Below are 55,266 nucleotides of genomic sequence, written 5' to 3' on the forward strand. Positions count from 1 at the left end.
CATCTCCGCCTCCAGCCAAAGCTGGACGCCTACGAATCACACCCTGCCGCGCCGCATCCAATCACAAGCCGATTCCAGCCTGGGCTACTCGGGTCTAAGGGAGTTGTGTGAGGGGCGAGATTGGCGTCGTTTCCCGATTAGCGGCGACAGAAGAGAATACCGAGCCTACCGCGAAAGCGCTGACCTAACCCCGCCCGAAGCCGCTGGTCTCGTCCCTCTTTCGCTCGGCTTGACGGAGGAAGCCGGACGAAACGCTTTTGCCTCCCGGCGCACAGCGCACGCCGCATCTGGCGCTCGCGATGCGCTTCATCTTTGGCAGATGCCCGGCGCCAATCGCCCTGCCCTTTCACCGCGCGAGGCGCGAGAGCGCGTCATGGAGGAATACGGGTTTACCGATGAGCGTGCATTCCGTCGGTTTTTGAAGAAGGGGGAGGGGAGGGTCAAACCCACCGGTGCGGAATAGCCCGGGCCTAACCCGACCACCGGGAGCGACCATTATTTCGGTGGGGGGTGTCCAGTAGAGGCGTAAGCCACGCTCTAGACGGAGGTGGCTTTGTCCGACCCGACTACCCGCACTGCGCTGCTCTCCAGCGCCGCACATGCGCAGCGCTTCCCTGCCGACACGCCCCGCCGCGCCGCGCGCCGCGCCAATCGTGCCGGCGCCCGTGCGCTCGCCGCTGATCCGCTGCTGACCGCCGAGGAAAGCGCCGCCGAGGCCGGCCGCGCCCTCTCGACGTTCTGGCGCGATGTGAAGCGGGGCATCCTGCCTGCACCCTACTACGTCACGCCACGGTCGCCGCGCTGGCGGCTGTCGGAATTGCGCGCAGCCGTGGAGGCCGCACCGCGCGCGCGGACCGCCGCATGATCCGCGCTGCCGGGCTGGTCACGCCACTCGTCGCTGTCGTCGTCGTGCTGCTGATCCTGGCCGCGCTGCGACTGCTGAGTTTCGGAAACCTGTGAACGCAAACGCCCGGCGCTTTCGGCACCGGGCGGATGCTACGCGGCACTCACTGGACAGCGCCACTATAGCGCACCGCGCAGTTTCCGACCAAGGCCCATCGCGCCGCGGCCCTCGATTGAGGATCGCGACATGCACGCTTGCACCACCGCCATCGGCGCCCGCTGCCCCTGCTGCGGACGCCTCTGGAAAAGCCGCCGGAAGGAACAACGGCCGGCTCCACTGCTCGACTGGATCGAGCGACAGAAGATCATGGAGCGCCAGCGCCGCAACACCAGCGGCGCGCGCGTCATCCTGCGCGATGACCTGCGCGACGCCGAAGGGCAGCCGCGCGCCTGCCTCGTCATACCCGGCCGGCCGCTGCCGCTGGCCTTCCCGTCCATCCCTGCGGCGCTGGCCGCCCTCGCACAAATGGAGGCCGCCCATGCCGGGCGCTGACGCCATCCCCGCCTGCCTCGCGCCCTACGCGGCGCACCGCGCCTGGGTGTGCTGGTCCTATACCGGCGAGAAACGCCGCAAGGTGCCCTACGCGCCCGACACCGGCCGCGCGGCATCCTCTACCGACCCGACCACCTGGGCGCCGCTGGCGGCCGCTCAGAGGCTCGCAGCGGGGCACCGCTTCCAGCCTCCGCACGGCGGTGTCGGCATCGTCTCGCGCGCGGTGCCTGCGCTGGTGTTCCTCGACCTCGACCGCTGCACCGATCCGGCGACGGGCGAGCCGATCAACGATGACGCCGCACGGCTGCTGGAAGCCTGCGGAGGCACCTATGCCGAGCGCACGCCGAGCGGGGCGGGTGTTCGCATCATCGGCACCGCGGAAGGCATTGCCGCCGCCATCTCGCGCAACGGCAGCACGCTCGGCGGGCTGGCGCTGGAAATCTACAAGGGCGCCGACCGCTACCTGACGGTGACGGGCGCGCGCTGCCCCGAACATCCCGACCGGCTGGCCGATATCTCGGGCGAGGTGCTGGACCTGCTCGGCAGCCTGCGCGGTGGTGGCGCTGCCGGCGGTGGCGAGGCGGGAGGCGACCCCCGCGAGGATGCAGAACTCGTGCGACGCATCGCGACCGGCGAGGGCTACCACGGCGAGCTGGTCGCGCTGGCCGCGCGCTACATCGGGCGCGGCATTTCCGCCGCGACCACCGCCGACTGCCTCAAGGGGCTGATGCTGGCTTGCCCCGAGGCCGCGCGGGATGACCGCTGGCGCGACCGCTACGCCAGCATTGACGACCTGGTGCGCTCGGCGGTGACGAAATACGCCGCGGGCGCGGAGCATCGCCGCGCGCTTGCACGGCTGGCCGGGCGGCGGCTGCGCGACGGCATAGACCCTGAGGACGTGCTGGCCGAGGCGATGGCCGAAGCGGAGGCGCGCGGCATCGCGACCGAGACTGCCGGGCGCATCGTGCGCTGGTGCGCCGAGCAAGAGCTTGCGCGGCGGGAGGCCACCGATGCCTGACGATATGCGCGACGCCTTCGACGGGCTGCGCCGATCCAACAACGCGCCCTGGCCCGATCCTGACATGAGCCTCGCCGCGCGCGACGTGCTGCCGCCGCCGCAATGGCCGCGCGACCTGTTCCCGCCAGCCTGGGGAGGCTTCATCGCGCAGGCCGCAGAGGCCCGCGGATGCCCGCCCGATTTCGTCGGGCTTTGCGTGCTGGCTGCTGCCGCAGCGCGCATCGGCAATGCCCGGTGGGGATCTCCCTGGGGCGGCTGGCGTGAGCCGACAACGCTATGGGCTGCGGCGGTGGGGCTGCCATCGTCGGGCAAGTCGGGCGGCATGGATGAAGCCGCCGACGCGCTCGCCGCCATCGAGGCTGAGGCCAACACCGATTGGGAAGAACGCTGCCGCGAGTATCGCACGCGCAAGCAAGAGGCGCGCGAGATCCGCGAGCGATGGGAAGGGGAGGTGAAGGCCGCGGTGAAGGGCAGCACGCCGCCGCCAATGGAACCGGCCGGCGCGCGTGAGCCGGACCCGCCGGCACGGCGCCGCGCGATGACCACCGATCCGACCATTGAGAAAGCCGGGCGGATGGCCGCCGACAATCCGCGCGGGCTGCTGCTGCTGCGCGATGAACTCGCGGGCTGGCTCGGCGGCATGGACCGCTATGGCGGTGCTGGCGGCGCTGACCGGCCGTTCTGGTTGCAGAGCTATGGCGGCCGGCGGTGGGTGCCTGACCGGGTGAAGGATGGCGACCGCGGCGTTGAGGTGCCGCATCTCACCTGGGGCATTCTCGGGGCGATCCAGCCCGACCGCGTGGCCTCGCTGCTCATGGCCGGCGACGATGACGGGCTGGCCGCGCGCTTCCTCTACGCCTGGCCGGCGACGATCAAGCCGGCGCGGCCGAGGAACGCACCACCAGCCGGCACGCTGCTGGACGCGCTGCGCCGCCTGGAAACCCTGCCCTGGACGCCGCCCGAGCCTGTCATGCTGCCTTTCGTCGGCGGCGCCCCTGACGCGATGCAGGAATGGCGCGAGGAAGCGGCTGCGCTGGAAGCCGAGGCATCGGGGCTGTTCCTGTCCTGGCTTGGCAAGCTGCCGGGCTTCGCGCTGCGGCTGGCGGTGGTGTTCGCACATCTCGACTGGCTGACGAAGGCCGAGGCCGCTCCGCCGCCTGCCGCGGTGGACGCCGACGCGGTGGCGCGCGCCTGCGGGTTCCTGAGCGAATACGCCGTGCCGATGGCGCGGCGGCTGTTCGGGGAGGCGGCGCTTCCCGAGGCCGAGCGAGACGGGCGACGGCTGGCGCGCTGGTATCTCCGGCAGAACCCACGGCCGGCGGTGCTGAATGCCAAGGCGCTGCGGCGCATGGCCGGCGGGCCGAACATCCCGACCGCCGAGCGCATGGACGCTGCTCTTGCCGAACTGGCTGCCGGCTGGTGGTGCCGCCCTGCGCCTCTCCGCGCGGGCGACGGGCCGGGGCGCACGCGGAAGGATTGGGCGATGAACCCGGTATTGATCTCGGCCGGTGCCCTGTGACCGGCTGGCGGGCACGGCTGGCCGCGATCCGGGAGAGCGATACCGATGCGGGCTGCGCTAACGGCGCTTTCGGCGCAAACGGCATCGGCATGGAAGCGCCGAACGGGGCCGAAGTGGCGGAGCGCGCAGCCTTCTACGCGCTCCGGCAGGCCGAAGCCGCTGGGGTGCTGGCCCAGCGGGAGCCGGACCCTATCGAGGCTGCCGAGCGCGCGATGGTGTTCGGCGCTGAGGCGGCGCCGCAGCCCTGGCAGCCCGGCGACCCGGACCCGATGCGCGACGGGCTGTTGCTCTCTGCACTCATGCGCCCGCCGGCATGGGCGAGTGAGACGCCGCCGCCGCCCGGCGCCTGGTGTAGCTGCTGCGGGAGGCACAACCCCGAAGCCGGCGGGCGGTGGTGGTCGGCACTGCGTCCCCGAAGCGATGGCACCGGCATCGGGCCGGGTTGGTGCTGCCGGACCTGCCATCCGCCCGACCACCTTCTGAAATCCGAAGTGCGTGAGGTGCTGACATGAGCAAGCGCTACGTCCCTGCCCCTGCCCGGCCAGCCATAACGCTGGATTGCGACGAGCTGGTGAAGCCGCCCGGAAGTCCGCTCAAGCCCATCGCGGGATCGGACGATCCGCGGTTCAACAACGTCCTGCTCAACGCGGTAGGGCAATCCCTCTGGGTGCCGTCCGGCGTGACGGACGACGACCGCAGCCACCGCATCGGCGCAGCCCTGGCTGCGGTGCGCGGCTTCAACCCGCGTGACGAGGTGGAAGGGATGATCGCGGCGCAGGCGGTTGCGCTGCATCACGCTGCAATGGAGTGCGCCCGGCGGGCGATGCTGCCCGAGCAACCGAGCGAAGCCGCCGACAGGCTCCGGCGTCAGGCTGCGAACATGGCCCGCGCGATGGTGGACATGGTTGACGCTATCGAGCGGCGCAGGGGGAAGGGGCCGCAGATTGTCCGGGTTGAGCGGGTGGTAGTGCACGACGGCGGGCAGGCCATCGTTGGAAGCATTGCATCTTCGGCAGGAAATCGGGCCGACTGACCGTAGCACGAAAGGGGACCTTCTACGATGCCCAACGACCTTGGAGCGTGGCTACCGGACTGGTGGACCCTCGCCGCTGTGGCCGCACCTTTTGCGGTCGCAATTCTGCATCGCCAGATGGCTCGGGAGATGGACGCGAACGACCGGGCACCGGCGCCGGAGGATCATCAGGTGCGCTGGCATGTTCGGCACATCCGGCAAGACCTCGCACTCGTCGCTTACCTCCTGATGGCGATCCTCGTGGTGCTGATAGTCATCGCTGCGCGCCTGTCCGGCGGGTCGTGAGGGGGGGCATGGCCGATAGCGGGGAAGACCCCATGCGCCGCTGCGGTGCCCGGACCCGCGGGGGCACACCATGCCGTGCCCCTGCCATGCCGAACGGCCGATGCCGCATGCACGGCGGCGCCTCCACCGGGCCGCGGACGGCCGAAGGGCTGGCGCGGCTGCGCACCGCGCGGACTCGAACAGGGCTTTACTCGGCGGAGATGATGGAGTTGCGGCGGGCGCTCGCTAAGCTGCGCTGGAAGCGTGTGAAGTCCTGAGGCTGTAGTCTCACTCCTCGGGTATGTTCTTGTCACCGCCCGCACCCGGATCGCGAAGCGCCTTCGGGGCGCGTTCTTCTCCCCGCGGGAGTTGCGGAGAGGACGCGGCTGCCCTCAGGAGCAGCCCGTTATCCGGTAGACCGCAAAGGACGGATTCGAGTACTCGGGCCGCAGGATCTCGGCCTCTGGGATAGCGGTTCGCCGACGATCGACCACCACGAACTGCAGGTCATGCGCACAGGCATGGTCGATCCACTCGTCGATGCGGCGCAGCCGCGACACCGCATCCATGCGTTGCCGCCATTCCGCATGCATCTCCGGCGCCCACATGACCGTCGCGCCCTCCTTCCAATCAACCAAGCTGAATCGGCGCGCACCGACCCGGAACCCGGTCGTGGAGGGCGGCACGAGGAAGCGGGCTTCGGCTGACGTGGCGGTCCGGGCCCAGTGCTGCACGTCGAGCCAATCCGGCGCCTGCCCCAACCCCTGGTACCGTCCCGAAGCCGCGACGGCAGCCAGCAGAACGCCGCCCGCGACCGCGAGCGCACGGGGCCGCGCCGCGACTGCCAGGAGCGCCCGACGCAGGATGCCCGCCCCGAACGCCCAGCTCGGGCCGCGGTGGAACCGCGTCGCAAGCCAGAGCGCGCCAAGGATGGCGGCGGTCAGCACCCAGCGTCCGTCCACGAGACTGAGTAGCGCGAGCGCTGCCAGCAGGACACACAAGGGTGGGCCACTGTCGAGCCGGCGTACAGCGGCGGTGGCTACGAGCGCTGCCGCGAGCAGCGCCAGGATCGCATCGGCACGCAGCAAATGCAGGTTGAGGAGGAGGCGTGAATGCGACACCGCACCGACGAGGATTCCGGCCAGCAGGACGAGGAGCACCCCGCCGATGACTGTTGCGGCCCGACGGCTGCGGAGCAGCGAGGCGGCGGTGACCGCCGAGACGGCCGTGGAGCCGAACTCCCGCAGAGCCCAGGGCCCTGAGGCGTCCAGGAAGAAATGACTGCCCCAATAGTACCAGAGGAATTCCCTATAATCGAACTCCGCTGTGCCCTGTGCGGCAGCGGTGAGAACCCAACCTGCGACGGGCAGGGCGGGCACCGCATAGGCAAGGGCCGCGAGCAGGACTGGACGTAGCCGGGCGACGATTCGCCCCGAGGGAGCGGCGGGCGCATCAGGTGCCTGCGCGAGAGATTGGAGTGATGCCAGGGCGAGCGGCAGCGCGATCCACACACCCACGAAGGCGTTGACGGCGAACGCGAGCCCGCCGAGGCTTCCCGCCAGGACTAATCGCCCATGCACTATCGCAGCGCAGCACAGCAGCGCGAAGGCGGACGCCAACTCGCTGTGCGTGAAGTAGTTCAACAGCATCCCGCCGGTGCCCACCGGCGAAACTCCATAGATTCCCCGTGCCACCGACAGGACCGCCGCCACGACACACAGCCGCCAGCCGACCATTCCCAGCGCTGTTGCTAGCAGGAGAAGGGCGAGGAAGCTCAAGATCCTTGTGGCGACATGGCAGAGGAAGAACAGGCCGGCGATATTGTCTTCGGTGGCGACGGTGGCGAGCAGCGAATAGACCGGCGATACGAAGCGCCGAAGTGAATGGATCACCGGGTCCGCCGCGAACTGCGGCAGTTCCGAGAATCCGAGCACGATGGGAATGTGGAAGACGTTGTTGTTGACGCCGAACTCGAAGCCCTGAATGGTGATGGAGAGGGCCGCGGCGAGACATGCCAGCGGGATCGGACGTGCGAGAATACCCAGCATCGGCAGTGCGTCACCTTCGCGCGACAAGGAAGCACTCTTGGCGATCCGTTGAAGTCCGGAGGCCGGGCAGATCCGTAACAAGGAGCGGGAAGCACTGTCCGTCCTTGCCCCACGGCGTGGGGCGCAAGGCCCGCGCGCCGAAGATCCGCTGGGCCGGCCAGCCTCCATACTACCGCAGGACTCCGGTAACACCCGACAGTTGCTTTGTCGATATGCTTCTAGCAGCCGCAACGTCTGATGCTCGCAGCCCCCAAAGATGGGACGACGGCGCGCGTGGAGTCGACTAACAAGCTATTGGACTTCGGCAGTTCCGGCGATATCACCACGCGGCTGCTCCGGGTGGCGATGTGCCAAGCGTAAACGCAAAGTCGCTTCCGGCCTCCCCGGGGCGCCCCACTCCTCGCTGCAGACGGTCCTCGACCGCGCCACTATCGCGCCGATGCAAACACTACCGTTTTGGGGGTGGGTAGTCCGACCGGCCGGTTCCTCCTGCCCCCGCGAGGGGCAGCGGTTCGGCCCCCTCAACCGTGCTAGTCGCGCCCCCTTCCCGGGGTAGCGCACCAACCCGGCGACCAGCCGCCGCCCCCGCCGGACCAAGCGGGAAGCGGCTGCCGGCGGAGTGCCCGGCAGCCGCCAACCACCCCAGGCGGAGGAGACAGACCGATGCAGTGACCTGTCGCACGTAAAAAGCTCCCGAACATACCCGGTTCGGTAACAGGAGCGAGATACCCGTCAACGCTGCCGACTAGACTCCTGACGCCCGGGCCGGGGGCGCGAGCTGTTCCGCGCAGACACGCCGGGAGGCATTCGGGATGCGATGGTCCCTCCACGCCGCAATAGTGCGGCGACAGTGCTCACAATCTGCCTTGAGCCCAGCTATAGTTCCGCCGAAACGATTGGGTTGAGGAATAGCGATGAGTTGTCGGAGGCTCCTGCGAGCAGCGCTATGTTCGACGGCTGCATTGGGCCTTGTCGGCTGCGACGAAATTGAAGAAGCATACATGAAGGCTCGCCACGGCGGCACCACCGAGATGATTTACTGGTGCATCCAGAGAAATGAAAGTAGAGCCCGCATTATTGGTATAGATGCAAGAACGCTATGCACAAATCGATACTCTCTTGTCATAGCAACGCATCTTCTGAGCGCGCGTGGTGCGTTCGAATGTTACTCACAAGTTGTCGAAACAAGGACATTTAGTGGAACCATAAATAACGTGAGCCAAAATATTATTACGACGATATCTGTTGCGGTAAGCTTCAAGGAAGATCCGCGCTTAATTATTTCAGAAACAGCCAACGTGTGGCTTCCGCCTGGCCAGAATCGATTTTCGGTTACATTTACCGATCCGATAAAGTGCTCTGATGTGCGGGCAAGCGCCAGCGGTGAATGGCCGTATAATTGGGAATGGTTCGTCATGACCGGCGTTTCTGTTGCGGTAAAATGAGCCCGCCCTATCCTGGACATTCTAGCCTGAGTGAGCCGCACCCCGCCCTTGCCCCAACCGTGCCCCTGTCCCGGCATTGCGCACATTACCGGTTTGGGGGGTAGCCCTAGCGCGCGCGTCGTGCGCGTTTGAGCCGGCGGGCAGCCTCCCGGCATGGGTCCCTCTTGGCGACGGGCCGGTGCAGAGGTTGGCGCGCCGCTTGTTTCCTAGGCAGCACGCCCGCTTGGGGAACTACCAGTGCCTTCCATCCCGGCCAACATCGCCGCCCCCTTGGGGTCCTTGCTGGCGATGGGCCGGCGCAGAGGTTGGCGCCCCGCCACGTTCCTAGAGCGCGCGGCGGCTCAGCGTAGCATCACCTCCGCGCCGCGCGCATTGCGCCCTAGCCCTGCGGGGGAGCGCCGTCTCGCAGGCTGACGTCGCCACGCAAGCAGAGCGTGGGGGTAGGGGTGGGGGTAGAAAGGGAAGCAGCGCTTCAAACTTGCCTGAAATCAAGCGCATAGGCGCAAAATTTGGCGTCCCGTACGGGATTCGAACCCGTGCTGCCAACGTGAAAGGCTGGTGTCCTAGGCCTCTAGACGAACGGGACAGGGCCAAGAGCGGACGCGTATGGCGGCCCGGGACCCGAGGGTCAAGCCCGTAGCACGCTGAGCAGCCGCCTCGGCGCACCAAAGCGCGGGCATCAGTCAGAGGGACGGGCCGTGCGGGTCACCTACGCCGGCGCCGAGACGCGTTCGCAGCGCGGCCCAGCCGGCGATCCCGGGCGCCGCAGCAAGCGCGGCGATCAGCAGCCGCGGTGCGGCCGAGGCCAGCAGCGCCAGCACGCGAGCCATACGCATCTCCCCCCGCACCTGCCGGCGCCACGCCGCATGGTGGGACACGGACGGGACTGCTGATACCAGCGCAGCCGCCGCGTGCAGGCCGGAGCCCAGCGCCATCGCCACCCCATCGCCGCAGAAGGACGGGATAACCGCGGCCTGGTCGCCGATCCGGAACGGGCCGCCACCACGATGCAGGAAGCCATACGGCACACCCGCCACCGCCATCGGCCGCTCTGCCTCCGGACGCAACGCGGCAAGCAGCCGCTCGGCGAGCGCCGACCCGCGCGCGACATGGGCCAGGAATGAGCGTGAGGAACGACCAGCCTCCGCCACCCCGGGCGCGGCCGGGTCCAGCGCGGCACAAAGGTTGGCTCCCCCGCCGGGCCGCGGCTGCAGCCCGGCATAGCCACCGCCACAGAGCAGCAGCGTCACGGCTGCCTCGGGCGCCTCACCCAGCAGCGGCAGCTTGAGCCCGAGCGAACCACCCCGCGCCGCGCGGGGCTGGCCACGCAGCTCGTGCTTGCCGGTCGCCAGCACGAGATTGACGCAGTCGAGCCGCTCACCGGAAACCAGCCGCACGCGCCAGCCCTCCCCCGCCCGCTCGGCGCCACGCACTGCCGTGCCGAGGCGAACCTCCGCCCCGGCGTTGCGCGCCGCCTCCAGCAATGCGGCGTCGAGAGTCGCGCGCGGCAGGCCCCAGGCGGCGAAGGGCAGTGGCATTTCAGCCTGCCGGCGCCCCGCCGCGAACAGCGCGCGCGTGATCGGCACGGCGCCGAGCGCTGCCAGGTCGAGGTCGAGCGAGCGCAGCAGCCGCGCCGCGTCCTCGGCGAGGAATTCGCCGCAAACCTTCTCGGCCGGCATCGAATCGCGTTCGAGGAGCAGCGGCGGGCGGCCGGCGCGGGCCAGCGCGATCGCGGCCGCCGCACCGGCCGGGCCGCCGCCGACGATGACGGTGCCGCTCATCCGCCGGGGCCCGACACCGCCCAGCGGAAGGGCAGCACCCAGCGTATCGCGGCCGTGACGCCCGCCTCGGCGACCAGGCGCCGCCAATCGTCGCGATCGAAGCCGCGCATCACCGAGACCGGACCGTCATGCGTGACCATCGGATGCATGCGCAGCAGCCGCGTGCCGGCCCATACCGCGGCCCAGGGGATGCGGTGGCGGTGCAGGTCGAGGATCAGCCAATGCCGCGTGGCATGCGCCGGCAGCCAGCGAAGGAACCGCACCAGCGCCGCGTCGTCCAGGTGATGCGCGAAAAGGCTGCACGTCACCACGTCGAAGCGCCGCTCCGCCGGCAGGTCGAACAGGTCGGACGTAATCCAGCGGGCCGGCGTGCCGCGTGCCATGGCGTGACGCTCCGCCCAGGGGCTGCGATCGAGGCCCCAGAGGTCGAGCGCGATTCCGCGCCGCAGCCCCCACTTGGCCACAGCACGCAGGGCATCACCGCCCCCGGCGCCGACATCGAGCAGCGACAGGCTGCGCAGGCCGTCCTGCCGCACGCTGCCCATCCCGTCCTGCCGCACGATGCGGTCGAGAAAACGCAGCAACGGCGCATGCGCGAAGGTCATGCGGTTCAGCCGCTCGAGCCCATCCAGCGCGGCGGCGAAGTCGGCCTCCGACTGGCCGGGATCGTCCATGATCTCCTTGGCGAGGAAGCGCGGCATGTCGCTCACCCCGTCGAGAAGCGCATCGCCTCGGCCGAGAGGCCCGGCCCGAAGGCGAGCGCGCAGCCGCGCTGGCGCGGCGCGGCGTTGCGCAGCATCGCCGCCAGCACGAACATGACGGTCGCCGAGGACATGTTGCCGTAGTCGCGCAGCACGGCGCGGCTCTCGGCCAGCGCGCCCTGGCGCAGCGCGAGCCCGTGCTCCACCGCGTCGAGGATAGTGCGGCCGCCGGGATGCACCGCCCAGAGGTCCACCTCCGCGGCGCTGGCGCCGTCCAGCATCTCCGCCTGCCAGTCCGGCAGCGCATGCGCCAGCGTGAAGGGCACCATGCCGGAGAGCGTCATGTCGAAGCCGTCATCGCCGATGCGCCAGGTGATCATCTCGCCGGCCTCGGGGATCACCACGCTACGGAAGCCCTCCACGCGCAGCCCGGTCGGCTCGGCACTGACGATCGCCGCGGCGCAGCCATCGGCGAAGAGCAGGAAGCAGAGCAGCTGTTCCAGAGCGTCGGTGTCCTGCAGGTGCAGCGTGCAGAGTTCCAGGCAGCACACCAGGACACGCGCGCGCGGCTCGCTGCGCACGATGTGCCAGGCGAGCTTCAGCGCATTGATCGCCGCCTGGCAGCCCATGAAGCCGACCATGCTGCGTTCGACATGGCGCGGCAGGCCGTGCCGTTCCACCAGGCGGCGGTCGAGGCCGGGGGCGACGAAGCCGGTGCAGGTGGCCAGCACCAGATGGGTGACGCGGGGCGCCTCGGCTTCCAGTCCGAGCCTGGCGAAGGCGGCATCGGCCAGCGTCGGCGCCTCCTGCTCGTAACGGGCCATGCGCGTGCGGGTGGAGGGGAACGCCGCGCCGGCGCGGTAGAAGCCGCAGACGGTGCCGGATCCTTCCGGCTCGGCGGCCTCCAGCACGGAGTAGCGCCGCGCGATGTCTGCGCGCGCCGCCATGCGGCCGAAGGCTGCGCGGCCGCGCTCGCCATCGGCCTGCGCCGCCGCGAAGGCACGGAAGGCGCCGTGCACCTCGTGGCGTGGCACGGCGGTGGCGATGCGGTTGATGAAGACTTGGGGCATCACCCGAGAGTGGGGTGCCCGGACGCGCTGGGAAGGACGAGCACCGGTCACGCGCCTGTCAGGGCGCTGCGCCGCTCTGCCACCTTACCGCTTCAAGCTCCTCATGGCGCGCCCCCGGCGTGGCGCGCAGCCCTCCCGAGGGCAAGTCCGAGAAAAGCCCAGTCGCGCGGTCCGTGAAACGAAACTTGTTTTCTCAGCCTCAGGCGTTGCCGCCGAGATAGTCCATCGCCGCCTGCACGCCGCCCGCCCTGTGGGGGACGCCCGCGGCCCGCAGCCCCATCTCCACGCCGCCGAGGGTGCCGACCAGTTGCAGGTCGCCGAAATCGCCGAGATGGCCGATGCGGAACACCCGGTCGTTCAACTGGCCGAGCCCGTTGCCGAGCGACATGTTGAATTTCTGCAGGATCGTCGCGCGCAAATCATTCGCACTGTGGCCTTCGGGCAGGCGCACAGCCGTCAGCGCCGAGGAGTAGTGCCGCGGCTCCGCGCACTGGATCTCGAATCCCCAGTGGCGCACGGCGCGGCGCGTGGCCTCCGCGTGGCGGTCGTGGCGGGCGAAGACGTTGTCGAGGCCCTCCTCCAGCAGCATGTCCACCGCGGTATCCAGCGCGTAGAGCATGTTGGTCGCCGGCGTGTAGGGGAAGTAGCCGGTGGCGTTGGCCGCGATCATCGGCTTCCAGTCCCAGAAGGCGCGCGGCAGCTTCGCCGTCTCGCTGGCTTTCAGCGCCTTCTCGCTGACCGCGTTGAAGGAGAGGCCCGGCGGCAGCATCAGCCCCTTCTGGCTGCCGGCGACGGTGACATCCACGCCCCACTCGTCATGCCGGTAGTCGATGCTGGCCAGCGAGGAGATGGTGTCCACCAGCAGCAGCGCCGGATGGCCGGCGGCGTCCATCGCATTGCGCACCTCGTCGATGCGCGACGTGCAGCCTGTGCTGGTCTCGTTGTGGACGACGCAGACAGCCTTGATGGCGTGACCCTTATCCTCGCGCAGCTTCGCCTCGATGGCGGCGACGTCGGCGCCGCGGCGCCAGTCGGTCTTGACGTAGTCGGGCACGAGCTGCAGCCGCGTCGCCATCTCGTGCCAGAGATGCGCGAACCAGCCCGTTTCGCACATCAGCACGCGGTCGCCGGGCGAAAGGGTGTTGACGAGCGCCGCTTCCCACGCCCCGGTGCCGGAGGCCGGGTAGATCACCACATGACCCTGCGTCTTGAAGACCGCCCGCACCTTCTCCAGCACGGCCTTGCCCAGCTGCCCGAAATCCGGGCCGCGATGGTCCATGGTGGGGTTGTCCATTGCCCGCAGCACGCGGTCCGGCACGTTCGTCGGGCCCGGAATCTGCAGGAAATGGCGGCCGGCGACGGGCTTGGACTGGTAGTAGGCCATGGGGAGCGTTCCTCTCGCGTCGGCACTGTCTAGCCGCCGACCATGGTTTCCGCCAATGAGTAACCGCGCTTGGATTGATGAGCATTATAGATGCGACGCCCGACCTCGCCCGCGCTAATCGGAGCCCCGACGGAGGGGGATCCGGCATGAACGCCATCAGGGGCCAGGCCCGTATCGGGGATAGCCGCCTGGCGGCGCGGCTGGCGCGCGAGACGCAGGGCGAAGTGCTGTTCTCCGCCGGCGCCCGCGGCCGCTACGCCACTGACGCCTCGATCTACCAGATGGAGCCGATCGGCGTGCTGGTGCCGCGCACCGCCGAGGACGTCGTTGCGGCGATGGCGATCTGCCGGGAGGAGGGCATCCCCGTGCTGCCGCGCGGCGGCGGCACCAGCCAGTGCGGCCAGACCGTCAACCGTGCGCTGGTCATCGATTGCACGAAGCACCTGCGTCGCGTGCTCTCGGTGGAGGGCGATACGGCGCGGGTGGAGCCCGGCATCACGCTGGGCGCGCTGAACGAGGCGTTGAAGAACGGAGGACAATTCTACCCGGTGGATCCATCCACCTGGATGCGCTGCACCATCGGCGGCATGGCGGCGAACAATTCCTGCGGCTCGAAATCCATCCGCTACGGACTGATGGCCGACAATGTCCGCGCCATCGACGCGATCCTGGCCGATGGCACGCGGTTCACCTTCGGCGAGCTGCCGGACAATCTCGGCCCCGACGTGCCGGGCAGCGTCGCCGACCTGGTCGCGAAGCTGCGTGCCATCGGCGCACGCGAGGCGGCGGAGATCGCCGAACGCTTCCCCGCGCAGCTTCGCCGCGTCGGCGGCTACAACCTCGATGCGCTGACGCCGGATGCGCGCGCCAATGGTCGCGCGTCACTGGCACGGCTGCTGGTCGGCAGCGAAGGCACGCTCGCCTTCTCCGCCGCGCTGGACCTGAAGCTCTGGCCGATCAAGCCGCGCAAGGTGCTCGGCATCTGCCAGTTCCCCTCCTTCCGCCGCGCGATGGAAGCCTCGCGGCACTTGGTCACGCTCGACCCCGAGGCGGTGGAGTTGGTGGACCGGACGATGATCGAGCTCGGCCGCTCCATCCCGATCTATCGCGGCACCATCGAGAAGATCCTGATCGGCGAGCCCGACAGCCTGCTGATCGTCGAGTTCCACGGGCAGGAGGATGGAGCGCTGCTCGCCGCGCTGGACCGGCTGGAGGAGATGATGGGCGACCTCGGCCTGCCGGGCCAGGTGGTACGCGTCACAGATGCCGGCTTCCAGGCGCAAGTCGCCGAGGTTCGCGAGGCCGGGCTCAACATCATGATGAGCATGAAGGGCGACGGCAAACCCGTCTCCTTCATCGAGGATGCCGCGGTCGCGCTGGAGGACCTGGCCGACTACACCGAACGCCTCAACGACGTCTTTGCGAAGCATGGCACGGTCGGCACCTGGTATGCGCATGCCAGCGTCGGCTGCCTGCATGTGCGCCCCGTGCTGAACATGAAGGATGGCGCCGATGTGGCGAAGATGCGCGCCATCGCCGAGGAATGCTTCGCGCTGGTGCGCGAGTACAAGGGCAGCCATTCCGGCGAGCATGGCGACGGCATCGTGCGTTCCGAGTTCCACGAAAGCATGTTCGGCGCCCGCATCGTGCGTGCCTTCGAGCAGGTGAAGGACGCCTTCGACCCCGCCTCCCCTGCCCTGCCGCACGGGCTGCTCAACCCGAACCGCATCGTGCATCCGCCGCGCATGGATGACCGCACGCTGCTGCGCTACCACACGGGCTACGCGGCCGATCCCGCCATCACACCCGCACTCGACTGGAGCACGTGGCCGGGGCCCCAGGGTGGCCTGCTCGGCGCGGTCGAGATGTGCAACAACAACGGCACCTGCCGGAAGTTCGACGCCGGCACGATGTGCCCCTCCTACCGCGCCACGCGCGACGAGCAGCACGTCACGCGCGGCCGCGCCAATACGCTGCGCCTGGCGCTGACCGGGCAGATCCCGGGCGGGCTCGCCTCGGATGACGTGGCCGACGCGCTCTCGCTCTGCGTCGCCTGCAAGGGCTGCAGGCGCGAATGCCCGACCGGCGTGGACATGGCGAAGATGAAGGTCGAGGCGGCACATGCGCGAAACGCCGCGCGTGGCGTCAAGCTCAAGGACCGGCTGATCGCCACCATGCCGCGCTGGGCGCCCTGGGCCGCGATGGCGGCACCCGTCGTCAACTGGCCGGCGATGATCCCAGGCGGGCCGGCGATGCTCGGCTTCGCCGACCGCACCCTGCCCCGCTTCCGGCGCGACGCCTTCCACGATTGGGAATGCCGCGAACCCGATGGCCGCGCGGGCGAGGTCATCCTGCTGCCCGACCTGTTCAACCGCTACTTCGAGCCGGCCAATATCCGCGCCGCGCTGCGTGTGCTGCGCGCCGCCGGCGCCGACCCGGCCGTTGCGCGGCCGCCACGTGGCACGCGGCCGCTCGACGACGGCAGGACGTATCTCGCCGCCGGCATGGTCGCCGAAGCGCGCGAAGAAGCCGGGCGCACGCTGGAGGTGCTGTCGCGCTGGGAAAGCCCGGTGCTCGGCCTGGAGCCTTCCTGCCTGATGACGCTGCGCGACGAGTTCCTCTCGCTGCTGCCCGGCGAGGCCTCGGCGAAGCTGGCGTCGCGGGCGAAGCTGGTCGCCGAATGGCTGGCGGAGACGAAGCCCGCGCTGCGGCTCAGGCCGATCGAAGGCGAGGCACATATCCATGGCCATTGCCACCAGAAGGCCTTCGGCGCCTTCACGCCGACGGTTGCGATGCTGGCGGCGATCCCCGGTCTGAAGGTGGTGCCGATCACCTCCTCCTGTTGCGGCATGGCCGGCGCCTTCGGCTATGAGGCGGCGAATCTGGAGGTGAGCCGGGCGATGGCCGAACTTGCGCTGCTGCCGCATATCCGCAAGACGAAGGCGGAGGCCTTCATCCTCGCCGACGGCACCTCCTGCCGCCACCAGATCCACGACCTGGCGGGCCGCGAAGCGATCCACTCCATCCGCCTGCTGGAGCGCGCCCTGGCATGACCGACGACCCCGACCGCCTGCTCGCCTTCTGGTTCCCGGACGGCTTCGATGCCTTCCGACAAGCCTGGTTCGAGCGGAGCGACGCCTTCGACGCCGCCTGCCGCGAGGGCTTCGGCGCGCTCGTCGTGCCCGCCCGCGAGGGTGCTCTGGACGCCTGGGCGGAGACGCCGCGCGGCGCGCTGGCGCTGCTGCTGCTGCTCGACCAGTTCCCGCGCAACCTGTACCGCGGCAGCGCCGAGGCCTTCGCCTCGGACGCGCATGGCCGCGCCGTCGCACGCCGCGCGGTGCTCGACCGGCGCTTCGATCTTGCCTTGCCGGCGACCGCGCGGATCTTCCTCTATCTGCCCTTCGAGCATGGCGAGGCCATGGCCGACCAGGATCTCTCCGTCGCGCTGTTCGAGGGGCTGCGCGACATTCCCGCGCATGCGGCGCCGAACGGCACCATCGATTACGCCTGGCGGCATCGCGCGGTGATCCAGCGCTTCGGCCGATTCCCGCATCGCAACACCGCGCTCGGGCGCGAGAGCACGCCGGCGGAAGCCGCGTGGCTCGCCGCCGGCGGCGGGTTCTAGCCGGCGATCGCCGCGGCCACCGCCGGCGCCAGGCCGCGGAACTCCGCCGCGCGGGGACTCTTCGGGCGCCAGGCGAGCGCCAGCGCGCGGCCGGGCGTCGCGGTGCCTTCCAGCGGGCGCACCTCCACCGGCGCGCCGGCCAGCACACCGGCATCCAGGGCAAGCTTCGGCAGCAGCGTGACGCCGAGGCCACCGGCCACCATCTGCACCAGCGTGTGCAGGCTGGTCGCGGCGAAGCCTTCCTCGCCCGCCGGCGCGAAGCCGCGCGGCAGGCCGCAGGCAGCTTCCGCATGGGCGCGCAGGCAGTGCCCATCCTCCAGCAGGAGCAACCGCTCGCCGGAGAGTGCGGCGACGGGCACACGCTCCCGCGCCGCCAGGTGGTGGCCCTGCGGCAGCGCAACCAGGAACGGATCCTCGCTGACCGGCAGCGTCTCCATTGCGCCCGTCGCCGGCAATGCGAGCAGCAGCAGATCGAGCCGCCCGCCCTCCAGCCCCGCCACCAGCCGCTCCGTCAGATCCTCCCGCAGCCAGAGGCGCAGCCGGGGGAAGGCGGCGCGGAGCGCCGGCATCAGCCGCGGCAGCAGGAACGGGCCGATGGTCGGGATGACGCCGAGCCGAAGCGGCCCGCTCAGCGGGTCGCGCGCCGCCGCCGCCGTCTCCGCCACCGCTTCCAGCGCGCCGAGCGCCGTCCGCGCGCGCGCCACCAGTTCGAGGCCGAGCGGCGTGAAGACCGGGCGCTTCGTCGGCGCGTTGCGCTCCAGGAGGGCGGCGGCAAGCTGGCGCTCCAGCGCGATCAGCCCGGCCGAAAGGGTGGATTGCGTCACCGCGCAGGCGCTTGCGGCGCGGCCGAAATGGCCGTGGTCGGCCAGGGCGACGAGGTAGCGGAGCTGCTGCGGACTGGGAAGGATCATCGAGCGGTTCGATCGAAGCAGGGGCCAAGCATCGTTACGGCATTTTCAGCGGCGACGGAATCGCCGGCCGGGCCGGCCAGCGCGGCGCTGCGGCGGTGCCGCCGGCCCGCATCGGGATTGCTGGCTGAACTGCGCGTGAAGCGACCGCTCGGGCGCCGTTCGCCACTCGACAGCCAAGTGCCTGTTTCTCCGTGGCTTCCCGCAGCGTGCCGCGCAGATCGACCGAGTGAGCCGATGGTGGAGAGCAAGCTTGTCCATTGGAACAATCGTATACGCCTGAGTCGGCCTGTCCTCCGCACGCCCTTCCGGCGCGCGGCAAAGGAGGAAAACGGCGATGTTCCTGAGGATCGACCGGCTGCAGGTGGAAATGCCCCTGCCGAAGGAACCCGACCCCGTCGCCGCCGCAGCGGTGCAGGAGCTCATGGGCGGCCGCTTCGGCGAGATGACCACCCTCAACACCTACATGTTCCAGTCCTTCAATTTCGCCAGCGCGACCAGCTGCGGCCCTTCTATGCGCTGATCGCCAACATCGCGACCGAGGAGCTGGGCCATATCGAGCTGGTCGGCACCGCGGTGAACGGCTTGCTGAACGGCGCGTAGCCGAAGGGCAGCACGCAGCAGGGCGAGACGCCATTCCGCGAACTACTCGCCCATGGCGGTGCCGGGCTGAAGGCCCATGTCGCCCCCGGCCCGAGCGCCGGCGTGACCTGCACGGACAGCCTCGGCAATCCCTGGCGCGGCGACTACATCTTCAACTCGGGGAACCTGGTCCTCGACCTGCTGCACAATTTCTTCCTGGAGAACGGCGCGCGCACAGCCAAGCTGCGGGCCTACCAGACCACGTCGAACCCCGCGGCGCGGCGGATGCTCGGCTACCTGTTCACGCGCGGCGGCGTGCATGCCCATGCCTATGCGCTGGCGCTGGAGCAGCTGACGGGCGTGGACATGAAGAAGATGCTGCCGATCCCGAACCTGCAGCCGGAGCAGATCCCGGAAAGCCGCCCGTTCCTCGAGGAAGGCTGGCACCGCCGGCTCTACCGCTTCTCGATGAGCGACTACGACGAGATCCGTGCGAATCTGGAAGGGCGACGCCCTGGACGGCTCCGGCCCGCTCGAGGTGCGCGACGGCCCGCCGGCTGGCGGCGCGATGCAGCCGCTGGAAGCCATGCCGGAAGCCTTCATCCCGGACTACCACCCGCAGGAGATCCTGGAGATGGCGCAGAAGCTCTACCAGAAGGCCAAGGGCTGAGCGCGGTTTGACTGATCCGTCACCGGATGATCGGCGGGGACGATCATCCGGGATGGAAACTCTCATTGGATTTTTGCGGCGCACAACGGCAATGAGGGGCACGGGCGCCCGTGGCGCCCGGCGAGCCCTCCCTATTCGTCAAGGATTTGTGCGTCTATGCTCACCGTTGGTGACAAGTTCCCCACGTTCAAGCTGACTGCCGTGAAGGCCGGCCCCGAGGGCCTCGGCGGCCCCGGCAAGTCCTTTGCCGAGTTCACTGAGAGCACCGATGCCGGCAAGTGGAAGGTGGTGTTCTTCTGGCCGAAGGACTTCACCTTCATCTGCCCGACCGAGATCGCCGCTTTCGGGAAGCTGGCCGGCGAGTTCGCCGACCGCGATACCATCTGCTACGGCGTCTCCACCGACAGCGAGTTCGTCCACCTGAACTGGCGCGTCTACAACGAGGACATCCGCAACCTCGAGATCCCGATGCTGGCCGATGTGAAGCGCGAGCTCTCGGCCGCGCTCGGCATCCTCGACAGGGAGGCCGGCGTGCCGCTGCGCGCCACCTTCATCGTGGACCCGGACCACACCATCCAGTGGGCCTCGGTGAACGGCCTGAACGTGGGCCGCAACCCGCAGGAAGTGCTGCGCGTGCTCGACGCGCTGCAGACCGACGAGCTCTGCCCCTGCAATTGGGAGAAGGGCAAGGACGTGCTGAACCCCGAGGCGCTGTTCGACAAGGCGGCGTAACGCCGCTTCTCCCTCCCCCGCCTTCGCGGGGGAGGGTCAGGGCCTGGGGGCGACCCCGCTGCCTTCCCTTCCACCACAGGTCAGATCGCCAATGTCCCTCGAATCCATCCGCGGCCGCCTGCCGGACTACGCCAAGGACCTGAAGCTCAATCTCGGCAGCCTGGCCGCCGAGCCCGCGCTCACCCAGCAGCAGCGCGCCGGCACCTTCATCGCCTCGGCGATCGCCAGCCGCAACGCCGAGCTGACCGCGGCACTCACCGCCGAGTTCGGTGCGAAGCTCTCGGCCGAGGCGCTGATCGCCGCCAAGGCGGCGGCCGCGATCATGGGCATGAACAACGTCTATTACCGCTTCACCCACCTGGTGGGCGGCGACTACGCCTCCATGCCGGCGAAGCTGCGCATGAACATCATGGCCAGGCCCGGCGTCGAGAAGGTGGATTTCGAGCTGTGGTCGCTCGCCGTCTCCGCCATCAACGGCTGCGGGATGTGCATGGAAAGCCATGAGAAGGTCGTGCTGCATGGCGGGTTGGGCAAGGAACAGGTGCAGGCCGCCGTCCGCATCGCCGCGGTGGTGCATGCGGTGGCCGGCGTGCTGGATGCCGAGGACGCGCTGGCGGCGCAGCTGCGCGCCGCGGCCTGACCGCGGGATCGCCATGCGAGGCGCGCTCGGCGCGCTGATCGCTGCGGCGCTGTCCGGCGCCGCGGCGGCCGAGCCGGTGAGGCTCGCGCTTCCGCTGACACCCGCCTGCATCTCCTCGCCCTTCGGCCCGCGCGGCGCGCCCGGCCCGCGCGGCAGCAGCCTGCATCGCGGCCTCGACATCCCGGCGCCGGCCGGCGCCTGGGCCCGCGCCGCGGCGGCGGGGACGGTCACGGCGATCCGCCGGCGCGGCGGACGCGGGCTGGAGGTGGAGCTTCGCCACGCCGACGGACGCGTCACCCGCTACGCCCATCTCGGCAGCGTCGCCCCGCGTCTCGCCGGGGGCGGCAGGCGGGTCGCGGCCGGCGAGCGGATCGGCCGTATCGGGCGCAGCGGCATCACCTACGGCACGCATCTGCATCTGGAACTGCTGGAAGGCGGGCAGCCGGTGGACCCCGCCCCCGCCTTCGGCCTGCTGCCCTGCCTGTCGCGCTGACCCAGGCCTATCCGCCGAATCCAGCCTGTCGCGGCAGCCACAGCGCCAGGTCCGGAAACGCGATCAGCAGCCCGGTGCCGAAGGCCAGCATGAGCATGTAGGGGTAGATGCTGCGGTTCACCTCGCCCAGCGAGGCGCCGGTGATCGCCTTGATGACCACCAGGTTCAACGCCACCGGCGGCGAGATCAGCGCCATTTCCAGCGACAGGGTCAGCAGGATACCGTACCACACCTTGTCGATGCCGAGCACGTCGAGCAGCGGCAGGATCGCCGGCATGGTCAGCAGGATGATCGAGAAGCTCTCCAGCACCAGCCCGAGCACGAAGAGCAGCACCATCATCGCGACGAGGAAGCCGGTGCGCGACAGGCCGAGATCGGCCACCAGCTGCGTCAGCTCCTGCGGCACCTGCAGCTTGGTCAGCATGTAGCCGTAGATCGCCGCCCCGGCGATGATCATCAGCAGCATCGCGGAGGTGCGCGTCGCCTCCTGCACGCCGTCCAGCAGGTCGCGCCAGGTCAGCGCGCGGTAGATGATCGCCGCCACCAGCAGCGCATACAGCGTGCCGGTGCCAGCCGCCTCGGTGGCGGTGAAGATGCCGAGATAGATGCCGCCGAGCACGAAGATCGGCAGGCTGAGCGACCAGCTCGCGCGCAGCAGGACGACGCCCATCATCTCGGGTGGCGGCTCGTCGGCCGGCGCCTTCGCCCTGCCTTCGGTGACGAAGACGTAGAGCGCGAACATCCCCGCCATCATCAGGCCCGGGATCACCCCGGCAAGGAACAGCGCGGCGACCGAGGTTTCGGTGACGTAGGCGTAGAGCACCATCGGTGCCGAGGGCGGGATCAGGATGCCAAGCGTGCCGCCGCCCGCCACCACGCCGAAGGCACCGCGCCGGCTCATGCCGTAGCGGAGCATCTGCGGGATGGCGATCTTGCCGATGGTCAGCGCCGTGGCGACCGAGCTGCCGCTGATGGCGGCGAAGATGGTGCAGGCCGCGACCGTCGCCATGCCCACCCCGCCGCGCACCTTGCGCAGCAACGCGAAGGCAGCGTTGTAGAGATCGTCCACCACCTTCCCGCGCACCATGATGTGCGCCATCAGCATGAAGAGCGGAATGGCGACGAGCAGGTAGCCGTCGAGCTTGCCGAGCACCATCTCGCCGAGCGCCGGCACGCCGCCCTCGACATGCAGCAGCACGCCGAGCGGCAGCAGGAACAGCGCCGCGAACATCGGCATGCCGAGGTACAGCAGCGCGATCAGCCCGCCGAGCAGCAGGAGGAAGGTCACGCCCGGCCTAGTCCGCCCGCGCCAGCGGATCGCGCGCCAGCACGTCGTCCTCGGGCCGCGGCAGATGCACCGGATCGCGCCCCGCCAGCAGCAGCACCGCCTGGCAGAGCGAGACCAGGAGGAGCAGCGCCGCGCCGAGCGGCATCAGCGCCTGCACCCACCAGATCGGCACGCCTTCCAGGTCACTCATCAGCCCGACCATCCGGCTGAAGGCCACCATCTCCCACCCCGCCAGCAGCAGCATCACCGCCACGGCGGCCACCGAGAGCACGCCGACCAGGTGCGCCGCGCGCGCCAGCCGTGGGCCGACGCGCTTCACCGCGATGTCCACGCCGATATGCTCGAAGCGGCGCTGCGCCTCGGGTGCGGCGAGCATCACCAGCGCCACCACCAGCCAGCCGGCGACCTTGTCGGTCCAGGGCTCCGGCTGGCCGAGCAGGTAGCGCATGCCGACGGCGTAGCCGACGAGCAGCAGGCAGCAGATCGTCGCCACCGCGCCCAGCGCGCCGGCCAGGCGCGACAGCGTGGCGACGCCGCGTTCCAGCCGCCTCACCGCGGCGCCCGTCGGGTCAGGCCGCCGGGATGCCGCGCAGCAACTCGATCGAGCGCGGGCCGCCTTCCGGAGCCAGGCGCAGGAAGGCCGCGATGACGGGCGGCTGCATCGCTTCACGCCAGGTGGCGCTCTCGGCGGGCGTCTGCTCGTGGATGGTCATGCCCTTGGCGCGCAGCTCGCCGACGGCCGCGGCAGCAGTGGCTTCGGTGACGTCCATCTGGTCGGTCTCGGCCTTGCGCGCCGCCGCCTCGATGAAGCCGCGATGCGGCGCGCTGAGTGCGCTCCACCAGCGCGGATTCACATAGACATGGCTGATCACCGAGAAATACGGCGCGACGGTGCCGTATTTCTGGATCTCGTAGTAGCGCCGGGAGACCGCGGCCGAGACGTCGGTCAGCCCCGCATCCAGCACGCCCGATTGCAGCGCCGCCGAGACCTCCGGCCCCGGCATCGCCGAAGGCGCGGCGCCGACTGCGGTCAGCGCATGGTCGGTGAGCGCATTCAGCCCGCGGATCTTCAGGCCGCGGAAATCCTCGAGGTTCACGATCGGCTTGCGGTTCGAGGTGAAGATGCTCTGCCGGGTCGTGTAGAGCCACATCAGGTTGCGCACCGCGCGGCGCTCCAGCAGGCCTTCCAGGAACTTCGCGGCCTCGCTGCCGGGGAAGCGGCGGATGCGGGCGATGTCGGTGAACAGGTAGGGGATGGTGGGGGCGTTCATCTCGGGGATGGTGGTGCCCCATTGGAAGTTCACCGCCGCCGCCGCCTCGAAGGCGCCGCGGGCCACGCCGGGGAAGTTCTCGCCAGCCTTGGCGAGTTGCTCGGCCGGGAAGACCTGCACCTCAACCTGGCCGCCGGAGCGCTGCTTCACGTCCTCGGCGAAGGCGGCGATGACGCGGGCATTATGGTGCGAGGGCGGGAACTGGTGCGACAGGCGCATGGTGACCTGCGCCTGGGCGCGGGCCCCGCGCAGGGCGGGCGCAGCCAGCAGCGCACTGGCGGCGAGCAGGTGGCGACGGCGCATCATGAATCCTCCCGTTGCGGTCTTGCAGTCGGGGTGACCATTGCGGGACGCCGCGGCGCCGGTCAACATCCCGCCATGCGGATCAGATGCGGCCGGGCGCCGGCTGGATTCGGGATCGGAATGGGCGCGACAGGGATTGAACCTGTGACCCCCTCCGTGTCAGGGAGGTGCTCTCCCGCTGAGCTACGCGCCCGCTTCGCGGGACGCCTGATTAGCCTCGGCGCAGCACGCGCGCAACCCTGCCGCATCGGGCCTGCCGCCGCCACGTGACAGTCAGCGGGGATGACAAGCAGGCGGTGGCTGTGGCTTGATTTAGCGGCGCATGGACCTGCCGCTCCCCCCTCCCGACGCCCTGGCGGCTCCGCCGCCCTTCCGGCTGATCCGGCCGCAGCGGCAGGCAATCCCGGTGGTCTTCGCCTCGCCCCATAGCGGTGCCCACTACAGCGCCGACTTCCTGGCCGAGGCGCGGCTGGACCCGGTGGCACTGCGGCGCAGCGAGGACAGCTTCGTGGACGAGCTTTTCGCCACGGCGCCGGACTACGGCGCGCCGCTGCTGGCGGCAACCTTCCCGCGTGTCTATTGCGACGCCAACCGCGAGCCCTGGGAGCTCGATCCCGGCATGTTCGACGGGCCGCTACCGGCCTGGGTCAACAGCTCCTCCCCCAGGGTCGGCGCGGGGCTCGGCACGATCGCCCGCGTGGTCGCCTCGGGTGAGCCGGTCTACCGCAACAAGCTGGCCTTCGCGCAAGCCGAGGCACGGGTGCGCGACTGCTGGCAGCCCTACCATGCCGCGCTGGCCACGCTGATCGAGGAAACCCGAGGCAGCTTCGGCGTCTGCCTGTTGCTCGACTGCCATTCCATGCCGACCCAGCCGGTGAATGGCTCGCCGCCGGCGGACTTCGTGCTGGGCGATGCGCACGGCACCTCCTGCGCGCCGCGCGCCACCAGGCTGCTGGAGGAGGCGCTGACCGAGCTCGGCTACCGCGTGCGGCGCAACGACCCCTATGCCGGCGGCTACGTCACCCGCCACTACGGCGCCCCGCGCGAGGGCGTGCATGCCCTGCAGATCGAGGTCGCACGCCGGCTCTACATGGACGAGGCGCGGGTGCAGCGTGGGCCGGGCATGGGGAAGCTGCAACGCGACCTGGGCGCGCTGATCGCCAGCCTCGCGGGGACGGACTGGTCCTTCCTGGTGCGCTGAGCTCTTGGCGTCCTGCCGCAAAAAAAGCGGCGGTGCCTTGCGGCACCGCCGAGTTTAGGGAGGAAACGTCCAAGAAAGACAACAAGCAGGAAAAACCTTACTTGCTGCGATGCACAAAATAGGGGTCCGGGCCTGGGTGCGCAAGCGGCTTTTTTGCAGCGCAGCAGAAATCCGACATGCGTGAAGCGCATGTCACGTGAGCTGACCGGCGAGCGTCAGCGCGTAACGCGTTCAGCCTGCGAATTCGGCCCGGATCGCCGCGCCATGCTCGTCGAGTGCGGGCACGCGGCCGCCGGCTGGCGGGGCGTCGCTGAAGCGCGCGGCCGGCGCGGCCAGGCTGACCGGGCCGTTCGGCGTGGAGACCGCGATCCGGCGCAGCGCCGGATGCCGGGCAAACTCGGCCACGCCGTTGACGAAACCATAGGCCGTGCCGGCGGCATCGAGCTTCGCCGCGGCCTGCCCTCGCGTCAGCCCCGCGAAGATGCGGCCGACATGCGCATCCACCACCGAGCGATTGGCCACGCGCTCGGTGTTGCTGCGCCAGCCCTCGCGCGACGGCAGCTCCGGCTCGCCGAGGACGCCGGAGCAGAAGCCGGCCCATTCGCGTTCGTTCTGGATGCTGATCAGCACCAGCGCGCCGTCGGCACAGGCGAAGGCGCCATAGGGGCAGATCGAGGGATGCGCGAGGCCGACGCGCTCCGGCGCGCGGCCGGTGCCTTCGAAGAAGATCAGCGGCACGTTCATCCAATCCGCCATCGCGTCGAACAGGCTGACGGCGATGCCCGTGCCGCGGCCGGTGATGCCGCGGGCGATCAGCGCCTCCAGCACCGCGGCGTGGGCGTTCATCCCGCAGGCGATGTCCACGACCGAGACGCCGACCCGCCCCGGCCCCGCCGGGTGGCCGGTGATGGAGGCGAGGCCGGATTCGGCCTGCACGAGCAGGTCGTACGCCTTCATGCGCGCGTATTCGCCTTCCTCGCCATAGCCCGAGATGTCCACGGTGATCAGCCGCGGATGCTTCGCGCGAAGTTCCGCGCTGCCGAAGCCGGCGCGGGCCAGGGCGCCGGGGGCGAGGTTCTGGATGAAGACGTCGGCCTTGGCCAGCATGCGCGCGAGCAGCACCTTGTCGGCCGGGTCCTTGATGTCGAGGGCGATGCTCTGCTTGCCGCGGTTCAGCCAGACGAAGTAGCTGGACTGGCCGGCGGCGGCGGTGTCGTAGCCGCGCGCGAAGTCGCCCTCGGCGCGCTCGATCTTGATGACGCGCGCGCCGGCATCGGAGAGCTTGACGGAACAGGTCGGCGCGGCGACCGCCTGCTCCATGGAGATGACGAGCAGGCCTTCGAGCGACTTAGTCATTCCTGCCTTTGCCTCGCCAGATGCGCAGAAACCCGATCAGATCCCGGGCGAACCATGCTGCCAGCAGCGCCGACAGCAGGGCAGCCCCGGTCCAGACGACCTTGTCGCCCAGATTGCCCGCCCTCATGGCGGCGGCCCATCCGGCCGCGATGGCGGCGCTGCCGGCGATCAGCATGAAGCTGACGCAGACGCCCGTCTGGATGCCACGCCAGGCCAGTCGCAGGACGGGCCGCACCGACATCAGTAGCTCCGCGGCATCCCCAGCACGTGCTCGCCGATGTAGCTGAGGATCAGGTTCGTGCTGATCGGCGCCACCTGGTACAGCCGCGTCTCGCGGAACTTGCGCTCGATGTCGTATTCCTCGGCGAAGCCGAAGCCACCATGGGTCTGCACGCAGGCCTCGCCGGCGGCCCAGCTGGCCTCGGCCGCGAGCATCTTGCCCATGTTGGCTTCCTCGCCGCAGTTCTCGCCACGCTCGAACTTCGCCAGGCCCTGCTTCACGATGGCCTCGGCGGCGCGCATCTGCGCATAGGCCTTGGCGATCGGGAACTGCACGCCCTGGTTCGCGCCGATCGGCTTGCCGAACAGCACGCGCTCCTTCGCATAGTTGCGCGCCTTCTCGATGAACCACTTGGCGTCGCCGATGCACTCGGCGGCGATCAGCAGCCGCTCGGCGTTCATGCCGTCCAGGATGTAGCGGAAGCCCTTGCCTTCGACGCCGACCAGGTTCTCGGCCGGCACCTCCATGTTGTCGAAGAAGACCTCGCAGGAATTATGGTTCATCATCGTGCGGATCGGGCGGATGGTGAGGCCCTTCCCCAGCACCGTCCGCATGTCCACGATGAAGGTCGAGAGGCCCTCGGTCTTCTTCGCCACCTGGTCGCGCGGCGTGGTGCGGGCCAGCAGCAGCATCAGGTCGGAGTGTTCCGCGCGGCTGGTCCAGATCTTCTGGCCGTTGACGATGTAGCGGTCGCCCTCGCGGCGTGCGGTGGTGCGCAGCGCGGTGGTGTCGGTGCCGCTGGTGGGTTCCGTCACGCCGAAGGCCTGCAGCCGCAGCTCGCCGGCCGCGATGGCGGGCAGGTACTGTTCCTTCTGCGCCGGGCTGCCGTGCCGCAGGATGGTGCCCATGATGTACATCTGAGCGTGGCAGGCGGCGCCGTTGCAGCCGGCGGACTGGATCTCCTCCAGGATCGCCGCGGCACCGGAGAGCGGCAGGCCGGCGCCGCCGAACTCCTCCGGGATCAGCGCCGCGAGCCAGCCGGCCTCGGTGAGCGCGTTCACGAATTCGGTCGGGTAGCCGCGCCGGGCATCCAGCTCGCGCCAATACTCACCGGGGAATTTCGCGCAGAGCTTGCGCACCTCGGCGCGGATCTCGGCGTGGGGGTCGGCGGGGGTGTGGTGATCCATGACGGGCTCCTGGGCTCCCGCGATTAGGGCGCGAACGGGCACCTGTCCAGGATCAGCCCAGCAGCGGCAGCACCGAGAGCGCCAGCAGCACGCCCATCGCGATGTTGAAGCGGCGCAGGCTGCGCGCATCCGCCAGCACCCGCCGCGCCCCGGCGCCGAGGCCGGCCCAGACCAGCAGGCAGGGCATCGAGATCAGGCCGAACACCAGCGCGATCGCCACCACCTGCGGCACCAGCGGCGCGCCGGGCAGGGTGTAGCCGGCGATGGCCGCGCCGGCGACCATCCAGGCCTTCGGGTTCACCCATTGGAACAGCGCCGCCTGGACGAAATTCATCGGCGGCTTCGACGGCCCCTCCCCCGGCGGCGGCGCGGTGGCGATCTTCCAGGCGAGCCAGAGCAGCCAGGCCACCGCGACCAGCTGCAGCGCGCCATGCACCGCCGGGCTCGCCGCCAGCGGCCCGGCCAGGCCGAGCCCGACCAGCGCGATCATCGCGGTGAAGCCGAAGGTGATGCCCAGCATGTGCGGCATCACCCGCCACACCCCATGCCCGGCCGCGGCGGCGGCAACCATCAGCACATTCGGGCCCGGCGTCACCGAGCCCGCGATGGCGAAGCCGAGCAGGGGCAGCCAATCCGGCATGCCCATCGTTTTAGGTCAGTAATACTGACCTTGTCAAGCCGGCGATGCGCTCACCCCTTGTGGCGCGTCACCAGCCGCCCCGGCCGCTCGCCGGTGGCGCCCTTGCCAGCCTGGAAGGTCGGCACGCCATTCAGCCAGACCTCCTCGATCCCGATCGAGGCCTGCTTCGGCTTCTCGAAGGTGGCGGCGTCGATCACCGTGGCGGGGTCGAACAGCACCAGATCGGCATAGGCGCCTTCGCGCAGCACGCCGCGGTCCACGATGCCATAAGCCTCCGCGCAGCGGCCGGTCATCTTGTGGACGGCGACCTCCATGCTGAACAGGCCGAGGCCGCGCGCGTAGTGGCCGAGCACGCGCGGGAAGGTGCCCCAGAGCCTGGGATGCGGGTGCGCGTCATGCGGGATGCCGTCGCTGCCGATCATCGACATCGGATGCGCCATGATCCGCTGCACGTCGTCCTCGTCCATCTGGAAGCTGATCTGGCCGGCCGGCAGCAACTGCTCGGCAGCGGCCTTGACGTCGGTGTTCCAGCCGCGGGCGATCTCGTGGAGGTACTTCCCCGCCATCTCCGGGTGCGGGACGGACCAGGTGATCATCACCTTCACGTCCGGGTGCAGGCGGTCGGGCATCAGCACGGTGGAGCCGGCGGGATAGGGATAGACGTCGTAGGCCAGCTGCTGCGTGCGGGCATAGGCCTCGAGCAGCGGCAGCGTCTGGATGCTGCGGCCGTAATTCTCCGGCAGCGAGCATTTGTGGTGGCTGATCTGCACCTGCACGCCGGCGCGCTTGCCGATCTCCATCGTCTCCTCGATGGCCGCCAGGATGTGGTGCGATTCGTCGCGCATATGCGTGGAGTAGAGCCCATCATAGGGCTTCAGCGCCTCTGCGATCGCCACCACCTCGTCGGTCGTCGCATGCATGTTAGGCTTGTAGTAGAGCCCGGTGGAGAAGCCCGAGGCGCCTTCCGACATGGACTGCTTCACCCGCTGGTGCATGTGGTGGATCTCCTTGTCGCGCGCGGCGCGATAGACATCGCCCTCCATTGCCTCGACGCGGAGCGTCTGGTTGCCGACCAGCGCGTAGGTGTTGACCTCGGAGCCCTTGCTGTTGAGCTCATGTGCGTAGTCGCCGAAATCGCCGAAGCGCCACCAGCCGCCGGCGCCCACCAGGTCGAGCGGCGGCGGCGGATCGGCCTTGAAGCGCGCCGGCGCGAGGGAGACGCCGCAGCAGCCACAGACCACCGTGGTTACGCCCTGGCTGATCTTCGGCAGCGTCCCCTCCGGCCCCATCAGCACGGCGCGGTCGTCATGGGTGTGCGCGTCGATGAAGCCAGGTGCCAGCGCCTTGCCGGTGGCGATCACCTCGCGGTCCGCGGAGGCGCCGCCGAGGTCGCCGATAGCCGCGATGCGGTCGCCCGTCACGCCGAGGTCGCCGACGCGGCGGGGCGCGCCGGTGCCGTCGAACAAGGTGGCATCGCGGATGATGAGGTCGCAGCGGAGCGCCATGGATAGAATTCCGTCGGTTCGTGTCGGCGTGGATCATCGCAAGCGCGCGCGCCGAACGGAAGGGAGCGGCGCCCGCCCTTGTGCGTTCGGCGTGGCGAGGAGGCCGCCATGCCGAAATCGCCGAAGCCCACCCCGCCGACCGGCGCGACCGAGCGGATGAACAGCGCCGATCCGGACACTCCGAACACCACGGAAAAGGTCCAGCACGGCACGACCACCCGCAACCCGAAGGCGAAGGTCCCCTCCGACCTGTACCCCGACCCGCCCGGCGTCACCGAGAACACCAAGGGCGCACCGGACGACTGAACCGGGCTATCCGGCCGCCGCCTCGCCGCCGAACTGCGCCGCGTGCAGCCCGCGATACCTGCCACCCGCGGCCAGCAGCGCGGCATGCGTCCCCTGCTCCGCGATGCCGCCATCGGCCACCACCACGATCCGGTCGGCGTCGCGGATCGTCGCCAGCCGGTGCGCGATGACCAGCGTCGTGCGCCCCCGCGCCAGCTCCGCCAGCGAAGCCTGGATCGCCCGCTCCGTCTCGGTGTCGAGGGCGGAGGTCGCCTCGTCCAGGACCAGGATCGGCGGGTTGCGCAGGAAGATCCGCGCGATGGCCAGCCGCTGCTTCTGCCCGCCGGAAAGCTTCACGCCGCGTTCCCCCACCACCGTTTCGAGGCCCTGCGGCAGGTCGGCGATCACCGCATCCAGCCGCGCCCGCCGCGCGGCCGCGCGGATCTCGGGGTCGGTCGCGCCGAGTCGGCCATAGGCGATGTTCTCGCGCAGCGTGCCGGCGAACAGGAACACGTCCTGCTGCACGATGCCGATCTGGCCGCGCAGGCTGGCAAGCGTCAGGTCGCGGATGTCGAGACCGTCCACCGTGATGCGGCCCGCATCGGGTTCGTAGAAGCGCGGCAGCAGCGAACACAGCGTCGTCTTGCCCGCACCCGACGGCCCGACCAGCGCCACCGTCTCCCCCGGCGCAATGGCCAGGTCCACGCCGCGCAACACCGGGCGGGCCGGATCGTAGCCGAAGGTCACGCCCTCGAACCGCACCGCACCCCGCAGCGCGGGCGCTGGCCGCGCCCCGGGCCGGTCCACGATGTCCGGCTCCACGGCCAGCAATTGGAGGTAGCGGCGGAATCCCGCGATGCCCTTCGGATAGGTCTCGATCACCGCGGCGATCTTGTCGAGCGGGCGGTAGAACACGCCGACCAGCAGCAGGAAGGCGACGAAATCGCCGATGCTCATGCTGCCGCGCACGATGAACAGCGAGCCGGCCAACATCACGATCACCTGCACGAAGCGCAGGCCGAGATAGTTCAGCGTGATCCCCGTCGCCATCAGCCGGTAGGCATCGAGCTTGGTGCGCCGGTACTGGTCGTTGTCGGCGGCGAACAGGCGCCGTTCCTCCCCCTCATTGGCGAAGGCCTTGACCACGCGGATGCCGCCGACCGCTTCCTCGATGCGGGCGTTGAAGGCGCCGACCCGGCCGAACTGCTGCTGCCAGTTCGCCGTCATCCGCCCGCCATAGCGCGCGATCACGAAGGCCGCCGCCGGCACCACCAGCAGCGTGATCAGCGCGAGCTCGACATTCACGAACAACATCAGCGCGAAGGCGCCGAGGAAGGTGAGCACCGCGATCAGCAGGTCTTCCGGCCCGTGATGCGCGACCTCTCCGATCTCTTCCAGGTCCTTGGTGAGACGGCCGACCAGATGCCCGGTCTTCTGCCCGTCAAAGAAGCGGAAGGAGAGCTTCATCAGGTGGTCGAAGGCGCGGCGACGCAGTTCCGTCTCGATGGCGATGCCGAGCACATGGCCCCAATAGGTGACGATCGCCATCAGCGCGCCGTTGACCAGGTAGATCGTGAGCAGCGCTGCGATGGCGGCCAGGATCAGCGCCAGATCCTGCACCGGCAGCAGATGGTCGATGAAGCCGCGCACGGCCATCGGAAAGCCGAGTTCCAGCATGCCCGAGAGCGCCGCGCAGCCGAAATCGAGCAGCAGCAGCCGCTTGTGCGGGCGGTAATAGGCGAGGAATTCGCGCAGCATGAGGCAATGGCGTCCGGTTCGCGCCACCGCGGTCGGCCATCCAGCCGCGCTTGTCAACGCTGGACCGCAATAGCCCTCAGTGTGCTCAGGCCTGTTCCGGTCCACCCAGTCAGGAGCCGGCGATTCACGCCCGGGGTGCCCACCTGCGGTGCGCACCCGGGACTGGCTCCTAGCCAGTGGCCTCCATGGCCGGCAGGATGCTTTCCGCCAGCAGCGTGTGCAGCGTGTGCACCTGGCCGTTGGCACGCGGCACCGCGGGGTCGGAGGTCATCACCACGCTGAGCTTCAGGCCCGGCACGACATAGGCCATCTGCCCGCCATAGCCCCAGGCGAAATACACCGCCTGGCCACGCGCCTCGCCGATCCACCAGCCCAGTCCATAAAGCTGCCCGCTCCAGGCGGAGCGTGCCTGCGGCGTCCAGGCCTGCTTCACGAACGCGGCCGGCACCACCTCGCGGCCGGCATGGCGGCCCTCATTGCGCCAGCATTCGGTGAAGGCGAGCAGCGCGCGCGGGCTCATCAGCATCTCGTTGCCGCCGAAATGCACGCCCTCCGGCGCCCGCATCCAGTCCGGGATGGCGATGCCGAGCGGCGCGCCGAGCCATTCCCGTGCCAGCGCATGCAGGCTGCGCCTGGCGGCGCGCGCCAGCACCGCGCCGAGGATGTGGCTCGTGCCGGTCGAGTAGATCATCCGCCCGCCGGGCGTGTCCTCCATCGGCCGGCTCAGCGCGAAGCCGAGCCAGTCGCGGGAGTTGACCCAGCGCCCGTAATTCGCGCCCGAGGTCCGCTCCAACCCCGCGCGCATCGAGAGCAGTTGGCGGATGGTGAGATCGCGCACGCGCGGATCCGCGGCGGGGGGAATGGCGCGGCCGAGTACCGGTCCGATCGGCTGGTCCAGCCCGTCCAGCACGTCGCGTGCGATGCCGATGCCGACCAGCGTGGCGAGCACGGATTTCGACGCCGATTTGATGTTGGCGGGCCGGTCGAGCCCCGGGCCGCGGAACACGCGCTCCAGCACCGGCGCGCCGTCGCACGCAACGATCAAGGTGCGCAGATGCGGCAGCGCGGCGGCGGAGGTGATCGCCGTATCGAGTGTCGCCACCTGCGCCAGCGCGGGCGCAGGCAGCGCAAGCGCAAGCGCAAGCATCGCACGGCGCGGGATGCGGGGCGGCATGCGGCGGAGATGGGTGGCACACCGCCTCGGCCAAGATGCGGTGCGCGGCGGGTTGCACTCCGTCACGCGTGTGCTCGGCGTGCCGTGCCTGCGCGCCGTCAGGCGCCGTAGAGCGCCTTCGCCTGCGCCTCGGTCACCAGCCCATCGGCCACATCGCGTTGCACCTTCGCGCGGTCGCGCTGCCGCGGGTCGCCCATGCCGCCGCCGCCCGGCAGCTTCAGCAGCAGATGGCGACCCTTCGGGATGGTCTGGAAGCCCTTGGTACGCAGCACCGTGCCGTCATCGAGCCCCACCCAGCCCAGCGCGCCCTCGCCGCCGCCCTCGCGGCCCTTCGGCGCATTGGCGATGCGGTCGAAGATGGCGTTCACGGCGAATTCGGCATCGCCCTTCGCGCCGATCTCCATCACCTTGCCGAAGCCACCACGGGTGCGGCCGGCGCCGGCGGAATCCGGGCGCAGCTGGTTCTGCCAGAAGATCACCGGCGCGACGTTCTCGGTGGCTTCCACCGGCATGGTGCGCACGCCGGATGGGAAGGCGGTGCCGTCCAGCCCGTCCTTCGTGGGCCGCGCGCCGGTGCCGCCGGAGTTGAAGGTGATGATCTCGAAATCCGGCAGCTCGGCATTCGCGCCGCTCACCTGCGCGCCGCCGCGCAAGGGCGGGTTCCACAGCGCCGAGGAGCCCTCGGCATTCACCCGATCCGGCACCGCCTGGTGCAGGCAGCCCATCATCAGGTCGGGCAGCAATTGCCCCACCACATGCCGCACGCTGACGGGGTAGGGCCGCGGCGCATTGAGGATGCAACCCTCCGGGATCACCATGTGGAAGGGCGCGAGGGAGGCCCAGTTGTTCGGGATCTCCGGCGCAACCACGCACTTGATCCCAAAGCAGGAATAGGCGCGGCAATAGGCAGCCGGCACGTTGATGCCGCGGTTCGACAGGCCGGAGGTGCCGGCATAGTCCACCACGATGGAATCGGCGTTCACCGTCATTGCCGCGCGCAGCGTGACGGGTGCCTCGTAGCCGTCGGAGCGGATCTCGCCGCGATAGGTGCCGCGCGGGATCTTCGCGATCTCCTCGAGCGTCGCCTTCAGCGAGCTGTCAAAGATGTAGTCGGCGAGGTCGTCGATGCTCTCCATCGCGAACTCGTCCATCATCTCGACCAGCCGCTTGGCGCCGGCGTCGTTGCAAGCGCAGAGGGAATAGACATCGCCTTCCAGCTCCACCGGCGTGCGGGTGCCGGCACGGAGGAAGTCGAAGAAGGTCTCGTTCGCCTGGCCGCGATCGAAGCACTTCACGATGGGGATGTAGAGCCCTTCCTCGAAGACGCTCCGCCCTTCCGGCCCCATGCCGAGGCCGCCGACATCGATGACATGCGCGGTGTTGGCGAACAGCCCGACGATCTTCCCGTTGCGGAAGGCGGGCGTGACGACGGTGAGGTCGTGCAGGTGGCCGGTGCCGAGCCAGGGATCGTTGGTGATGTAGTGATCGCCCGGCTGCATCGTCTCCGCCGGGAACTTCGCGAGGAAGTGACCGACGGATTCCATCATGGAATTCACGTGCCCCGGCGTGCCGGTCACGGCCTGCGCCAGCATGCGGCCCTTGAGGTCGAAGATGCCGGCCGAGAGATCGCCCGCCTCGCGCACCGTGGTACTGAAGGCGGTCCGGATCATGATCTGCGCCTGCTCTTCGACCACCGCGATCAGACGGTTCCACTGGATCTGGCGCTGGATCTTCTTCAGGGCTTCGCTCGCGGCGGACATCACGCGTCCTCCCTCACCAGTTCGAGATATCCCAGCCCATCCACCCGGCAGCGCCAGCTTGGCCCGACCAGCGTGCTTGTCTCGGCCTCGGCGATGATGCACGGCCCGGCAACGGCGGCGCCCGGCGCGAAATCGTCGCGGTCATAAACCGTCCAATCCCCCACCTCGCCGGTTGCCGTGTCGCGCACCGACTGGACGCGCACTGGCTTCGGAGCCGGCGCATCCTGCACGGGAGCTACCGGTTCCATCACCTCCACCACCGTCGCGACGGTGACGGCGAAGGAGAGGATCTCCACGTCGCTGCCGGGCACCGGACGGTCGTAGAAGCGCGTGTATTCGGCGTCGTAGGCCGCGCGGATCGCCGCGACATCGGCCTGCGTCAATTCGCGCGCGGGGATCGGCACGGCGATCTCGTGGCCCTGGCCGACATAGCGCATGAAGGCCAGCCGGTGCTCCGCGGCCGGGGCGCCGAAGCTGCCCTCGGCCACCACTTCCGACGCCTCCGCCGACATTGCCGCCAGAAGCGCGTTCACGGCATCGAGGTCGAAGCTGCCGAAGCGCTGGTAGAGCGATTTCACCACCTCATAGGCCACCGGCGCGCGCAGGAAACCGATGGCGGAGCCGACGCCGGCCCCGGACGGAACCAGCAACCGGTTCACGCCGATCTTCTCCGCCACGCGATAGCCATGCACGGGGCCGCCGCCGCCAAAGGCGATGATCGAGCGGCCCTCATAGCCCTTGCCCGATTCGATGGCGTGGACGCGGGCGGCATTCGCCATGTTCTCGTCCACCATCTCGACGACGCCAAGTGCCGCCATCTCCGGCGAGAGGCCGAGGCGTTCGCCCACCTGCGCGCCCATCGCCGCCTTCGCCGCGCCGGGATGCAGCTTCAGCGCGCCGCCGGCGAAGAGGTCGGGCTCATAGCGGCCGAGCAGCAGGTTGGCGTCCGTCACCGCGGGCTGCGTCCCGCCGCGGCCGTAGCAGGCCGGGCCGGGATCGGCGCCGGCGCTCTCCGGCCCCACCTGGATGCGGCCCATGCTGTCGAGATGCGCAATGGAGCCGCCGCCAGCACCGATCTCCACCATCTCGATGACAGGGATGCGCAGCGGCAGGCCGGAGCCCTTCTTGAAGCGGCCGACGCGGGCGACCTCGAAGCTGCGCGCGGCCTGCGGTGCGTAGTCATCCACCAGGCAGACCTTCGCGGTGGTGCCGCCCATGTCGAAGGAGAGCACCTTGCCCCAGCCCTTCTGCCGCGCAACGTGGGCGGCAAAGATCGCGCCGCCGGCGGGCCCGGATTCGACGAGGCGAATCGGGAAGCGGGCTGCGGTTTCGAGCGTGGTGAGGCCGCCGCCCGAGAGCATCAGGAACAGCGGGCAGGTCAGCCCGGCTTCCGAAAGCCCCGCTTCCAGCCGGTGCAGGTAGCTGGCCATTCGCGGCTGCACATAGGCGTTGGCGGTGGTGGTGGAGAAGCGCTCCCATTCGCGCATCTCCGGCGACACCTCGCTGCTCAGCGAGACCGGCAGCTCCGGCCATTCCTGGCGCACGATGGCGGCGGCGCGCTTCTCATGCGCGGGATTGACGAAGCTGTGCAGGAAGCCGATCGCCAGGCTCTCGATGCCTTCCGCACGCAGGAAGGCGAGCTGGTCGCGCACCGCCTGCTCGTCCAGCGGGCGCAGCACATGGCCCTCGTTGTCGAGCCGCTCGGGCACCGTCACACGCCAGCGCCGCGGCACCAGCGGCTGCGGCAGGTCGATGTTGAGGTCGTACTGGTCGTAGCGGGATTCGTTGCCCATCGCGATGACGTCGCGGAAGCCATCGGTGGTGAGCAGCGCAGTCTTCGCGCCCTTGCGCTCGATGATCGCGTTGGTGGCCAGCGTGGTGCCGTGGATCACCAGCACGATGTCGCAAGGCTGCAGCCCCGCCTTGCCAAGCACCGCGCGCACGCCTTCCAGCACGCCGAGTTCCGGCGCGGCTTGCGTGGTGAGGACCTTGGCGGTCCAGCGCTCGCCATTCCGCTCGATCGCGAGGTCGGTGAAGGTGCCGCCGATATCGACAGCCAGGCGCGCCTGCGGCGCGACGGCGAGCCGAGCCGTCACTGCGCGGCCTCCGCCGCCCAGCGCGTTGCCACCGCACACGCGGCTGCAAAGTCTTCCATCAGCATCGCCTCGTTCGGGTTGTGGCTGCCGTTCTGGTTGCGGACGAACAGCATCCCGGCCGGGATGCCCGCCTGCACGAAGGCTGCCGCGTCGTGGCCACCGCCGCTGGCCATGACCTTGTGCTGGATGCCGAGCTGCTCCGCCGCGCGCTTCAGCCCGGCCTGGATGCCGGCATCCATCGGTGCCGCGCGGCTGGCCGTCTCCCTGCCCAGTTCGAACCGCACGCCGCGGCGGGCCTCGATCCCGGGCACGATGTCGTAGAGCGTCTCCATCAGCGCATCCACGCTGTGGGGATTGACGCTGCGCACGTCGAGCTGGAACTGCGCCTCGCCGGCGATCTTCGTGAAGCCCGCCTCGGCCGTGGTGCCCATGACGCAGAAGGTGCAGACCAGCACATGGCCCTGCGCCTCCAGCTCCATCCAGCGCTCGTCCACACGATGCGCGAGCTCGGCCAGCGCGGCCGCGGCGTCGCGGCGGTATTTGCGGGGCGTGGCGCCGGAGTGGTTGTACTCGCCCAGCACCCGCGCCGCACGCAGCCGGCGGCTGCCGGGGATGCCGGTGATGATGCCGACGGGAATGCCCTCCACATCCAGCACCGGGCCCTGCTCGATATGCAGTTCCAGGAAGGCGGCGGTGTCGGCCGCGCTGAAGGTCTTTCCTCCGTTCTCGACGAAGGATGGGTCGAAGCCATCCTCGCGCATATGGTCGGCGAGGGTGCGGCCGCTGTCCTGCCGCTTCACCTGCAGCTCCGCCGGCTGCAGCAGGCCGAGCGCGCCGCGGCTGCCGGGATAGCTGATCGGGAACCAGCTGCCGGCTTCCTCGGCGCGCACCGCCACCACGGTCACGTCGCGCGCTGGCACGAAGCCCGCGCGCTTCATCCCCGCCACCGCCGCAAGCCCCGTCAGCACGCCCGCCGCGCCGTCGTAATTGCCGCCGGACTGCACGGAGTCGAGGTGGCTGCCGAGCAGCACGCGCTTCGCCGCGCGGTCGGACCCCGGCAGCGTCATCAGCAGGTTGCCGACGGGATCGGCGCGCGTTTCCAGCCCCACCGCCTCGGCGGCGGCGCGGACGATGGCATGGGCTTTCCGCTCGCCCTCGCCATAGGCCGCGCGCGTGATGCCGACGCCGTCGAATGTCGCGCTGCGCAGCTCGTCGAACAGCTTCTCCGCCAGCGCGACATCGGGCGTCAGGTTCGGCAGCATCGTGACGCCCTCCTCACAGCATGCTGCGCACGCGGCCGCCATCCACGCGGATCATGCTGCCGGTGATGTAGCCGGCCTGCTCGCTGACCAGGAAGGCGCCCATCGGGCCGAACTCGTCGGGCGTGCCGATACGCCCGGCGGGAATCTCCTGCGCCATCTTCGCCAGCTCCGCCTCCACCGTGCCGCCGGCCTTGGCGGCCCGCGATTCGGCGTTCTGCGTGATGCGGTCGGTCATGATGCTGCCGGGCGCGATGATGTTCATCGTCACGCCATCCTTGGCCGCCTCGCCCGAATAGGTCTTGAGCCAGCCCCAGATCGCCGAGCGCAGCGTGTTGGAAAGCGCCAGGTTCGGGATCGGGTGCTGCATGCCGGAGCTGCCCACCACCAGCACGCGGCCCCAGCCGCGCTTGCGCATCTCCGGGATAAGCCGGTTGGCGATGCGGATCGGCGAGGCGACGATCTGCTCGAACCAGGTATGCAGCGCCGCATCGGTGATCTCGGAGGCGATGCAGGGCGGCGGGCCGCCATGGTTCAGCACCAGGATATCGACGCCGCCCATCGCCGCCACGGCGGCATCGGCCAGCGCATCCATCTGCTCGCCCTTCGCGACATCGGCGACCACGCCCTTCGCCGAGGCGGCGCCGGCCGCCTTCAGCTCGGCGGCCACCTTGTCGAGGCTCGCCTGGTCACGCCCGCTGACCACCAGCGCGGCGCCCTCGGCCGCCAGCGCATCGGCGATCGAACGGCCGAGGCCCTTCGAGGCCCCCATGACCAGCGCGCGCTTGCCCTTCAGACCAAGATCCATGGTGGAAACTCCCAGACGGCGGAATGGCCGGGGAACCTGCCCGCCCCCGCCCCCGCTGGCAAGGCGGCCCGGCTCTGCTAACCCTCCGGCCGGATCAAGGGAGAGAACCGCATGTCCAGGCCCGTCCTGCTGCTGACCCGCAAGCTGCCCGCCGCGATCGAGGCGCGCGCCGCGCGCGACTACGATGCGAAGCTCAACAGCACCGACGACCCCTGGTACCGCGACGGCGCCGAGATCGCCCGCCGCGCCGCAGCCATCAGTGCCGAGGGGGTGCTCTGCGCCGCCGGCGATCCGCTGGGCGCCGCGACCATCGGCGCCTTGCCCGCCAGCGTGAAGATCATCGCCACCTTCTCGGTCGGCTACGATCATATCGACATCGCCGCCGCGAAGGCGCGCGGCATCGTCGTGACCAACACGCCGGAGGTGCTCTCCTTCGCCACCGCCGAATGCGCCTTCACCCTGATGCTGATGGCCGCCCGCCGCGCCGGCGAGGGCGAGCGGCTGGTGCGCGCGCAGAAGTGGGAGGGCTGGGCGCCGACGCAGCTGATGGGCGTCACGCTCGAAGGCAAGAAGCTCGGCATCGCCGGCTTCGGGCGGATCGGGCGGGAGCTTGCCGCCATGGCGCGGGGCTTCCGGATGGAGATCCACTACCGCGACCTGCACCGCGCCCCGCCCGAACTCGAGCAGGGCGCCACCTTCCACGACAATGACGAGGGCTTCCTCGGCGCCATCGACATCCTCTCGATGCACATGCCGGGGGGAGAGGCGACTCGGAAGTGGTTGAACGCGGAACGTCTCGGCCGGATGAGGAAGGGCAGCATCGTCATCAACACCGGCCGCGGCGGCTCGGTGGACGATGCCGCGCTGGTGGCGGCGCTGAGCTCCGGCCATATCCGCGCCGCGGGACTCGACGTGTACGATGGCGAGCCGCGCATCTTCGATGGCTATTTCGGGCTGGAGAATGTTGCGCTGTTGCCGCATCTCGGCAGCGCCACGATCGAGACGCGCGACGCGATGGGCCATCGGGCGCTGGACAACCTCGATGCCGTGCTGATCAGGGGCCAGGCAGCGCCGCATGGCCTGGCCTGAGCGGCAAGGCCGAAGCGCGCACCCAACCCTGCGTTGGATTGCCACAAAGCAAACAACTTGACGCTGCATCGTGGTTGCGTGATGCATCCTCCGGGCGCAAGGTGACGCGGGCCTGGGGGATGGGAACGCTCGCAGCATGAGGCAAGCCGCGCGAATCACGCTGTTCGTGCAGGACCGGGACGGGAAGCTAGATACCTTCCCGGATCTGGAAGTGCTGCATGCGCTGATGCACCAGGTGCCGATGGTCAGCCGCAACGCCGATGGTAGTCGCACGCTGGTGTTCGACCTGGCTGATCCTTCCGCGAAACTGTCCCGCCACTCGCCCCCCCGCATGCCGGACATCGAGCGGCTGCGCGCGCATATCAACGCCATGAGCAGCGAGGCCCGCGCGCTAGGCCTCACCCTCACCGCCGCCCTGGCCGATTCGGCGGAGCTGGTGGCGGAGGCCGAGTTCGGCGGCATGGCCCCGCCACGCGGCAGGGATTGAGCCGCCCGGGCGTGGCCAGGGGAAGCTCGCCGGTGTAGAGAGCCGGCATGTCCGTCACCGAGGCGGGGCCAGCGCCAGGGTCCACGCTGCGCCCGCGCGCAACCCCCCGCCGCCGTGCCACGCCGGCCTGGGCCTGGGCCTCCATCCTGGTGGCCGCACTGATCGCTGCCCCCCTCGTCTCGGTGCTGGTCACCGCCGCCGCGCCGGGGGGCGAGGCGTGGCTGCATCTCAGCCGCACCGTGCTGCCGGACCTGCTGGTCAACTCCGTCCTGCTCGCGGTGCTGGTGGGCGCCATGGCGGCCAGCATGGGGGCGGTCAGCGCCTGGCTGGTCGCCGCCTGCAATTTCCGCGGCCGCGCTGTGCTGGAGGTGGCATTGCTGCTGCCGCTTGCCATGCCGGCCTATGTCTGCGGCTACGCCTATGTCTGGCTGCTGGACGTGGCCGGCCCGGTGCAGGGCAGCCTGCGGGCCGCCACCGGGCTCACCTGGGGGCAGTACTGGTTCCCGGAGATCCGCAGCCTGCCGGGTGCCGCGCTGATGCTGGCGGCGGTGCTCTACCCCTATGTCTACCTGCTCTGCCGCGGCGCCTTCCTGACGCAGAGCGTCTGCCTGCTCGAAGCCAGCCGCACCCTGGGTCACGGGCTGCCGCGCACCTTCCTGCATGTGGCGCTGCCGATGGCCCGCCCGGCATTGGCCGGCGGCGTGGCGCTGGTCCTGATGGAGACGCTGGCGGATTTCGGCACCGTCCAGCATTTCGCCGTCCGCACCTTCACCACCGGCATCTACGATGCCTGGTTCGGCCTGGCGGACCGCCCCGCCGCGGCGCAGCTCGCCGCCAGCCTGATGGGGCTGGTGGCGTTGCTGCTGCTGCTGGAGCGCGCATCGCGCGGCGGCCGGCGCTTCCACCCCACCACCACCCGCAGCCCGCCGCTGCGGCCGGTTGAGTTGCATGGCTGGAAGCAGGCCGCGGCGATCGCCGCCTGCGCCATGCCGGTGCTGCTCGGCTTCGTCGTCCCGGCCGGCACCCTGGTGATGCTGATGCTGGAGGTCGGCAACCCGTTCGAGGCGCAGCGCGTGCTGCCCTATGCGCTGAACAGCGTGACGCTGGCGGGGGTGACGGCAGTGCTCGCCGTGCTGCTGGCGGCGCTGCTGGCCTGGGCGCAGCGGCTGCATCCCGCGCGGCTGCGGGCGGCGGCCAACCGGGTGGCCTCGCTCGGCTATGCGGTCCCGGGTTCGGTGATCGCGGTCGGTGCGCTGGTGCCCTTCGCGCTGTTCGACAATGCCCTGGATGCCTGGATGCGGGCCAATCTCGGCATCTCCACCGGGCTGCTGCTGTCGGGCACCATCGCGGCGCTGGTCTTCGCCTATCTCGTGCGTTTCCTCGGCGTCGCGCTCTCCTCGGTGGAGAGCGGGCTGACGCGCATCCGCCCCAGCCTCTTCGCCGCCGCGCGGGTGCTTGGCCGCAGCCCCGGCCAGGCGGTGCGGGAGGTGGAGCTGCCCCTGGCCAGGGGCGCGCTGCTGACCGCCGGCGTGCTGGTCTTCGTGGACACGATGAAGGAGCTGCCGGCGACGCTGATCGTCCGCCCCTTCGACTTCGACACGCTGGCGGTGCGCGTGCACAACCTCGCCTCCGACGAGCGGCTGGCCGAGGCCTCCACCGCGGCGCTGCTGATCGTCCTGGTCGGGCTGCTGCCGGTGGCGGCGCTGGTGCGCGCCATGCGGAAGCACTGAGCCGCCTGGACGGAGGGCTGGGCTGCGCCATCTTCCGCGGATGAGACGAACCGCCTCCCGCGTGCTGCTGCTCGGCCTGCTGGTCCTGCTGCCGGGCTGCGCCGCCCTCTTCCCGCGCGAGACTCCGGTGGAACACCGCCTTGCGGCGCTACCCGCCGCCGGCGCGCCGGTCTCGCGGCCGGTCGAGATCCGCTGGAACGACCACATGGTGCCCTGGATCACCGCCGAGACCGATGAGGACCTCGCCGTCGCGCTCGGGCTGGTGCATGGGCATCTGCGCGGCGCGCAGGTGATGCTGCTGCGGCTGGTCGCGCAGGGGCGGCTTTCGGAGGTCGCCGGGCCGCCTGCCGCGGAGGTGGACCACGCGCTGCGCATCCTCGGCTTCGGCCGCGCCGGGCCCGAGGTGATCCGCAACTGGCCGCCCGAGACGCGCATGTTCGTCCGGGCTTTCCTGCGCGGGCTGAACCACGCCCTGCTCAACGGCCCCCGCCCGCCGGAAGCCGGGCTGCTCGGGCTTGGCCGCGAGCCGGTCACCGAGGAAGACCTGCTGGCGATCGGGCGGCTGGCCGGCACCGACATCAACTGGCTCGCCTATATCTCCCTGCTGCCGCAGCGCGGCCGGCCCGACTTCCCGGAACTCTGGGCGCGCACGCGGGAGGCCGGCGGCAACCCCGTCGGCCAGCAGCGCGCCGACCTGCTGCGGGAAATCCTGGCCGGCACCTCGCGCAGCGGCAGCAACGCGGTGGCCGTCAGCGCCGGGCGCAGCGCCACCGGCGGGGCGCTGATCGCCTCCGACCCGCATCTCGGGCTGAACCTGCCCAATCTCTGGCTGGCGGTGGGGATGCGCTCGCCAGGGTTTCACGCGGTGGGGCTGATGGTGCCGGGGCTGCCGATCCTCGGCGTCGGGCGCAACCGGCAGGTCGCCTGGGGCGGCACAAATCTGCGCGCCGCCTCCTCCGACCTGTTCGATGTCGGCGCGCTGCCGCCGGAAGCGTTCCGCAGCGAGACGGTTCGCCTCCGCCAGCGCTTCTGGTTCGCCACCGAGCGGACGGTCCGCACCACGCCGTTCGGCCCGGTGATGAGCGACGCCGCGCTGGTCCCGGCGAACGGCGCCACTCTGGCGCTGCGCTGGGCCGGGCACCAGCCGACCGACGAGATCACTGCCCTGCTGCGCGCCGCCCGCGCCACCGATGGCGAGAGCTTCCGGCACGCCTTCGCCGGCTTCGGCGTCTCGGCGCAGACGATGCTCTGGGCGGACAGCCAGGGCCGCGTCGGCCGCTTCATCGCCGCCACCCTGCCGGACCGCGCCAGCCTTCCCGCCGAGGACCCCGTGCTCGATGCGCGCGATGCCGCCGCGACGGGCGCCTGGGACCGGCTGCGGGATGCCCGCACCCTGCCCGCCGAGGCCGATCCGCCGACCGGCACGCTGGCCTCGGCCAACAACCGCCCGCGCTGGGCGGAGCGGCACGGCACGCCGCCGCTCGGCTTCTTCTTCTCCGACGACGACCGCGTGCTGCGGCTGGAGGAACTGCTTGCCGCCAGGCCGCGCCACACGCCGGAGAGCCTGGCCGCCATCCAGCGCGACATCCGCTCGCCCCGCGCCGCGCATCTTGCGGCGGGGATCGCGGACAGGCTCGCGGCGTTGCCCGGTGGCCACCCCGCACCGCGCCTCGCCCAGGCGCTGGGCGGCTGGGATGGCAGCTACGCCGCCGAAAGCCGCGCGCCGGTCGCCTTCGAGGCGCTGCTGCGGCATCTGGTGCCGGCGCTGGTGCCGGAATCCCGGCGCACCGAGGCGGGCAATCCGCGCGGCGCCGAGACGCAATGGAACTTCCTCACCGCCTTCCTGCTGCGCGACCTCGACGCGCTGCCGCACGCGCGGCGTGAGGCGGTGTTGCGCCAGGCTGCATCCGCCGCAGAGGCCGATCTTGACCGGCTTGGCAACTGGGGCGAGCTGCACCAGCTGCGCGCCGCGCATTGGCTGGTGAACCTTCCGCTGCTCGGGCGCTTCTTCGTCTATGCGCAATATCCCTCCGGCGGCTCGCGCGAGACGCCGATGAAGGTGAGCCACGGCCTGATCGACGCCGCGCCGCGGCCCGCCACCTTCGGCTCCATGGCCCGCCATGTCAGCGACATGGCCGACCCGGACGCCAACTGGTTCACGCTGTGGGGCGGGCAGGATGGCTGGATCGGCTCGGCCGCCTTCATGGACCAGGTGCCGCTCTGGCGTGACGGGCGCAGCATCCGCGTGCCGCTGCGCGCCGCGACCGTGGCCGCCGAGTTCCCGCGCGTCACCACCCTCACGCCGCCCTGATGCTCGACGGCACGCCGCTGCTGCGCCTCTACACCCGCGCGCGGGTCGCGCGGATGCAGGCGCTCGATCCGGCGGCGACGCAGGAAGCGCTGCTGCTGCGGCTGCTGAAAACCGCTCGCGCCACGCGCTTCGGCCGCGCGCATGGCTTCGACGGCATCTGCTCGGTCACCGAGTTCCAGGCGCGGGTTCCGCTCCGGCGATACGAGGATTTCTGGCGCGACTGGTGGCAGCCGGATTTCCCGCTGCTTCGCGACGTGACCTGGCCTGGGCTGATCCCCTATTTCGCGCTGTCCTCCGGCACGACGAGCGGCACCACCAAGCGCATCCCCGTCACCGCCGCCCAGATGGCAGCGAACCGCGGTGCCGCGCTCGACACGCTGGCGTGGCACCTGCACGCGCATCCGCGCGCGCGGCCCTTCGCGGGGCTGTCCTTCATGCTCGGCGGCTCCACCGCCCTGCAGGACCTGGCACCGGGGGTGCGCGGCGGCGACCTGTCCGGCATCGCAGCGCATGAGGTGCCGCGCCTGCTCCGCCGCCGCGCCTGGCCGCCCGAGCACATCGCGCTCATCCCGGACTGGGACACCAAGCTCGCCACCCTGGCCGAGCAGGCGCCGCGCGAGGATATCCGCGTGCTGACCGGCACGCCCTCCTGGCTGCTGATGCTGCTGCACCGCATGAGCGTGGCCGGCGCACCGCCCTTCCCCAATCTGGAACTGCTGGTCCATGGCGGCGTCGCCTGGGCGCCCTATCGCGACCGCATCGCGCCCTTCCTGCCGCCGGGCTGCGCGACGCGCGAGGTCTATCCGGCCAGCGAGGGCTTCGTCGCCATCCAGGATCGCGGCGAGGGCGAAGGCATGCACCTGGTGCTCGACCGCGGCTGCTTCCTTGAATTCGTGCCGGTGGATGAGCTCGACGCCCCGAACCCGACGCGCCACTGGGCGGCGACGATCGAGACCGGCCTCGACTACGCCGTGGCGCTGACGACGAATGCCGGCCTCTTCGCCTACATCCTCGGCGACGTGGTGCGTTTCGTCGAACGCGCGCCGCCGCGCCTGCTGGTCACCGGCCGCACCGCATGGACGCTCTCCACCTTCGGCGAGCACGTGACCGGGGAGGAGATGGCGCAGGCGATCGAGGGCCTCGGCATCATGGTCGGCGAGTGGTGCTGCGGCCCGGAATTCGTCGGCGAGCTTGGCCGGCACCGGCTGATCCTGGAAACCGATGCCGACATGCCGCCGGCGGCCATCGCGACGGCGCTGGATGCCGCGCTGATCGCCGACAACGAGGACTACGCCGCGCACCGGCAGGGCGGCCAGCTTCTGCCGCCGGTGGTGCAGACGGTGCCGCCCGGGCGCTTCGAGGCCTGGATGCGCGCCGAGGGCAGGCTCGGCGGCCAGAACAAGGTGCCGCGGGTGATCGCCGATCCCGCACGCTTCGCCGCGGCGGCGCGGGGCCTTGCCGGAACCTGACGACCGGATCCTGACGCAAGCTCATCGCTCGCGCGCCGCGGCGACATCGCGGCCGACGAACAGGCTCGCCAGGCTGGCCGTGATGTAGCCGAACACCGCCAGGCCATAGACCGAGAGCAGCACGCAAAGCGTCCGTCCCTCCGGCGTCTGCGGCCAGAATTCGCTGCCGAGGCTGGTCAGCAGCATGCTGGTCCACCACAGCGCATCGGCGAAGCCGGTGAAGCCTCCCGGCACCTCGGCGGCCGGCTCGAAGGCCAGCATGCCGGCGGCGCCCAGCAGGTCCACCAGCAGCGTCAGCGCGACGACATAGCCGAGGCCGCGCCGGCGCATCGCCGCGCGCAGCGTGTTCATGCCGCGGTTCGCCGTGCCCACCACGCGCACCAGCCGCAGCCCCCGCACGGCCCGGACCGCACGCAGCGCGCGCAGGCCGCGCAGCAGCCGCAAGGCCGGCGCGAGCAGCGCGATCACCGTCAGCCAGTTCCGGCGCAGAAAGGCAGGCTTGTCCGGCGCCAGCCAGAGCCGGAGGCCGAACTCAAGCAGGAACACGATCCAGATCGCCCCGCCGATCCAATCCAGCAGCCGATTGGCGCCCCAGACCAGTTCCACCAGGACCAGCAGCAGCCACACCGCGCTCAGCACGAGCATCGGCGTGCGCAGCCACTCCTCCAGGCCTTCCAGTGCCGCCCAGCGCTCCTCCGCCTCGCCCTCTTCCGCCATCCGTGTCGCCTCCCGCACCGGGCGGCAACGCGGAAACCGCGGCCGGGCTGCGGCCGGCCCCCGGCCCGGCCGCCGTGCGGAGGTGATGTGACCGCGCCACCCGCCGCCGCGCCCGGATGCTCCGAACGGCGCGCCGCGCAACCGAGGGGCGGGCAACCGGTCCCTGTTCATGGGAGACGGCGATGAGGAGACGCTGGGCCCTGCTCACCCGGCACGGCCGCGGCGGCGATACGCCGGTCGTGCCGAGGTGACCTGGAGGTGGTTGATCCGGCGCGGCCGAGCGCTATTCCAGCCCGCGGAGGAAGCTCGCGCGCGCGCCGGCGCCGGCCATGACGAAGGCATGGTCGGAGCCGCCGAGGATGAAGCGCGCGCCGAGCCGGATATACTCGGGCGCCACCTTCTCGTCATACACGCCGCCCATGCCCAGCACCTTGCCGTGCTGCGCGCAGGCCGCGCCGACCGCTTCATAGGCCCTGCGCACATCGGGATGGCCGACCTGGCCGGCGATGCCCATGGTGGCGGTGAGGTCGGACGTGCCGATCAGCAGCACGTCCACGCCCGGCACGGCCGCGATGGCCGCGGCATTGGCCACGGCTTCCGGCGTCTCGATCATGCAGGCGACGAGGATCTCGCGGTTCAGCTCCGCCTGCGCCTCGGCCGGGGCCACGGCGCCGAGGCCATAGGCGAAGGGCGGGCCTCCCCAGCTGCGCATGCCGGTCGGCGGGAAGCGGTAGGCCTGCACCACGGCGGCGGCTTCCGCGGCGGTGTCCACATGCGGCACGACGACGCCCATCGCGCCGTTGTCCAGGCAGCGCGTGCCTTCGAACAGCGCATCCTTGCAGACCCGCACGATCGGCGTGACGCCCTGGGTCAGCGCCGCAATGGAGATGCGGGTCGCGTCGTCCACGCTCATCGCGCCGTGTTCCATGTCGATGAACAGCCAGTCGAAGCCGCTGGCCGCCGCGATCATGCCGACCGCGCTGCCGCGGAGGTTGTGCACGCCGAAGCCGAGCGCGAGGCCGCCCTTGGCAAGACGCGCGCGGACGGGGTTGGGCATGATGGGCATTGCGGGTTTCCTCCGAAGGACGCGGAGCGCAGCATGCGGCCCCACACCGGTCAACCGTGCGGGGCGCATGACCCGGCTGCGCGGCGCTGCTAGCGTCGCCGCAATGAAGGAGATCGCCATGCGCGCGCGCCGCCTGCTGCCCGCCCTGTTGCTCGCCCTGCCGTTCGTCGCTTCCGCGCAGGATCTGCCGGTGCGCTCCGTCACCCTCTCCAACGCCGGGCTGGCGCAGCTGGAACGCGCGGGCACGCTGGCGCCCGATGCCGCCATCAGCTTCCGCGTCCCGCTCGAGGATGTGGACGATGTGCTGAAGAGCCTGATGGTGCGCGACCCCGGCGGCACGGTGGAAGCCGTGCGCCTGCCCGCCCAGGACCTGACGGCCGAGGCGTTCCGCGGCCTGCCGCTGCGGCCGGAGGATTTCGACTCGCGCATCGCCCTGCTGCGCGCGTTGCGCGGCCAGTCAGTGGAGGCGGGCGGCGCCAGCGGCCGGCTGATGGATGCGGAGGATGCCGCCGGCGGCGACGGCACCGCGGCGCTGCGCCTGACGCTCGTGACACCCGAGGGGCTGCGCAGCGTGACGCTGCGCGAGGATGCCGCCATCCGCCTCACCGATCCCGCTCTCGCCGCCCGCGTCCAGCGCGCCGCGGAGGCGCTGGCCGCTGCCAGCGCGGCGGATACGCGCAGCATCGAGATCCGCCTGTCCGGCGCGCAGGCGCCACGCAACGTCTCCGTCGGCTATGTCGCGGCGGCGCCGCTGTGGAAGCCATCCTGGCGCCTGGTGGTGCCGCCCGGGTCGGGCGAGGCGCGGCTGCAGGGCTGGGCGGTGGTGGAGAACCGCTCCGGCGCCGATTGGAACGCGGTGCGGCTCTCGCTGGTCTCCGGCAATCCGGCCGCCTTCGCGCAGGCGCTCTACGCGCCGATCCGGGTGCAGCGGCCGAACCTGCCGGTGCGCGTGGCGGAGAGCGTGCAGGTGCGCCCCGACACCGGTGCGATGCCGCCGCCGCCACGACCGAGCGCAGCCGCCTCGCGCGGCATCGCGCCGCCGCGCCCGGCACCCGCCGCCCCCGCCGGTGCCGCCGCGGAACAGGCGCTGTCGCGCTTCGTCGATGCCGTCGCCGCCCAGCCCCCCGCGCTGCCGGCCAGCGCCGCCGGCCGCGTCGCCTTCACCCTGCCCGCGCCGGTGACGGTGCGGAGCGGGGAGACGGCAAACCTGCCCTTCCTCGATGCACGCCTGCCGGCTGAGCGCGTGTGGTGGGTGCAGGACCTCGCCGCGCGCAACCCGCTCTCCGCCGTGCGGCTGCGCAACGCCACGGGGCACACGCTGCCGGATGGCCTGGCCACGGTCTATGGCGATGCCGGCGCCGAGGCCGGCGCCTATCTCGGCGATGCGGAGATCCGCGCCGTGGCGCCGGACGAGACACGGCTGATCGCCTTCGCGCGTGACCGCGACGTGCGCCTCTCCTCCGCCACCTCGTCCAGCGAGCAGCCGATCGCGGTGCAGACGCGCCGCGGCGTGGTGGGCCTGCGCGTGCTGCGGCGGGAGGAAGCGGCGCTGGCGCTCGACCCGCGCGCCGCCGCGAACGCCGGGCGCGATGCGCGGCTGGTGGTGGACCTGGCGCGCCGCCCGGGCTTCACGCCGCGCTTCGAGGTCGCCGCGGAAGGCGCGTTCGGCCTGCGGCACGAGGCGGTGCTGGCGGGCGGCGAGGTGACGCTGCGCTTCGCCTGGGAGCGGGAGGTGCTGACCGACCTCGCCGTCTGGGATGCCGGCCTCGGCAACCCGCTGCTGCTGCGCTGGCGCGACCTGGATGTCGAGGCGAGCCTGCGCCGCCTGCCCGGCGGCCCCGGCACGCTGGAGACGCTGCGCACGGTGCTCGAGCGGTTGCCGGCCGAGGCGCCGGGCCGCGCGCGGCTCGCAGCCGTCATCGACGGGCTTGCCGAGTTGCGGCGGCTGCTGGATGGCGCGCGCAGCACGATCCGCGCAGCTGACGTCGCCGAGGCCGCGCTCACCCGCGCCCGCGCCGCGGTGGAGGACCGCAGCGGCCCCGAGCGGGAGGAAGCGCGGCGCCGCCTGAACGCCGCGAGCATCGCCGCCGAACGCGCCGGCGGCGCGGCGGATGCGGCGTGGGAGCGCTGGGCCAAGAGCGCGCAGGACCTGCTCGTGCGGATGGAGTGAGCTACGCCTCGTCCACGGCGACGCCGACGATCAAGCGCTCCAGCGTCTCCAGCCGGTCGGCCTCCTCCGCCGGCTTGTCGCGACGGAGCCGCGCGATGCGGGGGAAGCGCAGCGCGACGCCGGATTTGTGGCGCGTGCTGCGCTGCGCCGCATCGAACTCCACTTCCAGCACCAGCGCCTTCTCCACCTCCCGCACCGGGCCGAAGCGGGCGGTGGTGTTGGCGCGGATCCAGCGGTCGAGCCAGAGCAGTTCCTGGTCCGTATAGCCGCTATAGGCCTTGCCGATCGGCACCAGCTCCGCGCCGCCATTCCCGTCCGGCCGCCAGAGGCCGAAGGTGTAGTCTGAGTAGAAGCTGCTGCGCTTGCCATGGCCGCGCTGCGCATACATCAGCACCGCATCCACGCTGAGCGGCGCGCGCTTCCACTTCCACCACAGCCCCTTCACGCGGCCGGCGACATAGGCGGCATCGGCGCGCTTCATCATCAGCCCCTCGATCGCCGCTTCCCGCGCGCCGGCGCGGATCTCCGCCAGCTCCTCCACGCTGCCGAAGCCGATCATCGCCGACAGGTCCATCCGCGCCGGGCGCGTGCGCGCAAACCAGGCTTCCAGCCGCGCGCGCCGCGCATCGAAGGGCAGCGCGCGCAGATCCTCGCCCGCTTCGAACAGGATGTCGTAGAGGCGGACCGCCGCCGGGTGCTGCGCCATCATGCGCGGCGTGACGATCTTGCGGTTCAGCCGCTGCTGCAGGTCGGCGAAGGGCGCGACGACATTGTCGCGCATCACCAGCAGCTCGCCATCCACCACGGCGTCGAAGTCCATCGCCGCGACGATCTCGGGGAAGCTGCCCGAGATGTCCTCCGCCCCGCGCGACCAGATTCGCCGTCCGCCGGTGGTTGCGGCGAGCTGCACGCGGATGCCGTCCCACTTCCACTCCGCCCGATGCGTCGCGGCGTCGAGCGTGGCGAGGTCCGGCTCCTCCAGCGGATGCGCCAGCATCAGCGGGCGGAACACCGGCGCGTCGCGCGGATCGGGCCGCGGCGCGCGGCCTTCCAGCCAGTCGAACAGCGCCAGGTAGGGCGGTTCCAGCCCGTGCCAGACCTCCTCGATCGCGTCGAGCTCCTGCGTGGACCACTCCGCCAGCGCGGTCTTCGCCAGCCGCGCGGAGACGCCGACGCGCAAGCCGCCGGTGACCAGCTTGATCAGCGCGAAGCGCCCATTGGCATCCAGCGCATCGAGCCATCCCGCGATCAGCGCGGGCAGTTCGGCCTTGGGCGTCGCCTCCATCGCCTCGACCACTTCGGCCAGCCCCGGCGGCGGCGTGTTGACGCCCTCACCTGTTTGCCCGGCCGATTCACGCTCCGCGCCGGCGGCGCTCCGCGATCGGACGGGAGCCGGCCAGATCAGCGCCACCGTCTCCGCGAAGTCGCCGACATAGTCGTGGCTGAGCGCCAGCAGCGTCGGGTCGGTGCGCGCCGCCACCAGGTCGCGCACCAGCGCCGGCTTGGCGGTGCCGAGCGAAAGCTCGCCGGTCAGCGCGGCGAGCCCGACGCCGCGGTCGGGGTCCGGCTGGGTCGCGAAATAGTGGCGCAGCAGGGCAAGCTTGGCGTTGCGCCCCGGCGTGAAGACCAGCCGTTCCAGCAGCGACGCGAAGGCGGGGATGCTCATGGCGCGGGGACGGCCTCGCTGGCGCCGGCCTCCTCATCCTCCTCGCCGCGGCCGACCAGGTGCAGCGCGCGGCCGCGCACGCCGCGGGCGGCCAGCGCGTGGATCAGCGCGTCCTCGCGGCCATGCGTCACCCAGATCTCGGGCGCGGCCACCTCCTCGGCGGTCTGCAGCAGCTCGTCCCAGTCGGCGTGGTCGGAGACGATCAGCGGCAGTTCCACGCCCTTGGCCTTCGCCCGCTGCCGCACCCGCATCCAGCCGGAGGCGGCGCAGACCACCGGCTCCGCCAGGCGCCGCACCCAGGGCGTCGCCTCGGCGCCGGAGGGGGCGAGCACGATCTCGCCCGCCAGCAGCCCGCCCCCGCCGCGCCTGGCCGGCGCCGGCACCGGCAGCAGCTCGCCGAGCTGCACGCCGAGCTCCTCGTAGAGCGCGGAGAGCGCCATCAGCCCGCCATGGAGGAAGATCGGCCGGTCCCATCCCGCCTCCCGCAGCAGCCGGATCAGCCGCTGGCACTTGCCGAGCGCATAGACGCCGACCAGGTGCGCGCGATCGGGAAACAGGCGCACGCTTTCCAGCAGGCGCGCCACCTCGGCCGCGGCGGGCGGGTGGTGGAACACCGGCAGGGCGAAGGTCGCCTCGGTGACGAAGACGTCGCAGGGCACGGGTTCGAAGGGGGCGCAGGTGGGGTCGCGCCGTCGCTTGTAGTCGCCCGAGACAACCACGCGGCTGCCGCGCCATTCCATCACCACCTGCGCCGAGCCCAGCACATGCCCCGCCGGCACCAGGCGGATGGCGACGCCGTTGCGGGTGACGGCCTCGCCTGGCGCCAGCGCCTGCTGCCGCGCCCCGGCGCGCCCCTCGCCGAGTCGCGCGCGCATGATGGCGAGCGTTTCGGCGGTGGCGAGCACGGCGCCGTGGTCGGGCCTCGCGTGGTCGGAATGGCCATGGGTGATCACCGCATGCGGCACCGCGCGGAGCGGGTCCACGAAGAAGTCGCCGGGCTCGCAGTAGAGACCCTGGGGGGTGACGCGGAGCCAGGTGGCGGGGTGGGGGGCGTGACCGTTCGGCATGGAGCGGAAATGGTGTTCGGACGCGGCCGTACCGAGAGTGTTTCGAGGGCCATCCGCTCGTGACAACCGCAGCGTGCTAGGCCATACACAGCCGTGCTACCGGGGCGCACCCTAGAGGCTTGAAACCGGTGCAGCCGCGCGGGCCGCTTCGTGCGGGAAGGCAACCGACGCGATTGAAAGGAACACGCTACAATGGCTCAGAAGCCGTCGCCTGCCGCAGCCCGCCAGGCGAAGCCGGTGGAAACCCCGGACGTGGCGCTCGCGCGCACGATCGGCCGGGCCCTCTGGGACCGCGAGTTCAAGGCGTCCAACCCCGATGCGACGCCGCAGGCCAAGCAGGCCGCCTGGAACGACGCCAAGCGCGACTACATCAAGACCGGCCGGCAGATCGCCAATCGGCTCAACAGGGCGGGCTTCACCTTCGACATAAAGAAGGCCTGACCTGCAATCCAGGCTAGCGGGAACCACGCTGCGAAAGGCATGGGTGTGCAGGAATCCCTAGCGTGACGCCGAGGGACGAGAATATCGGTCTTCTCGGGGAAAACCTCGATCGGCTCACGCAGCCGGGGAAATACTACATCCCCAAGTTCGAGTCCGTGCCGAGTGCCGTCGTGTGTCCGGCAAGCGGCGAGTACAGCCCACAGAACGAGTCCTTGAAGGCGCTGCATGGACCGCACGCTGGCGCGATGGGGAAGTACTCCGTCTACGATGGCGGCGTGTACGACGGCGCCGGCCGCATCGTGCCGGCCGCCATTCATCTCGGCGGTGGCCGGCGGCATCTGCCTGGCATTGATCCGCCTCCTGCCCCGGTCGAGTCTCTTGACGGTGCCTGGCTGTGGGGCGGCGTCCTGCAGCCGCATTTCGGCCATTTCCTAACCGAGAGCCTTGGCCGGCTCTGGGCTTGGCCTCGTGTCAACACCTTGCTCAAGGGCGTCGTCTGGCTGCTGCCGGGCGAAGTGCCGCCGCATAAGGTCGAACTCTACGCCGCCTTCGCGAGGAAGACCTTCATGGCAGACGTATTCGGCCTTCTCGGCATCGAGGGCACGCATCACGTCGTCACCGCCCCCATCGCCGTGCGGCGGCTGGTCGTGCCGAACCAGTTGATGATGAACCTGGGCGGCCGCGGCATCGCCGGTCACGCCGTCTTCCGCAACTTCGTGCGCCGCATGGCGGAGTCGGCCCCGCAGCAGGCGCCGGCCGAGCGGAAGCCGATCTACGTTTCTCGGGCCGGTATGGGCACCGCCGGGCGCTTCGTCCTCGAAGAGCAGATCGAAGCGGCCTTCTCCGCCGCCGGCTGGCGTGTCCTGCGGCCGGAGACGATGGGGATCGCCGAGCAGATCGCGACCTATGCAACCGCCGACCGGCTCATCTTCGCCGAAGGCTCCGCGCTGCATCTCTTCGCCATGGTCTCCCGGCCCGATCAGAAGGTAGCCGTCGTCTCACGCCGCACCCCGGCAAAAGTGAAGTTCCAGCAGCAGCTTCGGGCTTATGGCTTGCAGGACGTTCACACCATCGACGTGGTCACCGGAGCGGTGCTGCCGATGCGGCCGAACGCCGAAGGTGCGCTGATGCCGGCATACCGAAACGATACGGATGTACTGCTCGACAACTCCGCGCTGGAACGGGCACTCGTCGAGCATGGTTTTCTCGGCAAGGGTGAGCTCCGCCTCCCCGGCCCCGATCCGGTGATGGCTGCGGCCCAGGCAACCTGCGCGGCGCGCTCGGGCGAAGGGCCGCATCTGCCCTGGTGCGTGGTCGGGCGCGAGCAGCTTCAATCCGTGCCGCGCGGTCCGAACATCCGTGAGGAAAGGCTGGCCGAGACGCGTGCCCAGCAGCGCGCCGGTGCTGCCGTCGGATGACCAGTATTTCCCCTTTGGCGGGGCGAACGCCATCGAGATTGCCGCCTTCATCTCGGTCTAAAACGACCCTGTCTTCCTGGCCGCCCTGGTCACGCCAGGAATGCCTGCACTCCCCCGCCTGAGCCCGTCACTGCCGGAGCCGAACGACCCATGCCGATCGAGACTGTCCCCCCCTCGGCGCGCCCGCCGGCTGCCAGCGACGGCTTTTTCGCGCC

The 55,266-nt window shown here is 70.6% G+C and carries 52 protein-coding genes and 2 tRNA genes (1 of these 54 only partly in view); 28 read left to right on the forward strand and 26 right to left on the reverse strand.

Annotated features, from left to right (window positions below):
* The 9 genes from ACESM1_RS13570 to ACESM1_RS13610 all read left to right on the forward strand — a co-directional run.
* Nucleotides 1–463 (forward strand): hypothetical protein (locus ACESM1_RS13570; protein ID WP_372620861.1); only part of this gene is annotated, 463 nt, incomplete at its 5' end.
* 90 nt (nt 464–553) lie between these two features.
* On the forward strand, nt 554–865 hold the full coding sequence (locus ACESM1_RS13575; protein WP_372620863.1) for a helix-turn-helix transcriptional regulator: 312 nt from the start codon (nt 554–556) through the stop codon (nt 863–865).
* A gap of 225 nt (nt 866–1,090) precedes the next feature.
* A complete protein-coding gene (locus tag ACESM1_RS13580) occupies nt 1,091–1,396 on the forward strand; it encodes a hypothetical protein (RefSeq protein WP_372620865.1) in 306 nt (101 codons plus the stop codon).
* Nucleotides 1,383–2,414, forward strand: coding sequence for a hypothetical protein (locus ACESM1_RS13585; protein WP_372620866.1), 1,032 nt, complete (start codon nt 1,383–1,385; stop codon nt 2,412–2,414). The genes ACESM1_RS13580 and ACESM1_RS13585 overlap by 14 nt, the downstream gene beginning before the upstream one ends.
* Nucleotides 2,407–3,933 (forward strand): DUF3987 domain-containing protein, encoded by a 1,527-nt coding sequence (locus tag ACESM1_RS13590; protein WP_372620868.1) that lies wholly within the window; start codon nt 2,407–2,409, stop codon nt 3,931–3,933. The genes ACESM1_RS13585 and ACESM1_RS13590 overlap by 8 nt, the downstream gene beginning before the upstream one ends.
* The gene (locus ACESM1_RS13595; RefSeq protein ID WP_372620870.1) at nt 3,891–4,445 is read left to right on the forward strand and encodes a hypothetical protein; all 555 of its coding nucleotides are present in this window, start codon (nt 3,891–3,893) and stop codon (nt 4,443–4,445) included. Before ACESM1_RS13590 ends, ACESM1_RS13595 begins: the two co-directional genes overlap by 43 nt.
* Nucleotides 4,442–4,966 (forward strand): hypothetical protein, encoded by a 525-nt coding sequence (locus ACESM1_RS13600; RefSeq protein WP_372620872.1) that lies wholly within the window; start codon nt 4,442–4,444, stop codon nt 4,964–4,966. Before ACESM1_RS13595 ends, ACESM1_RS13600 begins: the two co-directional genes overlap by 4 nt.
* A 27-nt stretch (nt 4,967–4,993) precedes the next feature.
* Nucleotides 4,994–5,251 (forward strand): hypothetical protein, encoded by a 258-nt coding sequence (locus ACESM1_RS13605; protein WP_372620873.1) that lies wholly within the window; start codon nt 4,994–4,996, stop codon nt 5,249–5,251.
* Nucleotides 5,252–5,283: 32 nt separating this feature from the next.
* Nucleotides 5,284–5,508 (forward strand): HGGxSTG domain-containing protein, encoded by a 225-nt coding sequence (locus tag ACESM1_RS13610; RefSeq protein ID WP_372621118.1) that lies wholly within the window; start codon nt 5,284–5,286, stop codon nt 5,506–5,508.
* Nucleotides 5,509–5,622: 114 nt separating this feature from the next.
* Here ACESM1_RS13610 and ACESM1_RS13615 read toward each other — a convergent pair whose 3' ends face one another.
* Nucleotides 5,623–7,278, reverse strand: coding sequence for a DUF6798 domain-containing protein (locus ACESM1_RS13615; protein WP_372620875.1), 1,656 nt, complete (start codon nt 7,276–7,278; stop codon nt 5,623–5,625).
* A gap of 1,001 nt (nt 7,279–8,279) precedes the next feature.
* Between ACESM1_RS13615 and ACESM1_RS13620 the strand changes: the two genes are divergently transcribed.
* Nucleotides 8,280–8,723 (forward strand): hypothetical protein, encoded by a 444-nt coding sequence (locus ACESM1_RS13620; RefSeq protein WP_372620877.1) that lies wholly within the window; start codon nt 8,280–8,282, stop codon nt 8,721–8,723.
* Between the two features lie 510 nt (nt 8,724–9,233).
* On the opposite strand, the gene ACESM1_RS13625 is transcribed toward ACESM1_RS13620, so the two are convergent.
* From ACESM1_RS13625 to ACESM1_RS13645, 5 genes are all read right to left on the reverse strand, one after another.
* Nucleotides 9,234–9,309 (reverse strand) — tRNA-Glu (locus ACESM1_RS13625).
* Nucleotides 9,310–9,406: 97 nt separating this feature from the next.
* Nucleotides 9,407–10,504, reverse strand: coding sequence for an NAD(P)/FAD-dependent oxidoreductase (locus ACESM1_RS13630; RefSeq protein ID WP_372620879.1), 1,098 nt, complete (start codon nt 10,502–10,504; stop codon nt 9,407–9,409).
* Nucleotides 10,501–11,205, reverse strand: coding sequence for a methyltransferase domain-containing protein (locus ACESM1_RS13635; RefSeq protein ID WP_372620881.1), 705 nt, complete (start codon nt 11,203–11,205; stop codon nt 10,501–10,503). Before ACESM1_RS13635 ends, ACESM1_RS13630 begins: the two co-directional genes overlap by 4 nt.
* 5 nt (nt 11,206–11,210) lie before the next feature.
* Entirely contained in the window at nt 11,211–12,275 is a 1,065-nt protein-coding gene (locus tag ACESM1_RS13640) for a type III polyketide synthase (protein ID WP_372620883.1), read from the reverse strand.
* A 199-nt stretch (nt 12,276–12,474) separates the two neighbouring features.
* The gene (locus ACESM1_RS13645; protein WP_372620884.1) at nt 12,475–13,659 is read right to left on the reverse strand and encodes a pyridoxal-phosphate-dependent aminotransferase family protein; all 1,185 of its coding nucleotides are present in this window, start codon (nt 13,657–13,659) and stop codon (nt 12,475–12,477) included.
* Nucleotides 13,660–13,805: 146 nt separating this feature from the next.
* Between ACESM1_RS13645 and ACESM1_RS13650 the strand changes: the two genes are divergently transcribed.
* Together ACESM1_RS13650 and ACESM1_RS13655 are read left to right on the forward strand one after the other, a co-directional pair.
* On the forward strand, nt 13,806–16,712 hold the full coding sequence (locus ACESM1_RS13650; RefSeq protein ID WP_372620886.1) for an FAD-binding and (Fe-S)-binding domain-containing protein: 2,907 nt from the start codon (nt 13,806–13,808) through the stop codon (nt 16,710–16,712).
* Nucleotides 16,709–17,284 (forward strand): DUF924 family protein, encoded by a 576-nt coding sequence (locus tag ACESM1_RS13655; RefSeq protein WP_372620888.1) that lies wholly within the window; start codon nt 16,709–16,711, stop codon nt 17,282–17,284. The genes ACESM1_RS13650 and ACESM1_RS13655 overlap by 4 nt, the downstream gene beginning before the upstream one ends.
* On the opposite strand, the gene ACESM1_RS13660 is transcribed toward ACESM1_RS13655, so the two are convergent.
* A complete protein-coding gene (locus ACESM1_RS13660) occupies nt 17,281–18,195 on the reverse strand; it encodes a hydrogen peroxide-inducible genes activator (protein ID WP_372620890.1) in 915 nt (304 codons plus the stop codon). The genes ACESM1_RS13655 and ACESM1_RS13660 overlap by 4 nt on opposite strands.
* Nucleotides 18,196–18,529: 334 nt before the next feature.
* Here ACESM1_RS13660 and ACESM1_RS13665 point away from each other — a divergent pair, with 334 nt between their 5' ends.
* From ACESM1_RS13665 to ACESM1_RS13685, 5 genes are all read left to right on the forward strand, one after another.
* On the forward strand, nt 18,530–18,715 hold the full coding sequence (locus ACESM1_RS13665; RefSeq protein ID WP_372620892.1) for a manganese catalase family protein: 186 nt from the start codon (nt 18,530–18,532) through the stop codon (nt 18,713–18,715).
* Nucleotides 18,716–18,897: 182 nt separating this feature from the next.
* Nucleotides 18,898–19,455, forward strand: a complete 558-nt coding sequence (locus ACESM1_RS13670) for a manganese catalase family protein (RefSeq protein ID WP_372620894.1) — start codon at nt 18,898–18,900, stop codon at nt 19,453–19,455.
* 145 nt (nt 19,456–19,600) lie between these two features.
* Nucleotides 19,601–20,176, forward strand: coding sequence for a peroxiredoxin (locus ACESM1_RS13675; protein WP_372620896.1), 576 nt, complete (start codon nt 19,601–19,603; stop codon nt 20,174–20,176).
* 91 nt (nt 20,177–20,267) lie between these two features.
* The gene (locus ACESM1_RS13680; protein WP_372620897.1) at nt 20,268–20,816 is read left to right on the forward strand and encodes a carboxymuconolactone decarboxylase family protein; all 549 of its coding nucleotides are present in this window, start codon (nt 20,268–20,270) and stop codon (nt 20,814–20,816) included.
* Nucleotides 20,817–20,829: 13 nt separating this feature from the next.
* A complete protein-coding gene (locus ACESM1_RS13685) occupies nt 20,830–21,309 on the forward strand; it encodes a M23 family metallopeptidase (protein WP_372620899.1) in 480 nt (159 codons plus the stop codon).
* A 7-nt stretch (nt 21,310–21,316) separates the two neighbouring features.
* Here the strand turns inward: ACESM1_RS13685 and ACESM1_RS13690 are convergent, their stop codons facing one another.
* From ACESM1_RS13690 to ACESM1_RS13705, 4 genes are all read right to left on the reverse strand, one after another.
* The gene (locus tag ACESM1_RS13690) at nt 21,317–22,597 is read right to left on the reverse strand and encodes a TRAP transporter large permease (protein ID WP_372620901.1); all 1,281 of its coding nucleotides are present in this window, start codon (nt 22,595–22,597) and stop codon (nt 21,317–21,319) included.
* A gap of 7 nt (nt 22,598–22,604) precedes the next feature.
* Complete coding sequence (locus ACESM1_RS13695; protein WP_372620902.1) at nt 22,605–23,150, reverse strand: TRAP transporter small permease; 546 nt, start codon at nt 23,148–23,150, stop codon at nt 22,605–22,607.
* A 16-nt stretch (nt 23,151–23,166) separates the two neighbouring features.
* Nucleotides 23,167–24,174: a TRAP transporter substrate-binding protein DctP gene (gene dctP / locus ACESM1_RS13700; protein WP_372620904.1), complete on the reverse strand. Its 1,008-nt coding sequence runs from the start codon at nt 24,172–24,174 to the stop codon at nt 23,167–23,169.
* A 118-nt stretch (nt 24,175–24,292) separates the two neighbouring features.
* Nucleotides 24,293–24,364: transfer RNA gene (locus ACESM1_RS13705), tRNA-Val, on the reverse strand.
* Nucleotides 24,365–24,493: 129 nt separating this feature from the next.
* Here ACESM1_RS13705 and ACESM1_RS13710 point away from each other — a divergent pair.
* Nucleotides 24,494–25,372, forward strand: a complete 879-nt coding sequence (locus ACESM1_RS13710) for an N-formylglutamate amidohydrolase (protein ID WP_372620905.1) — start codon at nt 24,494–24,496, stop codon at nt 25,370–25,372.
* Nucleotides 25,373–25,603: 231 nt separating this feature from the next.
* Here ACESM1_RS13710 and ACESM1_RS13715 read toward each other — a convergent pair whose 3' ends face one another.
* From ACESM1_RS13715 to ACESM1_RS13735, 5 genes are read right to left on the reverse strand one after another with little or no spacing between them, the layout of a single operon-like run.
* Nucleotides 25,604–26,728, reverse strand: coding sequence for a CaiB/BaiF CoA transferase family protein (locus tag ACESM1_RS13715; protein WP_372620907.1), 1,125 nt, complete (start codon nt 26,726–26,728; stop codon nt 25,604–25,606).
* Complete coding sequence (locus ACESM1_RS13720) at nt 26,721–26,969, reverse strand: hypothetical protein (RefSeq protein WP_372620909.1); 249 nt, start codon at nt 26,967–26,969, stop codon at nt 26,721–26,723. Before ACESM1_RS13720 ends, ACESM1_RS13715 begins: the two co-directional genes overlap by 8 nt.
* Nucleotides 26,969–28,135 carry an acyl-CoA dehydrogenase family protein gene (locus tag ACESM1_RS13725; protein ID WP_372620910.1) on the reverse strand — a complete coding sequence of 389 codons (1,167 nt, stop codon included), beginning with the start codon at nt 28,133–28,135 and terminating at the stop codon, nt 26,969–26,971. The genes ACESM1_RS13720 and ACESM1_RS13725 overlap by 1 nt, the downstream gene beginning before the upstream one ends.
* A gap of 52 nt (nt 28,136–28,187) precedes the next feature.
* Nucleotides 28,188–28,775 (reverse strand): LysE family translocator, encoded by a 588-nt coding sequence (locus ACESM1_RS13730; protein WP_372620912.1) that lies wholly within the window; start codon nt 28,773–28,775, stop codon nt 28,188–28,190.
* Between the two features lie 50 nt (nt 28,776–28,825).
* Nucleotides 28,826–30,280, reverse strand: coding sequence for an N-acyl-D-amino-acid deacylase family protein (locus tag ACESM1_RS13735; RefSeq protein ID WP_372620914.1), 1,455 nt, complete (start codon nt 30,278–30,280; stop codon nt 28,826–28,828).
* Nucleotides 30,281–30,388: 108 nt separating this feature from the next.
* On the opposite strand from ACESM1_RS13735, the gene ACESM1_RS13740 reads away from it, so the two are divergent.
* Nucleotides 30,389–30,586, forward strand: coding sequence for a hypothetical protein (locus tag ACESM1_RS13740; RefSeq protein ID WP_372620916.1), 198 nt, complete (start codon nt 30,389–30,391; stop codon nt 30,584–30,586).
* A 6-nt stretch (nt 30,587–30,592) separates the two neighbouring features.
* Here ACESM1_RS13740 and ACESM1_RS13745 read toward each other — a convergent pair whose 3' ends face one another.
* The 6 genes from ACESM1_RS13745 to ACESM1_RS13770 all read right to left on the reverse strand — a co-directional run bounded on the left by ACESM1_RS13745 (nt 30,593) and on the right by ACESM1_RS13770 (nt 39,420).
* Nucleotides 30,593–32,323 (reverse strand): ABC transporter ATP-binding protein, encoded by a 1,731-nt coding sequence (locus ACESM1_RS13745; protein WP_372620917.1) that lies wholly within the window; start codon nt 32,321–32,323, stop codon nt 30,593–30,595.
* Between the two features lie 169 nt (nt 32,324–32,492).
* Entirely contained in the window at nt 32,493–33,497 is a 1,005-nt protein-coding gene (locus tag ACESM1_RS13750) for a serine hydrolase domain-containing protein (RefSeq protein WP_372620919.1), read from the reverse strand.
* A 98-nt stretch (nt 33,498–33,595) separates the two neighbouring features.
* Nucleotides 33,596–35,257 (reverse strand): hydantoinase B/oxoprolinase family protein, encoded by a 1,662-nt coding sequence (locus ACESM1_RS13755; RefSeq protein WP_372620920.1) that lies wholly within the window; start codon nt 35,255–35,257, stop codon nt 33,596–33,598.
* Nucleotides 35,257–37,353: a hydantoinase/oxoprolinase family protein gene (locus ACESM1_RS13760; RefSeq protein ID WP_372620921.1), complete on the reverse strand. Its 2,097-nt coding sequence runs from the start codon at nt 37,351–37,353 to the stop codon at nt 35,257–35,259. The genes ACESM1_RS13755 and ACESM1_RS13760 overlap by 1 nt, the downstream gene beginning before the upstream one ends.
* Entirely contained in the window at nt 37,350–38,615 is a 1,266-nt protein-coding gene (locus ACESM1_RS13765; protein WP_372620923.1) for a hydantoinase/carbamoylase family amidase, read from the reverse strand. Before ACESM1_RS13765 ends, ACESM1_RS13760 begins: the two co-directional genes overlap by 4 nt.
* A gap of 13 nt (nt 38,616–38,628) precedes the next feature.
* Complete coding sequence (locus tag ACESM1_RS13770; protein WP_372620925.1) at nt 38,629–39,420, reverse strand: SDR family oxidoreductase; 792 nt, start codon at nt 39,418–39,420, stop codon at nt 38,629–38,631.
* A gap of 111 nt (nt 39,421–39,531) precedes the next feature.
* On the opposite strand from ACESM1_RS13770, the gene ACESM1_RS13775 reads away from it, so the two are divergent.
* The 5 genes from ACESM1_RS13775 (at nt 39,532) to ACESM1_RS13795 (ending at nt 46,506) form a co-directional block, all read left to right on the forward strand.
* Nucleotides 39,532–40,509 (forward strand): 2-hydroxyacid dehydrogenase, encoded by a 978-nt coding sequence (locus tag ACESM1_RS13775; RefSeq protein WP_372620926.1) that lies wholly within the window; start codon nt 39,532–39,534, stop codon nt 40,507–40,509.
* Nucleotides 40,510–40,645: 136 nt separating this feature from the next.
* The gene (locus ACESM1_RS13780; protein ID WP_372620927.1) at nt 40,646–40,996 is read left to right on the forward strand and encodes a hypothetical protein; all 351 of its coding nucleotides are present in this window, start codon (nt 40,646–40,648) and stop codon (nt 40,994–40,996) included.
* A 47-nt stretch (nt 40,997–41,043) separates the two neighbouring features.
* Complete coding sequence (locus ACESM1_RS13785) at nt 41,044–42,726, forward strand: ABC transporter permease (RefSeq protein WP_372620929.1); 1,683 nt, start codon at nt 41,044–41,046, stop codon at nt 42,724–42,726.
* A 40-nt stretch (nt 42,727–42,766) separates the two neighbouring features.
* Complete coding sequence (locus ACESM1_RS13790) at nt 42,767–45,037, forward strand: penicillin acylase family protein (protein ID WP_372620930.1); 2,271 nt, start codon at nt 42,767–42,769, stop codon at nt 45,035–45,037.
* The gene (locus ACESM1_RS13795; RefSeq protein WP_372620931.1) at nt 45,037–46,506 is read left to right on the forward strand and encodes a GH3 auxin-responsive promoter family protein; all 1,470 of its coding nucleotides are present in this window, start codon (nt 45,037–45,039) and stop codon (nt 46,504–46,506) included. The genes ACESM1_RS13790 and ACESM1_RS13795 overlap by 1 nt, the downstream gene beginning before the upstream one ends.
* Before the next feature lie 21 nt (nt 46,507–46,527).
* Here the strand turns inward: ACESM1_RS13795 and ACESM1_RS13800 are convergent, their stop codons facing one another.
* Nucleotides 46,528–47,223, reverse strand: coding sequence for an ion transporter (locus tag ACESM1_RS13800; RefSeq protein ID WP_372620933.1), 696 nt, complete (start codon nt 47,221–47,223; stop codon nt 46,528–46,530).
* A 283-nt stretch (nt 47,224–47,506) separates the two neighbouring features.
* On the reverse strand, nt 47,507–48,289 hold the full coding sequence (locus ACESM1_RS13805; RefSeq protein WP_372620934.1) for an HpcH/HpaI aldolase family protein: 783 nt from the start codon (nt 48,287–48,289) through the stop codon (nt 47,507–47,509).
* 118 nt (nt 48,290–48,407) lie between these two features.
* Here ACESM1_RS13805 and ACESM1_RS13810 point away from each other — a divergent pair, with 118 nt between their 5' ends.
* Nucleotides 48,408–50,459 carry a DUF4139 domain-containing protein gene (locus tag ACESM1_RS13810; protein ID WP_372620936.1) on the forward strand — a complete coding sequence of 684 codons (2,052 nt, stop codon included), beginning with the start codon at nt 48,408–48,410 and terminating at the stop codon, nt 50,457–50,459.
* A 1-nt stretch (nt 50,460) separates the two neighbouring features.
* Here ACESM1_RS13810 and ACESM1_RS13815 read toward each other — a convergent pair whose 3' ends face one another.
* Entirely contained in the window at nt 50,461–52,125 is a 1,665-nt protein-coding gene (locus tag ACESM1_RS13815) for a cisplatin damage response ATP-dependent DNA ligase (protein ID WP_372620938.1), read from the reverse strand.
* Nucleotides 52,122–53,192, reverse strand: coding sequence for a ligase-associated DNA damage response exonuclease (locus ACESM1_RS13820; RefSeq protein ID WP_372620940.1), 1,071 nt, complete (start codon nt 53,190–53,192; stop codon nt 52,122–52,124). The genes ACESM1_RS13815 and ACESM1_RS13820 overlap by 4 nt, the downstream gene beginning before the upstream one ends.
* Nucleotides 53,193–53,384: 192 nt before the next feature.
* Here ACESM1_RS13820 and ACESM1_RS13825 point away from each other — a divergent pair, with 192 nt between their 5' ends.
* The 3 genes from ACESM1_RS13825 to ACESM1_RS13835 form a co-directional block, all read left to right on the forward strand.
* The gene (locus ACESM1_RS13825) at nt 53,385–53,633 is read left to right on the forward strand and encodes a hypothetical protein (RefSeq protein WP_372620942.1); all 249 of its coding nucleotides are present in this window, start codon (nt 53,385–53,387) and stop codon (nt 53,631–53,633) included.
* Nucleotides 53,634–53,695: 62 nt separating this feature from the next.
* A complete protein-coding gene (locus ACESM1_RS13830) occupies nt 53,696–55,051 on the forward strand; it encodes a glycosyltransferase family 61 protein (RefSeq protein WP_372620943.1) in 1,356 nt (451 codons plus the stop codon).
* A 150-nt stretch (nt 55,052–55,201) separates the two neighbouring features.
* On the forward strand, nt 55,202–55,266 hold the 5' end (the start) of the coding sequence (locus ACESM1_RS13835) for a class I SAM-dependent methyltransferase (protein WP_372620945.1). 742 nt of this gene lie beyond the right edge of the window; 65 of the gene's 807 nt are visible here — the first part of the coding sequence; its start codon is at nt 55,202–55,204; the stop codon falls past the right edge of the window.

The organism is Falsiroseomonas sp. (genome assembly GCF_041690465.1).
In the GTDB taxonomy this organism is placed as follows: Bacteria; Pseudomonadota; Alphaproteobacteria; order Acetobacterales; family Acetobacteraceae; genus Falsiroseomonas.

Excerpts from the sequence above, each read along its gene's own strand:
- ACESM1_RS13615 (WP_372620875.1), bottom strand. The coding sequence starts at position 7,278 with ATGCTGGGTATTCTCGCACGTCCGATCCCGCTGGCATGTCTCGCCGCG.
- dctP (WP_372620904.1), bottom strand. The coding sequence starts at position 24,174 with ATGATGCGCCGTCGCCACCTGCTCGCCGCCAGTGCGCTGCTGGCTGCG.
- ACESM1_RS13770 (WP_372620925.1), bottom strand. The coding sequence starts at position 39,420 with ATGGATCTTGGTCTGAAGGGCAAGCGCGCGCTGGTCATGGGGGCCTCG.
- ACESM1_RS13640 (WP_372620883.1), bottom strand. The coding sequence starts at position 12,275 with ATGCCCCAAGTCTTCATCAACCGCATCGCCACCGCCGTGCCACGCCAC.
- ACESM1_RS13710 (WP_372620905.1), top strand. The coding sequence starts at position 24,494 with ATGGACCTGCCGCTCCCCCCTCCCGACGCCCTGGCGGCTCCGCCGCCC.
- ACESM1_RS13600 (WP_372620872.1), top strand. The coding sequence starts at position 4,442 with ATGAGCAAGCGCTACGTCCCTGCCCCTGCCCGGCCAGCCATAACGCTG.
- ACESM1_RS13725 (WP_372620910.1), bottom strand. The coding sequence starts at position 28,135 with ATGGATCACCACACCCCCGCCGACCCCCACGCCGAGATCCGCGCCGAG.
- ACESM1_RS13745 (WP_372620917.1), bottom strand. The coding sequence starts at position 32,323 with ATGCTGCGCGAATTCCTCGCCTATTACCGCCCGCACAAGCGGCTGCTG.
- ACESM1_RS13785 (WP_372620929.1), top strand. The coding sequence starts at position 41,044 with ATGTCCGTCACCGAGGCGGGGCCAGCGCCAGGGTCCACGCTGCGCCCG.
- ACESM1_RS13755 (WP_372620920.1), bottom strand. The coding sequence starts at position 35,257 with ATGTCCGCCGCGAGCGAAGCCCTGAAGAAGATCCAGCGCCAGATCCAG.
- ACESM1_RS13750 (WP_372620919.1), bottom strand. The coding sequence starts at position 33,497 with ATGCCGCCCCGCATCCCGCGCCGTGCGATGCTTGCGCTTGCGCTTGCG.
- ACESM1_RS13765 (WP_372620923.1), bottom strand. The coding sequence starts at position 38,615 with ATGCTGCCGAACCTGACGCCCGATGTCGCGCTGGCGGAGAAGCTGTTC.
- ACESM1_RS13635 (WP_372620881.1), bottom strand. The coding sequence starts at position 11,205 with ATGCCGCGCTTCCTCGCCAAGGAGATCATGGACGATCCCGGCCAGTCG.
- ACESM1_RS13680 (WP_372620897.1), top strand. The coding sequence starts at position 20,268 with ATGTCCCTCGAATCCATCCGCGGCCGCCTGCCGGACTACGCCAAGGAC.
- ACESM1_RS13720 (WP_372620909.1), bottom strand. The coding sequence starts at position 26,969 with ATGTCGGTGCGGCCCGTCCTGCGACTGGCCTGGCGTGGCATCCAGACG.
- ACESM1_RS13825 (WP_372620942.1), top strand. The coding sequence starts at position 53,385 with ATGGCTCAGAAGCCGTCGCCTGCCGCAGCCCGCCAGGCGAAGCCGGTG.
- ACESM1_RS13795 (WP_372620931.1), top strand. The coding sequence starts at position 45,037 with ATGCTCGACGGCACGCCGCTGCTGCGCCTCTACACCCGCGCGCGGGTC.
- ACESM1_RS13810 (WP_372620936.1), top strand. The coding sequence starts at position 48,408 with ATGCGCGCGCGCCGCCTGCTGCCCGCCCTGTTGCTCGCCCTGCCGTTC.
- ACESM1_RS13780 (WP_372620927.1), top strand. The coding sequence starts at position 40,646 with ATGAGGCAAGCCGCGCGAATCACGCTGTTCGTGCAGGACCGGGACGGG.
- ACESM1_RS13820 (WP_372620940.1), bottom strand. The coding sequence starts at position 53,192 with ATGCCGAACGGTCACGCCCCCCACCCCGCCACCTGGCTCCGCGTCACC.
- ACESM1_RS13790 (WP_372620930.1), top strand. The coding sequence starts at position 42,767 with ATGAGACGAACCGCCTCCCGCGTGCTGCTGCTCGGCCTGCTGGTCCTG.
- ACESM1_RS13685 (WP_372620899.1), top strand. The coding sequence starts at position 20,830 with ATGCGAGGCGCGCTCGGCGCGCTGATCGCTGCGGCGCTGTCCGGCGCC.
- ACESM1_RS13740 (WP_372620916.1), top strand. The coding sequence starts at position 30,389 with ATGCCGAAATCGCCGAAGCCCACCCCGCCGACCGGCGCGACCGAGCGG.
- ACESM1_RS13675 (WP_372620896.1), top strand. The coding sequence starts at position 19,601 with ATGCTCACCGTTGGTGACAAGTTCCCCACGTTCAAGCTGACTGCCGTG.
- ACESM1_RS13655 (WP_372620888.1), top strand. The coding sequence starts at position 16,709 with ATGACCGACGACCCCGACCGCCTGCTCGCCTTCTGGTTCCCGGACGGC.
- ACESM1_RS13775 (WP_372620926.1), top strand. The coding sequence starts at position 39,532 with ATGTCCAGGCCCGTCCTGCTGCTGACCCGCAAGCTGCCCGCCGCGATC.
- ACESM1_RS13620 (WP_372620877.1), top strand. The coding sequence starts at position 8,280 with ATGAAGGCTCGCCACGGCGGCACCACCGAGATGATTTACTGGTGCATC.
- ACESM1_RS13730 (WP_372620912.1), bottom strand. The coding sequence starts at position 28,775 with ATGCCGGATTGGCTGCCCCTGCTCGGCTTCGCCATCGCGGGCTCGGTG.
- ACESM1_RS13590 (WP_372620868.1), top strand. The coding sequence starts at position 2,407 with ATGCCTGACGATATGCGCGACGCCTTCGACGGGCTGCGCCGATCCAAC.
- ACESM1_RS13585 (WP_372620866.1), top strand. The coding sequence starts at position 1,383 with ATGCCGGGCGCTGACGCCATCCCCGCCTGCCTCGCGCCCTACGCGGCG.
- ACESM1_RS13665 (WP_372620892.1), top strand. The coding sequence starts at position 18,530 with ATGTTCCTGAGGATCGACCGGCTGCAGGTGGAAATGCCCCTGCCGAAG.
- ACESM1_RS13630 (WP_372620879.1), bottom strand. The coding sequence starts at position 10,504 with ATGAGCGGCACCGTCATCGTCGGCGGCGGCCCGGCCGGTGCGGCGGCC.
- ACESM1_RS13815 (WP_372620938.1), bottom strand. The coding sequence starts at position 52,125 with ATGAGCATCCCCGCCTTCGCGTCGCTGCTGGAACGGCTGGTCTTCACG.
- ACESM1_RS13580 (WP_372620865.1), top strand. The coding sequence starts at position 1,091 with ATGCACGCTTGCACCACCGCCATCGGCGCCCGCTGCCCCTGCTGCGGA.
- ACESM1_RS13610 (WP_372621118.1), top strand. The coding sequence starts at position 5,284 with ATGCGCCGCTGCGGTGCCCGGACCCGCGGGGGCACACCATGCCGTGCC.
- ACESM1_RS13800 (WP_372620933.1), bottom strand. The coding sequence starts at position 47,223 with ATGGCGGAAGAGGGCGAGGCGGAGGAGCGCTGGGCGGCACTGGAAGGC.
- ACESM1_RS13660 (WP_372620890.1), bottom strand. The coding sequence starts at position 18,195 with ATGATCCTTCCCAGTCCGCAGCAGCTCCGCTACCTCGTCGCCCTGGCC.
- ACESM1_RS13605 (WP_372620873.1), top strand. The coding sequence starts at position 4,994 with ATGCCCAACGACCTTGGAGCGTGGCTACCGGACTGGTGGACCCTCGCC.
- ACESM1_RS13715 (WP_372620907.1), bottom strand. The coding sequence starts at position 26,728 with ATGACTAAGTCGCTCGAAGGCCTGCTCGTCATCTCCATGGAGCAGGCG.
- ACESM1_RS13735 (WP_372620914.1), bottom strand. The coding sequence starts at position 30,280 with ATGGCGCTCCGCTGCGACCTCATCATCCGCGATGCCACCTTGTTCGAC.
- ACESM1_RS13645 (WP_372620884.1), bottom strand. The coding sequence starts at position 13,659 with ATGGCCTACTACCAGTCCAAGCCCGTCGCCGGCCGCCATTTCCTGCAG.
- ACESM1_RS13650 (WP_372620886.1), top strand. The coding sequence starts at position 13,806 with ATGAACGCCATCAGGGGCCAGGCCCGTATCGGGGATAGCCGCCTGGCG.
- ACESM1_RS13805 (WP_372620934.1), bottom strand. The coding sequence starts at position 48,289 with ATGCCCATCATGCCCAACCCCGTCCGCGCGCGTCTTGCCAAGGGCGGC.